Here is a 51466-nt window from a genome sequence, read left to right as displayed (position 1 = left end):
ATTGGGACAGAGCCTTTTTTATTGGCTGAAAATCAGTAAATCGCCTAATAATTGATCTTTCATTCCCTCTTCTTCTGCCGTTTTCTCTATTTTTCCTCCTCTATGTTCTCCGGATCTGCCATAAACCCCAATCTTTGTAACTATATGATATTTATCTATTTGTTAATTTAACACCGATCTCTATGAGGTATGGAGGTCTGTTCTGCAGGACAATGCTTAAAGTCACAAATGATAATGATTATTGTTTGAATGATCTGGGTGAGGTCGTTACAATGCGGGCTGATTAATAAAGTGCTTTTCAAATGAGCCTTTGCTAATGCTGCGCCTGGCCGGATGCCAGAGCGTTGTAATGAGTGAAGTAAGGGAATACGCCACTTTCCGACTAAAAACGTTCAGGCCAAAACATGACAACAGTGAAACCGAACAAGCTTGCCTTGCTGATCTGCTCCCTTCTTGCGTCCCAAGCCTATGCTGCCGAACAAGAGGTGATGGTCGTCACCGCATCCGGCTTCCAGCAGAAGATCGAAGATTCTGCCGCCTCCATCTCCGTGATTACCCGTGAACAGCTGGAGAAGCGGGCATATCGGGATGTGACTGATGCCCTGAAGGATGTACCCGGTGTCGTGGTGACGGGTGGTGGCAGCAGCAGTGATATCAGCATTCGCGGTATGGGCTCGAAATACACCCTGATGCTGGTTGATGGCAAGAAGGTGGATAGCCGCGGTACTCGCCCCAATAGCGATGGCCCGGGTATCGAACAGGGGTGGCTGCCGCCATTGCAGGCGATCGAGCGGATTGAGGTCGTCCGTGGCCCCATGTCATCTCGTTATGGTTCCGATGCCATGGGTGGCGTGATTAACGTGATTACCCGCAAGACTACAGGTCTGGCCTGGCAGGGGTCGGTTCATGCTGACTCGACCTTTCAGGAGAACAAGGATGCCGGCAACAGCTTCCAGACCGATGCCTATACCGCAGGTTCACTGATCGATGGCGTGTTGGGGCTGCGTTTCAATGGTCAGCTGGCGCATCGTGGGGAAGACAAATTTACCCAGGGCTTTGCCGAGCAGGAGACTCGCAGTGGCACGGCGGTGCTTAGCTTCAAGCCTGACGACCATAACCGCTTCGATCTGGAGGCCAGTCGCAGCCTGCAGGATCGGGATCGTACGGCTGGCAATTCACTGGATGCCAAGGCGAAAGATAGCCTTAACCGCTACGAGCGCACCAACTATGCGCTGACCCATGATGGTCAGTATGATTTCGGCTCGTCCAGCAGCTATCTGCAGCAGGAGACCAACACCAACCCCGGCCGCAAGATGGAGCTCACCAACACCATCGCCGATACCCACACTCAGTTCATTCTGGGCGATCACTATCTGAGTGTCGGTGGTCAGTATCGTTATGAGGATCTGCACGATCAGGGCAATACCCTGAAAGTGGCCAACCCTGCCGAGCAGCTGACCCGCTGGAGCTGGGCGATGTTTGTCGAGGATGAGTGGTCACTCACTGACAGCTTTGCTCTGACCGGTGGCGCCCGCATGGATCGGGACCAGAACTACGGCTCTCACTGGAGCCCGCGCCTCTACGGCGTCTGGCATCTGGACCAGAGCTGGACGTTGAAAGGGGGCGTCTCGACCGGTTACCGCTCCCCTGACTTGCGGATGTCGGCGGCCAACTGGGGTCAGGTCACCGGTGGTGGCAGCCTGGATGGCATGCTGGTCGGCAACCCGGACCTCAAACCCGAGACCAGCGTGAGTGAAGAGATTGGTCTGCTGTGGAACGGTCATCAGGGCTTCAACGCCGGGGTTACCCTGTTCAACACCGACTTCAAGAACAAGATCTCCGAAGTGCGTCGTTGCACCAGCAAGAGCGATCCCGCCTGTACCCTCAATGGTCACAGCTATGACTTCATCAGTGACCGGGTCAACGTCGACAAGGCGAACATGCGCGGGGTCGAGGGGATGATGGATTGGGCCATCAACGAGGATTGGTCGGTCAGCTCCAGCTACACCTTTACCCAGTCCGAACAGAAGAGCGGCCCGCTGGCAGGGTATGCCCTCAACCAGATGCCCCGCCACATGTTCAACGGCAGCGTAGACTGGCAGACCACCGAGGATCTCAGCCTCTGGTCACGGGTCAACTTCCGTGGCGAGACCTCCGAGTACCTGAGCCGGGTCAAGATGGCGGAGGGGACCCCTTCCTATACCTTCTTTGACATGGGCCTGGTCTACAAGGCCAACAAGCATCTGGATCTGACCGCCGGGGTCTACAACCTGTTCGACAAGAGTGTGGATTACAGCAGCTATGGCACTGTGCTGGATGGTCGCCGCTACAACCTAGGCGTGACCTACAACTTCTGATAGGGAACCTGTCATACGGCCGCCATCTTCCGATGGCGGCCGTTTTTATTGCGCCTCCGTCAGGGGGCTACGCCTGATAGGGGGCGGCTTGCCAGGTATTGCGCCCCAGTCCCTTGGCCTGATACATGAGGGCGTCAGCCTGCCGTAGTAGCTGGTCGGCATCAGCCTCTCTGTTTGCTGCTACCCAGACAGCTCCGGTGCTGATGGAGAGCGTCACCTCCCCGCCGCTGGTGTGCAGAGTTTGCCGGTTGCTCTCCAGGCAAATGCGCTCGGCCCACTGCTCTGTCTCTGCCAGTGTGGTCAGCGGCAGCAGCAGGCAAAACTCTTCGCCGCCGATGCGGGCCAGCAGAGCGCCTTCGGGCAACAGGTTGGTCACCGTGGTGGCCAGCTTTTCCAGCAATAGATCCCCGATGCCATGACCAAAGCGGTCGTTGGTCTCCTTGAAGTGATCCACATCGAACAGCAGCAGGGCACAGGGCGTGCCGCTTGCCAGCAGTTGTTCCATGGCGGGCATGAATGCCCGTCGGTTGAGCAGACCGGTCAGGGGATCGGTACTGGCCAATTTCTCCAGTCTGGCGTTGGCCCGGCTCAGCTCGGCGGTGCGGCTGGCGACCGCGCGGCGCAGTTGCACTATGTAGGCCACCGTTATCAGCACTCCTGCCAGCAGCAGCCAGGGGCCGAGGTGGATGGGGTAGATGGTCTCGACATGCATCCATTTTCGGATGATCCGCTCCCGATCGCTCTCTTTGATCTTGGCAAACCCCTCTTCCAGCTTACTTAACAGGGCAAGGTCACCCTTTTTCACCGCAAAGCGGAGCTGGTCGGTATAGAGGTGGCGAACCGGAATAAAGCGGGTGGGATCTTCCGAGGTATAGAGATAGAAATTGGCGACCTGCAGATCGGCGATAAAGGCCTTCAGCTCCCCCTTGAAAACCGCGGCCAGCATGGCGTCATTGTCATCGAAGGTCTGTAGTCTGGTGCTAGGGAAGTAGCGCTTGGCGTAATACTCCTCGTAGCCACCGGCCACCACCCCGACCGTTTCATGGCGCAGGGTGTAGTGCACATCGGTGCCGCGCAGCTCGCTCGAGAAGAAGAGCTGGGAGTCGAGTTGGGCGAGGGACTGACCATAGTTGAACAGCTTGTCCCGCTCCGGGGACCAGAGCAGTCCGGCATGAACATCCGCCTGACCCTCATTGAGCTGATCGAGAGATTGCTGCCAGTCGACCAGCCGGAACTCGATCTTCTGACCGGTTACTCGGGCATATTCACGCCACAGGTCGATCAGCAGGCCATCCGGCTGGCCCGACTCATTGATATAGGAGAAGGGCTGCCAGGCTTTGGAGTTGGTAATGATGATCGGCTCTTCCGGGGCTTTGGCCCAGGCAGGCAGGACAAGGGCGAGCAGCAGGAGCCCCCATCCGATGCCGACTATGACTCCTGTCCTGGAAGAGGCCATCCTTGCTCCAATCCGTTGCCGTATACCGTCCCGTGGTCACCGATTATCACCGCCTTTCTCATCGAAGAACAAGCGCTCACATGATGAAGTTTGCATGATGAAAACGGCGTCATAAGGAGGCTGGCAGTTAGAGTGACTGCTTACAACGGCAGGCTGAGCCTCGCCTCTACTCCCCCTTGTGGCCGATTGAGCAGAACCAGTTCGCCACCGTGTTGATGAACCAGAGTGCGGGCGATAGAGAGCCCCAACCCCACGCTACCCGACTCGGTGTTGCGCGCCTCGTCGAGGCGCACAAAGGGTTTGAATACATCCTCCAGCCGCGCCGGGTCTATCCCGGGGCCGTGGTCACAGACTCGAATCAATAGTGCCTCCCGGGTTCGCTCCAGCGATACCTCGGCACTGCCGGCATATTTGATGGCGTTGCCGATCAGGTTCTGCAACACCCGGCGCAGGGTGTTGGCCCGGCAGGCGTAGACCTCTTTGCCCTCCGCCAGACAGGTGACCGGCTGGCCGGTATCGGCATAGTCATCGCACAGGCTGACCAGCAGGCTGACCAGATCCAGCTCGCGAGTGGCCTCCTGTTGCCCCTCCTCGCGGGCAAAGCTGAGGGTTGCCGCCAGCATCTGCTCCATCTGTTGCAGGGTCTGCTGGATACGCTCCTTGTCCTCGCCATCAGCCAGAAACTCGGTGCGCAGCCGCAGGCTGGTGATGGGGGTGCGCAGATCGTGGGAAATGGCCGCCAGCATCCGGGTTCTGTCCTGCACGAAACGGTCGAGCCGGGTGTGCATCCGGTTGAAGGCCTGAATAGACTCGCGGATCTCGGTTGGTCCCTCCTCTTTCAAGGGTTCGATATCCTCACCGCGACCCAGCCGCTCGGCATTGCCCGCCAGTTGCTTGAGCGGGCGGGTGGCACGGCGAAACAGCAGCACCATCAGCCCGATCACCAGACTGGCGACCAGCATCAGGTTGAGGGTGGTCTGCCACGACCAGCTGCCTGCCTCTTTGTCTACCAGCGAGCTGAATTGCAGCCAGCCCCCCTGCGGCAGTTCGATGGAGCCATAGAGCCGCATATCCCGCGGCGGGGGCGGCCCCTTGCGATCCCGCATCATGCGGGCGTGGTGCTCCCACGCTTTGCTGCGCTGGGAGTTCTCTTTCAACTCGGCGCTGATCTCGACAGTAAGGCCGGGAGGATAGTTGAGGCGCGAGCGCACCAACTGCTCGAAGCGTGGGCTGCGGTTATCCGGTTGCAGCGGCTCATCGGAGAGGCGCAGCAGCAGGGTCTCGTTGCGACTCGCCTTGAGGATCTCGTCATAAAGAGAGGGAGGGGAGAGGGAGAGCAACCGCACCACCGAGATGATCCGCTGCATGGCGTTGCGGCTGTTGACGAAGCCGAGCGCTTCCTCCCGATCCGAGCGGTAGATCTGGATGCTGAGCAGCTGGATCAGGATCAACCCAGCCAGCGCCACCAGAATGATCTGGCCGGTCAGTCCCTTGGGCCACATCCGTGCCCACAGTCTTCGCAAGGCGCCCACTGCTTAAACCTGCGTCACGTCGGCGGAGAACATATAGCCACCACCCCAGATGGTCTTGATCAGCTCGGGGTTCTTGGGATCCCGCTCCAGCTTGCGGCGCAGTCGGCTCACCAGGGTATCGATGGCGCGATCGAAGGCCACCGCCTCGCGGCCACGGGCCAGATCCAGCAGTTGATCCCGACTCAGCACCCGCTGCGGGCGCTCGAGAAACACCTTGAGCAGATCGAATTCGGCGGTGGAGAGGCTGAGGCCCACCCCATCCTCATCGACCAGCTCCCGGCGATTGATGTCGAGCAGCCAGCGATCGAAACGCAGATCCCGGGTCAGGGTCTCGGCGGCGGGCTGGGTCTCGGCCTGGGTGCGGCGCATTACTGCCTTGATGCGCGCCAGCAGTTCGCGCGGGTTGAAGGGCTTGGCCAGATAGTCGTCGGCCCCCATCTCCAGCCCTATGATGCGGTCGGTCTCTTCTCCCATGGCGGTCAGCATGATGATGGGCAGGCTCGATTTGACCCGCAGCTCGCGGCAGAGGGTCAGGCCATCTTCACCCGGCATCATCAGATCCAGCACCAGCAGATCGAACTCCCGCTCCTCTAGCAGTCGCTTCATCTCTTTGCCATCCCGGGCGCAGCTGACCCGCAGGCCGTGCTGTTCCAGAAAGCGCTTCAAGAGATCGCGGATCTCGCTGTGGTCGTCGACCACCAGAATGTGGGTGTTGCCTTGATTCATGGGAAGGGCTCCTGCTTGACGTTGGCACGAGTATACGAAAATCCGCCCTGCGGTTTGTGTCAAAGTGTGCCAGATCCGCACGATGCCACACTCTGCTACAAAAAAGGGCGATGCTGGCAAAGTTCAGACACTTGACGGGTGTTTACTTGAGGGCAAGGCAAGAGCGCCGAACCAGAATCATCCCTACCGGAGATAGACCATGAAAAAGCTGACCAAAACCCTGCTGACCGCCACCCTGATCCTTGGCCTGCCGCTGGGCGCCTATGCCGCCAGTGAAGCCGCCCCCACCGGTCAGCCCGGTGCCATGATGGACTGCCCGATGGATGGCAGTGGTATGCAAGGTGGCAAACACCACGGTGGCCGCCACGACAAGATGGCACGTCTGCAGAATATGACCCCGGAGCAGATCCAGGCCAACCTGCAGCAACGTTATGACCGCATTGAAGATCCAGCCAAGAAGGCTGAGTTCATCAAGAACCTCAACGAGCGTGCCACCGGCATGACCAAGCACGCCGAAGCGATGAAGCAGTTCGCCGAGGCGAACCAGTAACAGCGCCTGCTGTTATAAACCCAAGGGTGGCCGAGGCCACCCTTTTTGCGTTTGCTATATCTTGCTGTGGTGGCCTGGTGGGGGCGCCATCAGGGTAGCAAGCGCAATAAAAGAGGGGGAGCCTGATGCTCCCCCACTTGCTATCCGTGCCGGTGCGGGCGTGTCGCCTTGTCCACCGGACGAGTGAACTTAGCCCTGAGCCTTGTCGGTCAGCTCTACTTTCTTGACGGTTTCGCCTTCGAACTTGATGACCACGTTCTTTTTGGCGGCATCGGTATCTTTCAGCAGGGTCTTGGTGGTCTCTGCCAGCATGGGAGATGCCTTGTTCAGGGCATCCAGATCATAGGTCCACACTTCCAGACCTGCTTCGGTCTTGGTGGAGGCAGGTGCGCCCAGCTTATCTTTGACTGCCTGCTTGTTAGAGCCGCCTTCCTTGATATCCAACGCCTGCTTGATCGCTTCGTTGGATGCGCTGTCCATGGCGCCAGATACGGCGGTGTTGGCCGCATCTTTTACGCTGCTGGTGACGCTGTCGGTCAGCGAGTCCATCAGGCCAGCATTGGCAAACAGGGGCAGGGTGGTGAGGGCAACCAGCAAAGTCTTTTTCATTTTCTACAGATTCCATGGGTTCAATGAGGTGGCTATGAAATCAGCAAAGATATTGGGCGTCAAGTGAGGCAGGCAATTAACATTTCTGTTAACTGGATCTCATTTTTCACCAGCAGCAAACAATTTTGGTATTTCCCGCACCAGCCAGCTTTTGGCCTTGCCCATGGTGTCTCGCCGCCAGGCCAGCACAACCTGCAACTGATGACGATATTCGGGGCTGATCACCTTGAGTCGTCCGGCCCGGATGTCCTCCTCAATCCAGCTTTGCGGCATGGTGCCGACGCCGATACCCGCCAGCAGGGCGTCGCGTTTCTCCGCCATGGTGCTGACGGTGAGGCGCGGCTGCTTGTCCAGCAGGCGATAGGTGAGCACCGGTTTGCGCAGCGCCGTATCGGCCACCGCGATGGCGCGGTAGCGACGCAGGGTTTCGTCTGCCAGCGGCTCCGGCTCCTGATGCAGCGGGTGATCGGGATGGGCGACGTAGAGCATTACTTCTTCTTTAAGCACCTGATGCTTGATGCCGGTCATCATGATATCGGGGTTGATCGAGGAGATAAGCAGGTCGGCGCGACCATCTTCCAGACACTCCCAGCTGCCCGCCAGCACCTCGGCCCGTAGCCGCAGTCGGGTATCGGTCTGCTCGGCCAACTTCTCCACCAAGGGGTAGAGGGCCTGCACCGGGACCAGCGCATCGACGGCGATGGTGATGTCGGTCTCCCAGCCACGGGCCAGCGCCCGGGTCTCGCCCACCAGATGTTCGGCCGCCTCCAGCAGCACCCGGCCCTGCTCCAGCAGCATGCGTCCCGCCGGGGTGAACTTGGTGCGGTGGCCGCTGCGGTCAAACAGCATGGCATCCAGCTCGTCTTCCAGCTTCTGCACCGTATAGCTCAATGCCGAGGGCACCTTGCCCAGCTCGTCGGCCGCCGCCGCGAAGCTGCCGCGGCGGTCGATGGCGTCCAGCACCCGGATTGCTTCCAGGGTCAGCGCCCGTTCCTTGTTCGATTCTTTGGCCATTTCATACCTTCAATTTTTTTGAACATGTTTGCCAGTTTATCTCGCTAACAAGTTAGGCCAAGTGTCTTTAATATTCAATCAACGCTTAGGCAGGAACGTCGAGCGGCCAAATATGCGGGAAGTTCCGCACTGTGACACACCAAATCGGTCTGTCTGATGTCGGTGAAAGAACAACACACTATTTGAATAACCTCTTGCATGGATGCATTGATTCTGGCCGAAAAGGCCTTGGCAATGACATATAAAACAAGAGAGTGAATGAACATGAAAAACGTAATCAAGATGCTGGCCGTTGCAGGCCTGATGACCGCTGGTTTCGCCCAGGCTGCCGTACCGGCAGACTTCAACGCCACTCCGGGCGTGCTGTTTGTGAACTGGAACGCCACCGCTGCAATGGATGGCAAAGCCAATCCGATGCTGGAAGTGCGCGATGAAGCCGGTGACCTGATCACCTCCGCGCATGCCGACCTGACTGGCACACAACAAATTCGCTTGCCGCTGCGTACTCAAGGCACAGTGACCGTCAGCCTAGCTGGCCAGAGCAGCGAATACCGTATTCCGTTCGGCATCGGTGGTGGCAACCCCCGCTAAGTCGAACCCCGGATAGATGAGGAGCAGACCATGATGCAATTGAGAGCCGCAGAAGCGCGGGGCAAGGCCAACTTTGGCTGGCTGGACGCGCGCCACAGTTTCTCCTTCGGTCACTACTATGACCCGGAGTGGATGGGACACTCGGTGCTGCGGGTGATCAATCAGGATCTGGTTGCGCCGGGTGGCGGATTCGCCACCCACCCTCACGCCAATATGGAGATCCTCACTTGCGTGCTGCAAGGCACCATCGAGCACAAGGACAGCCTCGGCCACGCCGAGCAGATCCCGGCAGGGGATTTCCAGCTGATGAGCGCAGGCAGCGGGATCCGCCACAGCGAGTACAACCCCTCGCAGACGGATCCTCTCTCCCTGTTGCAGATCTGGATCGAGCCGAACGAGTTCGGCACGCCACCCGGATATCAGCAGAAGAAGATCGAGTCCAAATCGGGCATGACGCTGGTGGCGTCACCGGATGGCGAGGCGGGATCGCTGCGGATCCGCCAACAGGCCCGCGTATGGCGGCTGGAGCTGGCCCCGGGCGAGACGCTCGAATGGGCACTGGCTGGCCGACACGGTTACCTGCAGATGATTTCAGGGGAGTTGACCGCCAACGGTCTGGCTGCCCGACCCGGCGACGGGGTACTCAGTCGTGATGAATACCGGTGGGAGTTGGTCGCGACCAGTGCCACTCAAGCCCTGTTATTTGACCTACCCTGAAGCAGTCAGCGGTGATGTGACACAAACGAGGAATATGAAATGGACAAGATGAAAGATTTGGCACTGCTGGCGGGTCGTGTACTGCTGGCGCTGATGTTCGTGATGGCGGGCTGGAGCAAGATCGGTGGTTACGCTGGTACTCAGGGTTATATGGAAGCGATGGGCGTACCGGGCTTTATGTTGCCGCTGGTGATCCTGCTTGAGCTGGGCGGTGGCCTTGCCATCGTGCTCGGTCTCTTTACCCGCAGCCTCTCTGTGCTGCTGGCCGGTTTCACCCTGATGGCTGCCTTTATTTTCCACTATCAGCCTGCCGAACAGATGCAGATGCTGATGTTTATGAAGAACGTTTCAGTGGCCGGTGGTTTTCTGGCGCTGGCGGCGGCTGGTGCGGGTGCATTCAGTGTGGATGCCCGTCTCGGCAAAAACTGGTAACAGCCAGTCAGTTTGAGGTTTCCAATGCCTTTTGGCCGGTGCAACTGCACCGGCTTTTTTCTGTCTGTGAGAAAGAGAGAGCCAAATCTGCGGCTCCCCTCATGATTCCGCCTCTTGCCTGCCGCTGGCCGCAAGAGCCTTTTGCATCTTCCCCCCCGATCCCCGACAATTCCCACTCCTGTGAAGTGACGGAAATGGCTCCTCTTTTCCGGCGCTCATCCCCTCTTGTGAATTGGCGGGAGTCGTCCATGTTTACCCTCTACCACTCCAATCAGCTGGATCTGCTCAAGGAGCTGCTGGTCAACCATATCCGGCAGGCCCCTCTCTCTCACCCCTTCGATCGGGAGCAGATCCTGGTGCAGAGCCCGGGCATGGCCCAGTGGCTCAAGCTGGAGCTGGCCAAAGCGTTCGGCATCGCCGCCAATATCGACTTTCCGCTGCCCGCCAGCTTTATCTGGGAGATGTTCACCCGGGTGCTGGCGGACGTGCCGCGCCAGAGCCCCTACAACAAGGGCTCCATGAGCTGGCAGCTGATGACCATTCTGCCTGCCTTGCTGGATCGCCCCGCTTTTGCCCCGCTCGCCGCCTATCTGGGCGGTGGGGATGACGAGGATCCTGCCAAGGATCCAGAGCAAGTAAGGCTGTGGCAGCTCTGCCAGAAGGTGGCGGATCTCTTTGACCAGTATCTGGTCTATCGGCCGGACTGGATCGCCCGCTGGGAAGAGGGGGAGGGGCTGGTCGGAGCAGGCAGTCAGGAGCTGGCCGGGGTGAGCGGTCAGGATTGGCAGCCCGAGCTGTGGCGCGAGCTGGTGGCCCGCACGTTGGCGCTCTCTCCGAGCGGTTACCACCGTGCCAACCTCTACGAGGAGTTTATCCACGAGCTGGAGCGTACCGCCGATCTGCCGGGCAAGCTGCCGCAGCGGGTCTTTGTGTTCGGCATTTCGGCGCTGCCACCGCGCTATGTGGAGGCGCTGCTGGCCCTCGGCAGTCGGCCGGAGGTGGAGGTACACCTGTTCGTCACCAACCCCTGCCGCTACTACTGGGGGGATCTGCTGGATCGCAAGACCCTGGCTCGGCTCGAAAACAAGCTCAAACCCGGTACCGACATCGAGACCTTGCAGGGCCCCGCCAACCCGCTGCTCGCCTCCATGGGCAAGCTGGGGCGCGACTACCTGCATCAGCTGATGGAGCTGGAGGTGCCGCAAATCGAGGCTTTCGTCGATATCGACGAGGTGGATGGCAAAGGCAATGTCAGCCTGCTGCGCGCCATCCAGAAGGATGTGCTGGAGCTGGCAGAACGGGGCGCCGGTCAGTTCGATCTCGACAGCAGCCACCACAAGAGCCCCATCGATCCGGCGGATGGATCCCTGCAGATCCACGCCTGCCACGGCCCGATGCGGGAGCTGGAAGTGCTGCACGACCGGCTGCTGGCGCTGTTCGAGCAGGACCCGACCCTCGCCCCGAAAGATGTGGTGGTGATGATGCCGGATGTGAACAGCTACGGCCCCTATATTCAGGCGGTGTTTGGGGCTAGGGGTCAGATCCCGTTTGCGGTCTCGGATCGGGCGGCGAGTCAGGAGAGCCCGCTGCTGCAAAGCTTCCTCGCCCTGCTCAGGCTGCCCAACGCCCGCTTGGGGGCAGGGGAGCTGCTCGCCATTCTCGAGGTGCCCGCTGTGCTGCGCCGCTTCGAGCTGGATGACGACGAATTCAACCAGCTGCGGGTCTGGGTGCAGGAGACCGGCATCCGCTGGGGGCTGGACGACGGCTATCCCGTCCGCTTCGATCTGCCGCCCATGTCCGGTAACAGCTGGCTGTTCGGCCTGCGCCGCATGCTGCTCGGCTTTGCCATGGGGGATGGCGAGCCGGTTGCGGGCATCCTGCCCTACGCCGATATCGAGGGACAGCAGGGGCTGGCGCTCGGCAAGCTCGCCTGGTTTGTCGATTCGCTGGCCGAGTTTTTGCCCCGGCTGCAACAGGCGCAGCCACTGGCCGAGTGGAACGCCTGCCTGCTGGCGCTGCTGGAGCGCTTCTATCTGGCCGACGAAGATGAAGAGCGTCAGCTCCAGCTCATCCGCAGCCAGCTGGTCGAGTGGCAGACCCGGCTCGGCGAAGCCCGTTTCGAGCAGCCCATTACCGCCGATCTGTTGCAGGATTACCTCGGCAGCGTGCTGGGGGAGTCCCGCTCCAGCCAGCGCTTCCTCGCCGGTCAGGTCAACTTCTGCACCCTGATGCCGATGCGCTCCATCCCCTTCAAGCAGGTCTGCCTGCTTGGCATGAACGACGGCGTCTACCCGCGCACCCTGGCCCCCATGGGGTTCGATCTGATGGCGGTGGCGTCGCGGCGCGGGGATCGCTCCCGTCGTGATGATGACCGCTACCTCTTCCTCGAGGCGCTGCTCAGCGCCCAGCAGGGGCTCTATATCAGCTATCAGGGCTTCAGCGCGCAGGACAACAGCGACAAGGTGCCATCGGTGCTGCTGGCGGAACTGATCGACTATGTGCGGCAGGGCTTTGTGCTGGCGGGGGATGAGGATCTGGACGATGAAACCTCCGGCAAGCGGCTGCTCAACCACCTGATGGTGGCGCATCCGCTCACCCCCTACAGCCGCAACTACTTCTACCCGGAGGCGGGTTCACGCCTCTTTACCTATGCTGCCGACTGGCTGCCCGCCCTCAATCCGGTGCGCGGCGCGGCCAACTTCCAGAGCGGCGAGCTGCCTTTGCCCCCCGAATGGGGCAAGGAGCAGGGGCTGGAGCTGGCGGAGCTGCTGCGCTTCTATCGCCAGCCCACCAAATATTTCCTCAACCGTCGCCTCAAGGTGTGGTTTGAGCTGAACGAAGCCAACATCGAGGACAGCGAGCCGTTCGAGCTGGATGGCCTGCAACATTACCAGCTGAAAGATCTGCTGCTCGATGCCCATCTGGCGGAAGGTGAAAGTACCGAGCGTCGCGAGCGGTTGCAGCTCACCGGCCTGCTGCCGCAAGGGTGGTTCGGCAGCCTGCTGCTGGACGATCTGGATGCCGAGATGGGCAAGCTGGCGAACCGGCTGCGCCCTTGGGTTGCGGCCAATGAGTCAGAAAAACAGGCGGTGGAGATCGATATCTCCCTCACTCAGGGCCAGCTGCAAGGGTGGATCGACACCCAGAAGGGGCGCTTGCTGGTGGTCAAACCCGGCAGCTTCAACGGCAAGGATCTGCTGCTGGGCTGGATCCAGCACCTCTGCCTCTCATTGAGCGGCGCCCCCGGCGACACCCTGCTGTTCGATGCCAAACAGAGTCTGCGGTTGCCTGTACTCGCAGCCGACGAGGCGCGGCCCAAGCTGGCGGCGCTGGTGGCGTGCTGGGCGCAGGGGATGAAGCGGCCGCTGCCCTTCTTCCCCAACACCGCCTGGGATTGGCTCAAGGCGATCGAGAAGGATCCCGACAAGCCGGAGGCAGCCGACAAGGCGGCCCTCACCCGTTTCAACGGCGGTTGGATGATCAATGGGGAGGGGCAAGACGTTTACGTTGCCCGCTGCTTCCCCGAACTCGATGACGAGGTACTTGGTCAGTTGCAGGCGCTGGCCCGCGAACACCTGACCCCGCTGCTCAAGACCCTGGAGGAGCTGAAATAATGGCTAACCCGCTCAATACATTGCGTTTTCCCCTCCATGGTGAACGACTGATCGAGGCCTCCGCCGGTACCGGCAAGACCTACACCATTGCCGGTCTCTACCTGCGCCTGCTGCTGGGCCACGGCCCGCTCATTGAAGAGGGGGCTGATGCCGGTCAGCCGAGCGCCCACGAGCGGCCGTTGTCAGTGACCGAAATTCTGGTGGTGACCTTTACCGAAGCTGCCACCGCCGAGCTGCGCGGGCGGATCCGCGGTCGCATTCACGAGGCGCGGCTCGCCTTTATGCGCGGCCATAGCGGTGACACCCTGCTGGCCCAGCTGCTGGCCGAGGTGGAGGATCACGAACTGGCGGCCCGTCGCCTGCTGGCCGCCGAGCGGCAGATGGACGAGGCGGCGGTCTTTACCATCCACGGCTTCTGCCAGCGGATGCTCAAGCAGAACGCCTTCGAGTCGGGTGCCCTCTTTGAAACCGAATTTCTCACCGACGACAGCCAGCTCAGGCTGCAGGCGGTGAGCGACTACTGGCGATCCGAGTTCTATCCGGTGGATAAAGCCCTCGCCAGCGCGGTGCGCGCGCTCTGGCCAAGCCCCGCGGCCCTGCTGCGGGAGATGGGCAGCTGGCTCGACAACAGCGAGCTGGAGATCCACCCTGCGCTGGGGGACGAGACCCTCGCCGCTCGCCATCAGGCGGCCATGAGTCGCATCGCTGTGGTGAAGAGCGAATGGCTGGCGCAGACGGACGAGATCCGCCGCCAGACCGACGGCCAGATCAGCCGCTACACCGGCAAGAACTACGAGGGGTGGCTTGCCAAGATCGGCGACTGGGCGCAGGACGAGGGCAGTGGCTACGCCATCCCCAAGGAGCTGGAGCGCTTCGGCCAGACGGTGCTGGAGGAGAACCTCAAGAAGGGGGGCGCGGTGCCAACCCTGCCGCTGTTCAGCCAAATCGATGAACTGTTGGCCAGCCGTCCCGGTATTCGCGATCTGATCCTGCAACGGGCGGCCAAGGTGGTGCGCAGCCGGATGCAGGCGAGCAAGCGGCAGGCTCATCAGCTCTCGTTCGATGACCTGCTCAAGGATCTCGACGGGGCGCTCGGCTCCAGTTTGGGCGAGCGGCTCTGCGATCGCATTCGTGCCACCTATCGGGTGGCGATGATCGATGAATTTCAGGATACCGACCCCCAGCAGTACCGCATCTTCCATCGCCTCTATGGTCTGCAAGAGAGTGGCGGCCACACAGACACGGCGCTATTGATGATCGGTGACCCCAAGCAGGCCATCTACGGCTTTCGCGGCGCCGACATCTTTACCTACATTCAGGCGCGGCGAAATGTGAGCGCCCACTACACCCTCGGGCGCAACTGGCGCTCCAGCAGTGCGTTGGTGGGCGCGGTCAACGGCCTGTTTGAGCGGGCCAAAGATCCCTTTATCTATGAAGCGGATATCCCCTTCCTGCCGGTGGAGGCGCAGGGCAAGAGCAAGGCGCTGCTGCTCGATGGTGCCACCGCCCCAGTGCTCCACTGTTGGCAGCTGAGCGGCCAGCCCACCTTCAACCGGGGGGATTACCAGAGCAAGATGGCGCGCGCCACTGCCGCCGAGATCCACCGCCTGCTGACGCTGGCCCGCGAGGGCAAGGCGCTGATCGGCGACAAGGCGGTGAAGGCCGGGGATATCGCCGTGCTGGTGCGCACCGGCGCCGAGGGCAAGCTGGTGCAGCAGGAGCTGGCGCGGCTCGCCATCGCCTCCGTCTATCTGTCGAACCGCGAGAGCGTGCTGGAGCAGACGGAGGCGCGGGAGATCCTGCTGATTTTGCACGCCTGCCAGAACCCGAGCGAAGAGCGCAGCCTGCGGGCTGCGCTCGCCACCGGGCTGTTTGATCTCGACGCCAAGGCGCTCGATGGGCTGGCCAGCGACGAGCGGGCGTGGGAGAGCGCGGTGCAGGAGTTTATGGAGTACCGCAAGATCTGGCATCGCCGCGGCGTGCTGGCGATGCTGCGGGCCCTGCTGCACCGGCGCAATCTCGCCTCCTCCCTGCTCGCGAGCCCCTATGGCGAGCGGCGGTTGACCAACTTCCTCCATCTTGGCGAGCTGCTGCAACAGGTGAGCAGCGAGCTGGATGGGGAGTATGCCCTGCTGCGCTGGCTGGGTGAGGCGGTGAGCCGCCCGAGCGGCCAGGATGCTGAGCAGGTACTGCGCCTCGAATCCGAGCGCAAGCTGGTGCAGATCGTCACCATCCACAAATCCAAGGGGCTGGAGTACCCGCTGGTGTTCCTGCCCTTTATCTGCAGCCACAGAACCGCCGAGACCCCGCTCTATCACGAGGCGGACGAGGCGGGCAATCGCACCATTCTCGATCTCACCGGCGCCGAGGGTTCCTTGGCGGAAGCTGACAGGGAGCGCCTTGCGGAAGATTTGCGGCTGCTCTACGTGGCGCTGACCCGGGGCGTCTACGCCACCTGGCTGGGGCTGGCCCCGGTGCGGGCGGGGGCGGGCAAGTCGGAGAAGACAGACCTGCACCACACCGCCATCGGCTACCTGCTGCAAAAGGGCGAGGAGGGGGATGCGCAGACGCTGGCCACCGCCCTGACCGAGCTGGCGCAGGCGCTGCCCGGAGTGGCCGTCGGTGAGCCCTCGCTCACCCGTCCGGCCCAGCTGCCGCCAGAGGAGGAGCAGCTGGGCGAGCCGCAGGTGCGCCACTTTAGCGGCTCACTTGAGCGGGACTGGTGGATCAGCTCCTACTCCGGGCTGGCGGCGCAGGGCCACGGCCACAGCAAGGGCGTGCTCGCCAATCCCGGCTTCGATGATGAGGTCGTCACCGAGGCGGCTGCATTGGCTTCCGAGCAACCGGACGAGGCGCCCCAGCCCTCCATCTTTACCTTCCCGAAAGGGGCGCGCCCCGGCACCCTGCTGCACAGCCTGTTCGAGACCATCGACTTTCAAAGTGCCGCAGGTGAGCCGCTGGCAGAGCATATCGCCACCTTGTTGGCGCAGGATGGCTTCGACGAGAGCTGGGCCCCTGTGCTGCAACAGCAGGTGGAGGCGGTGCTGGATACCCCGCTTGAGACGGCTTTACTTGCAGAGAGCGGCGAGCCGGTGCGGCTGCGGGATCTGGCCCCCGAGCGCAAGCAGGTGGAGCTGGAGTTCTTCCTGCCCATGGGGCGGGTGACAGCACCGGCGCTGACAGCGCTCTGCCAGCAGCATGACCCGCTGTCGCGGGGCAACAAGCCGCTCAGCTTTGCCACCGTGCAGGGGATGCTCAAGGGCTTTATCGACTTGGTGTTCGAGTGGCAGGGGCGCTGGTATCTGCTCGACTACAAATCGAACCACCTCGGCATGAGCCCCGCCGATTACAGCCGTTCGGCGCTGGAGCTGGCGATGGCCGAGCACCGCTACGACCTGCAATACCAGCTCTACTCGCTGGCGCTGCACCGGCTGCTCACCCTGCGCCTGCCGGGTTACGACTTCGAGCAGCACTTTGGCGGCGTTTTCTATCTGTTCCTGCGCGGCATGCCGCAGGGGGGCATTTTCCATACCCGCCCGAGCCGTGAACTGGTGCTGGGGTTGGATGAGCTGTTTAGAAATGGTGATCGCTCTGGCGGTGTGTCATCAACAGAATTAAACGAGGTAGAGGCATGAGCGGCACCATGATCAGCACTGCGACCAGCGCAATGATGGTTGAACGGTTGAAAACACTGGCGCTGGCCGGCCGTATCCGCCAGCTGGATCTGCAATTTGCCAAGCTGGTGGCTGATCTGGGCGGCAGCCCCGAGCTGGTGCTGGGGGCGGCGCTTGCCTGCTTCGAGCTGGGGCGTGGCCATGTTTGTCTGCCGCTTGAAATGCTCATCGCCGGCTCATTGCGCCCGTTCGGGTTGGATCCCCAGCAGAGCCGGGATCTGCTGCTGGATCTGGCGGATCCTGCCCGCTGGCCCGCCCTGTTTGCGGCTAGCCCCTTGGTTGGCACCGAGCAGGATGAGGGGCTCGCCCCGCGCTGGCCGCTGCGGCTGTGGCACGGGCGGCTCTACCTCACCCGCTACCACGATCACGAGCAGGGGGTGGCCCGCCATCTGCGCGCTTTGAGTGAACGCGCCGAATGGCCGGAGATTGCCCCGGCCCTGTCGCGGTTGTTTGCCCGAGACTACGGGCTGGTGTTCGCGGCGCTGCTCAAGGCCCGTCTCGCCCCCGACTTCTTGGCCCGCCACTTTATCGAGAAGTATCTGGATCTGGTGTTCCCGAACGAGGTGGATTGGCCCGCCATCGAGGCGCTGCTGGCCAGCGCCCAGGCGGCGAGCGACTTGAGCAGGCTGGATGCGCTGGTGCCCGAGGCGCTCTGCTGCAACGGCCAGAAGCTGGCGGCGGCCACCGCGGCGGCACGCCCCTTTGCGGTGATCTCCGGTGGCCCCGGCACCGGCAAGACCACCACGGTCGCCAAACTGCTCGCCATTCTGGTAGAGACCGGCCTGCAGGCAGGCAAGGCGCCGGCGATCCGGCTGGTGGCCCCCACTGGCAAGGCGGCGGCGCGCCTCACCGAGAGTATCGGCTCCGCCCTGCAGGCCCTCGATCTGCCCCCCGAGTGGGTCGAGGCGATCCCCACCGAAGCGGGCACCTTGCACCGGCTGCTCGGGGTCATTCCGGGGCACAGCCAGTTCCGCCACCATGCGGGCAACCCGCTGCACCTCGACTTGCTGGTGGTGGATGAGGCCTCCATGGTCGATCTGCCGATGATGGCGCGCCTGCTTGATGCGCTGCCGAGCCACGCCCGCCTGATCCTGCTCGGCGACAAGGATCAGCTCGCCTCGGTAGAGGCGGGGGCCGTGCTCGGCGATATCTGCAGCTTTATCGAACAGGGCATCAGCCCGGCGCAGGCGGATTGGCTCTCCCGCCAGACCAGCTACCGCTTGCAGGGCACGCCCGCGGGGGCTCCGGTGCGCGACAGCCTCTGTTTGCTGGCCAAGAGCTGGCGCTTTGATCAGCATTCGGGCATCGGCCAGCTGGCGCGCGCCTGCAACAGCGGCGATGCCACGGCGGTGGAAGCAGTCTGGGGCATGGGCTTTGCCGATATCAGCCTGCATCCCTGGGCGGGGGAGGCCTACGACGCCCTGATTGCCCAGGGGGTGGCCGGTTACGGCAGCTATCTGAAGGCGGCCCGCGCGGGGGAAGATCCCGCCGCCGTGTTCAAGGCATTCAACAGCTTCCAGATCCTCTGCGCCCTGCGGGGCGGCCCGTTCGGGGTTGAGGGGCTAAACGAGCGGCTCGAACTGGCCCTGTCACGGGCCGGGCTGATTGCCCGCGATGGCGACTGGTATGCCGGTCGCCCTGTGATGGTGGTGCGCAACGATCACGGGGTCGGCCTCTACAACGGCGATATGGGGCTCTGCCTGCCCGATGAAAGTGGCCGTTTGAAGGTATGGTTCGAGCAGCCGGACGGCACCCTGCGCGCCCTGTTGCCCAGTCGCCTGCCACCTCACGAGACGGTCTACGCCATGACCATCCACAAATCCCAGGGGTCGGAGTTTGCCCATACCGTGCTGGTGCTGCCCGACAGCCCCAGCCCGCTGCTGACCCGCGAGCTGGTCTATACCGGCATCACCCGCGCCAAGGCCCGCCTCGATCTCTACGGCGATCGCGCCCTGCTGGCACAAGCGGTGCGGAAAAAGACCGAGCGTTATTCCGGATTGGCGGAGAGGTTGGGGTAATCCATAGAGCAGTAATTTGAGCCTAGTGACCGTGGATATATTTTTAGCCTTCGAAAAGTGGCTCAACTTCAAGGCCCCGCAGATGTTGGGGATTTAAACAATCTCAGGTGATATTTGACGAGTTACTCAAGGCCGCCTGATTTTTAAGCGGGCGTTGCACTACAGAGGTGAATCCGCCAATTCTGAGTATCTTTGGAGCCTTTTGATGGGAATATTATTCGAGCCGTACCAAGTAGAAAGTTGTTGCCTGTGCGGGTCTGGTGAATCGCTCACCGGAGAACACAAAATAAAAGCTTCTGCTTTGCGAAAAATTTTCGGGAAGGATGCTATGTTCATCGGCAATTTCGATGGCGAAAGCATACCTCGTTTGGCACAAGGCCCGAAATCCCGAGCCTTCCACTTCTCAGCTCGGATGTGTTCCTTGTGTAATGGAACTCGCACACAGGCTGCTGACCATGAATTCGACCGGTTTCATGCTTTGGTCTTCTCGTTTTTGTCAGAGGGTCGAGATCCTTCGTCAGTATTCAGCTTGCCACAATATACCTCTGACTCAGAGGATTACCTCAATGTATTTAGATACTTTGCTAAACTATTATGTTGCCATGTGGCTGAATCATGCGGCCCCCGTCCATTAGAAGCTTGCGAGTTTGCTATAGGACAGACGAAGCGAAACATTATCTTTCTACACATTGATGCAGACCCGACCTATGAAGCTTATCGCCATAAGCTCGGAGAACATAGATTCGCAGCGCATGGAGGACTTATTGTTCCCTTCGACTCAAAAACACAAAACCCCACAAGCTTTCGAAGTTCAATAAGCCTTGGCCCGGTACGATATATATTTTGGGTTCGCTTTGAAGCAATTGCCGGAATTGAGCTACGTGCATGTCATTATGAGTTCTGGCGAAAATGCGAGGCGGCATACCAAGAAGCCTTAAAAAATCCACTATCGGATGAGCAGCGACATCGCCTGGGTATTTAACTGTTGAACATCTCGTATGTTGGGCTTCGCAGGCTCAGAACCAACCTACCGATTGTGTAGGTTGTGGCTGAGCGTAGCGAAGCCCAACGTTTACCGCGTCATCTCTCTTTTCCTCCCCCTCATCCCCGACCCTTCTCCCGCAAGGGGAGAAGGGAGTAATGCCGTTACCGCTGTCCGATTACGCTTCGCTAATCGAACCTACACAGCTGGCGAGCATATTTCCGATGCCGCCTCCCCTCTCCCTCCGGGAGAGGGGAGGGGAGGGTGAGGGTGGGTAGGGTGCAAAGAACGAAGTGAATTGCACCGCTGCTATTTATCTGCCAAAAGGTGTAATGCGCTGCGCTTATTACACCCTACTTACACACGATAGGATGTCATTTATTGCGACTTGAATTTAAAACTATCGATCTGGATCGGGATTACGAACATTGTGTGCTGGCGCGCAGGGATTCCTATTTCTGCAGCTTTCATACCCATGATGGCTTTGCCGACTTTATCGACGGTTATCGGGAGCGGATCCGCGAAAGGCTGGGGCAAGCGCAATGGCACTACCTCCATGTCTGGGCGGGTGAACAACTGGTGGGGCAGCTGGAATTTCGCAGCTTTTCCGATGAACGCGAGACCGGCTATGTGCAGCTGATCTATCTGTTCCCCGAATATCGTGGCCGCGGTCTGGCCGCCGGGTTGCAGGCTTATATCCGCCAGCAGTTGCAGGGGGCGGGCTGTAAATGGGCGATTCTCTCCGTGAGTCGTACCAATGTGCGGGCCTTGAACCATTACCGGCGATCTGGCTGGGTATTTCTGCGCCCCAATCCGAAACATCAGGAGACGGATTTTTATCGGCTGACTCTGGCCGATTGACCTCTGTGGGTGCCTCTGGGTATCCGCTCATTTTTCCCATCCCCCAAATGACTGAATTGTGAGTTAAATCCGGTAAATGGGGCGCACTTGAACCACACTTATGGCTCCCCTGATTCAGCCTGTGTCGTGAGTGGCTGATAACCGGGGAAACGGTGGTGCGGTGGGGTTCTGGCTGACAGATTTATGGCGATATGCCAAGGTAGCGCCTCACGATAAAACAGCGATTCCCCGTGGTGGCGCGGGGCAGCAGAATAAGGGTAACCGCTATGGTGCAGGACAGTGACAGGGTCAGGATCTCGGATGTCAGCGAGGCCGTGGTGCACGGCATTCTGGAGGTGATCAGCGATGGCATCTGGGACTGGAATGCCAATACCGGTTTCGTCTATCGCAATTCCGGCTGGTACCGGATGCTGGGCTATGAGGCTCACACCCTTGGCAATACCGTCTTTACCTGGGAACAGGTGATCCACCCCGATGATCTGGCCGCTATATCTGGATTGAAGATTGCGGTCGGATTATAGAGCGCAACCCCGATGGTTCTGTGGCGCGCATGATCGGCGCTCATCACAATATCCACGCCTGCAAGCTGCTGCTGGATCAGCTGGAGCTGCGCAATCATTCGCTGGCGCAGCTGGTGGCTGAGCGTACCGCCGAGCTGGTACGGCTGAATGAGGCGCTGCAACAGAAGGCGGAAGAGAATCGCCAGCTGGCGGAGACCGATGCCCTGACCGGCGCCGCCAGCCGCTATCGGCTGGAGCGGGCGTTGCAGCTGGAGTGCGAACGGGCCCGCCGTTTTCATCAGCCCTTTACGGTGATCGCCATGGATGTGGACAACTTCAAGCAGATCAATGACAGCTATGGGCATCACATCGGGGATCAGACCCTGATCAATGCAGTGGCGCGGGTGCGTAGCCATATCCGCGAGATCGATCTGCTGGCCCGCTGGGGCGGCGACGAGTTTATGGTGCTGTTGCCCAACACTGGTCGTGATGATGCGCTGGTGGTGGCGAGCAAGCTTCAAGCATGGATGGCGAGCGAGCCCATCTGCCCCCACGGTCTCACTACCATGAGCTTCGGGTTGGCGGAGTATCAGCGGGATGAGCAGAAGGAGAGTTTGATGGTGCGTGCCGATCGGGCGCTCTATCAGGCCAAGCAGCTGGGCAAGAATCAGATCTGCTAACGGCGCTCTCGCCAGTAACTCGCCAGTAAAAAGGGCCGCAGGATAAGATCCTGCGGCCCTTTTGCATTGTTACTGACGCGGCGCGACTTAGAAGTGGTAGCGCAGGCCCAGCTTGAAGGTATCCAGAGAGTAGTGCTCGTCACCCAGGCTCAGGGCGTTGAACTGGCGCTCGTAACCGATACCGGCAGAGAAGTGGTCGTTGAAGGCGTAGTCCAGACCTACTTCCAGATTGGGGTGTACCTTGCTCTTGGTTTCGTTGCCGGTTAACTGACCGCTGATACCGAGGATGGTGGCGTTGCCGACAAATTCCACTTCGGTGCGAGTGTAGGCGATACCCGGTTTGGCATAGGCGCTAAAGCCCCAGGCCAGCGGCTGGCTCAGCTTGGCGGCCAGGCTGATGCTGCGAGTTTCGATGGTAGTGTCGGCAAAGCCGGTCGCACCCTGGGAGGTAACCCAGGTCAGCTGATCCATCTGTTGGGCGTGCAGGCCCCCTTCGATGGCCAACCAGTGGTTGAGATCGTAGCCGACGATCAGGCTGCCGCCGTCGAGCTGGTCGTCGATCACTTTGGCGTCATAGACCTGTTGAGCCCCGCCATCCAGATCCATTTTTGAGGTGGTGAGGTCTACACCGACATACCAGCCTTGGGCGTAAGCAGCACCGCTGAAAGTCAGACCGAGCAGAGAGAGAATTGCAACTTTATTGAACTTGTTCATGGATGGGTTTGCCCTGTTAATGTGAACTGCGTGTGATTGAATGGCCTCATCCATGAAGCTTATTTATATTCCAGTGGATCTCTATATCAGAGGGCGCGCAGTATAGAGAGGCTGTTTGATAATAACAACCCATCACCGACCAGTTAATCGACGGAAATAAATTACTGGCTATTTTGGACTGGTCAAATAATGGTTTATTTAGAGTTATCACTTTATTTATAAATGACCAAAATAAGGCGAAATATCTTCTGGTTGTTATTTGTCGCGATATTGGCGGGACGCACTTGATCTGGCTGGCTATTTTTCTGCCCCGGCCGCGCCACCGCGGATTACCAGCTGCTCATTAATTGGTCGCTTGTCAAGCGCATTGCTCGCCAACCATTTGCTGTTTTTTTGTGCGTTTTATCATGAAGTGGCTTGTACCGCTTTTTTGCGATCATCGGAATTTTTAATCTGAGAATTGGCTCGATAATCTTGGTTTGTTGCTGAAATTTTGTTCTAAGTTGGTTTCTTTCACTGCTCATTTTGCCTGCAGGCTGCGGTGGAGCGTCACCGTCTTGCCAGCTGAGGGGTATTGATGATGCTGGCTGGCCCTGATGGCGGGTAGATAATCGAGGAGATGGTGGCGAGGGCCTGATAGCGGGTCGGCATTTTCCGGTGGCAAATAGCGACCAAGAGCACTTTTCTTATTTTATGAAGCGCTGCACAGTGGTGGACAGATAAGTGCGACTATCGCCACATAATGAGACGAGTGATTGTGATAGAGAAATATTTAACCTGAGTTTTTTACTACCTGAATATTTATTATTGCGGTGGTGATCACACCAGCCAATTCTATTTTTAGAGTGTCACTGATACCCTCCAAAATCCCAATTGTAAGAAATAACGATAAGTTGTGATTGGGCCGCAATCGTGTAGTCACTGAGGTATTTATATGTCGACAATCTTGATTCTGGTGGTGGTGGGGCTGGTTGCCTACGCCATGCTCAAGCGGTTCAATCCGCAAGCGACCTTGCTGACTGCGGGTCTGGTGCTGCTGGCCTATGCCCAGTGGGCGGGGATCAGTGACATTCTGCCTGCCGAAAACAGCCAGGGCTTCTGGTTCTTCGACCTGTGGGAGAAGTTCGCCATGGTGACCAACTCCCGTCTCGCCTCCACCGGTCTGACCCTGGTGGCGATTGCCGGGGTGGCGACCTATCTCAACCAGATCGGTGCCTCGGCGGCGCTGGTAAAGGCCACCTCACGCCCGATCATGGCACTGAAGAACCCCTATGTACTGCTGGCAATCATCCTGCTGATGGTTTCCATCCTCTATGTCTTTATTACCGGGGCGACCTCGCTCTCCCTGCTGTTGATGGGCACCCTCTATCCGCTGCTGCGCAACGCCGGGATCAGCGCCAAGACAGCGGTGGCGACCATCGTTATCCCCACCGCGTGGGAGTTTGGCCCCGGCCAGATCAATGCGGTGATCGGCGCCAAGGCGATCAATATCGAGGTGATGCCGTTCGTGGTGAACCATCAGCTGCTGTTCCAGATCGCGTTGCTGGTGACCATTCCGTTCGTCAATATCATGTGGCAGCGCCATTGTGACCGCAAAGATGGCCACGATGCCGCCGCCGAGCGTGGCAAGTATCTGCACGAGCTGGAAGCGAAACATGAAAACACCCCTGGCTATTATGCCCTGCTGCCGGTGATCCCCTTCATCTTTCTGTTCGGTTTCTCCGAGCTATTCGTCAGCGCCATCAAGATGACCATTCCGGTGGCCATGATGTCTACCATGACCCTGTGCATCATCATAGAGGCGCTGCGCTACCGCTCCCTCAACAAGGCATTTGCCAACTTCGAGGCCTGGCTGACCGGTACCGGGATGATCTTCGGCAGCGTGTTGACCCTGATGCTGGCGGCCGAGTTCTTCTCCGCCGGTCTCACCAATATCGGTGCCATCACCCAGCTGATCGATCTGGCCAAGTCGTTCGATCTCAATCCGCTCGGGCTGTCGCTGGTCTTCTCGCTCTTTATCCTGCTAACCGCCTTTATCACCGGTTCGGGCAACGCCCCTGTGATGGCCTTTATCCCCATCGTGCCGCTGGTCTCCGGCCAGTTCGACATCAACCCGCTGCTGCTGCTGGTGCCGATCCTGTTTGCCGCCGGGATTGGCCGCACCATCTCTCCGGTGGCCGGGGTGATCATCACGGTAGCCGGTATTGCCAACCTGAGCCCGATCGATGTGGTGAAGCGTACCTTCGTCCCCATGATGGCGAGCATGGCGGTGGTGATGTTACTGACCGCGATCCGCTATATCTGATTGCTGAAAACGGGATGCAAGCGTCTGCCACCGGCAGACGCTTTTTTTGTGCCCGATATCGGGTTGTAATGGCGGTTATATCGATGGGTGAGGGGTCTGTTGTTGCTTTTATCGCCGGATGCGGGCAAAAGAAAAAGGCGGTGCTATCAGCGCCGCCCAATGCCAGGAAAGAGAAAAAACCTTGCGGTTTAAAAACAAAAATTTGGAAGCAAACAATCGATTTCTCAACCAGGAAGGGTCTTGAATTCGATACGTTTCGATTATGCGCGATGTTCTATGCAGCACTAGCAAAATGTTTGCGGGTTGAAAGATATGCACTGTCTGGTGTCAGATTTTGCGACCTCGCTGCTTAACTGGTCTGTCCTGATGGGCGTTCTAAGCGGTTTTTTCTCTGGGGTGTTTTTTCGGTGTCAATATCTGAGCCTTGAAGGTAAAAAAAGGTCAGAAGCTGACTCGGCATAACCATGCAATGAAAGTGCGATAACAAGGAATAGTGGCATGACTTACAGCCAGACCCTGGCCAACAATATTCTCGACACCCTGAAGAAGACCCTGACCGACAAGGGGATCCGCTATCAGACCCTGGCGGAGGCGATGGGCGTCTCCATCGCTACCGTGAAACGGATGATGAACAAGCCTTCCCTGCCGTTCGATACCCTGCTGGAGATCTGCCATCTGGTGGGGCTGTCGTTCGAGGAGCTGCTGGATCGCACTCAGGATGCCCAGAGCCGCCGCGCCGTCTTCACCCAGGAGCAGGACGAGGCGTTTCACAACGAGCCGGGGCTCTACGCCTTTCTCGCCAATATCTTCTGGCGCGACAAGACGCTGATCGATCTCAAGCGGGAGTACAGCCTGACCGACGCCTCCTGCTACCTCTACCTGCGCAAGCTGGAGAAGCTTGGCATTTTGCAGCTCGGAATCGACAACAGTTACCACTTCCTGATCAGCGAGCGGATCAGCTTCGAGCAGCACAGCCGTTTCGCCCGCCAGCAGGCACGGCAGGCGATGTCGGTGCTGGGGGAGTATCTGGTGGAGAACATGCACAAGTCGAATAACTATATGGCGCTCTGCCAGTTGCACCTCAACGAGGGGGAGGCGATGGCGCTGATCGACCGGATGAAGGAGTACTGGCATCAGGAGCTCAAGCTCAACCGCCCCGCCATTGGCCAGCGGGAGCATGCCAAGACCTACACCATGTCGCTGCAACTGGCCGACTGTGGCTACCAGAGCTTCGACGACCTGATCCCCAATATCGACAACTGATCCCGGCGGATCCTGCGGGATCTGCCGTGTTGGCGTCTGGTTATTCAGTGGGTTGAAAGGTCTGCGATCTGCTTGCGACCGGTTGCAGCGCTCGGGTATCGAGGCAGATACGGATCGCCACTGTGCTCGACAGTGCTCTGGATATTCCCTAATCGGCGACCCGGGTTTGTTGCAGCTTGCCTGCGAGCGGCTGCAATGCTCGCGTATCGAGGCAGATACGGAGCGCGTCCGGTCGCCAGTGTTCGATATCGCAATCCACCAGACCGCCTCGCTCGTCGTAGTTGACCCGCACCAGCCTTAGCACCGCGCTCCCCTCCGCCAGATTGAGGGCGCGGGCGATGGCGCCCCGCGCCGCCGAGGGGGTGATCTCTAGGCTGGCGCCACCCTGGCCTATGCCATAACGCTGTTGGTAGAGCTCGGTGAGGGAGCTAGCCAGCGGCGCGCTGGCGATATCGGGAAAGCGGCTGGCCAGCAGGTGGTGGCTGACGTGCAGCACGGGGCGGCCGTCGATCAGCCGCTGGCGGCGGATTTCGTAGAGCGGGGTAAAGGGAGCAAGTCCCATCCAGCGGCACAGTTCGCTGCTGGCAAGCTCGCTGCCGTGGGCCAGCACCCGGGTTTCGGCGGTGCGCTGCTGCTCGCCGATCCACTGGTGAAAATGGGTATGGATGGCGGGATCGTAGGTGAGGCGGGGCGGCGCCACAAACCAGCCGCGCCGCTCGGCCCGGTAGATAAGGCCATCCGCTTCGAGGCTGGAGAGCGCCTCCTTGATGGTGATGCGGGTAGTGGCGAAGCGCTCGCTGAGCGCCCGTTCGGCGGGCAACTGCTGCCCGGCCCCCAGCTGGCCGCTGCCGATATAGCGGCGCAGGGTCTGGCAAATCTGTTCGCACTTGGAGGAGGATCGGCCATCGGCCATGCTCTGTTCGTTCAATATCTGCTCGCTCAATCTCGGCTCAGTCACACTCTTATCCCTGTTGCTTATTCAGAAGGCGGGTGGCTGGCCAATCCCTTACTGGAATAGTCCAGCCTCACTCTGGTTCAGAGTTGTAACCGCTGTGGATGACAGCGACATGACAGGGCAATTGTCATCAAACTGCCATCAAAGCGCCCCGCGACCGTCATATTTCCCCTCTAGCATCCCTCTCGAACCTTAACTGACCTAGTCCAGAGGGATGGGATGATGAAAAGCGTGATCGCAAGTGCACTGGCCCTGGTGGCCATCAGCCAACCGTTGTTTGCCACAAATAGCTATGCCGCCGAGAATATTGCGGATCTTGAGAAGGCCGCCCGTGGTGAAGGGCAGCTCAGCAGTATCGGCATGCCCGACAGCTGGGCCAACTGGAAGGATACCTGGCAGCAGCTGGGCAGCATCTACGGCATCAAGCATCAGGATACCGACATGAGCTCGGCGCAGGAGATCGCCAAGTTTGCCGCCGAGAAGGCCAACGCCACCGCCGATATCGGCGACGTGGGCGGCGCCTTCGGTCCGGTGGCGGTCAAGCAGGGAGTCACCCAGCCCTACAAACCCTCCACCTGGGCCGATATTCCCAACTGGGCCAAGGATGCGGACGGTCACTGGATGTTGGCCTATACCGGCACCATCGCTTTCCTGATCAACAAGGATCTGGTCAAGGCGGCCCCCACCAGCTGGCAATCCCTGCTGGGTGGCGACTACAAGGTGACCTTGGGTGATGTGGGCGTGGCCTCTCAGGCCAACAACGGCGTGCTGGCGGCGGCCTATGCCACCGGTGGCAGCGAGAAGAACCTCAAGCCCGCGCTGGATCTGTTCGGCAAGCTGGCCAAGCAGGGTCGTCTGTCGCTGAATGACCCGACCATCGCCAACATCGAGAAGGGCGAGGTGGAAGTGGGGGTGTTGTGGGACTTCAACGCCCTCAACTACCGCGACCAGATCGACCCCAAGAAGTTTGAGGTGGTGATCCCGAGCGACGGCTCCGTCATCGCCGGTTACACCACCATCATCAACAAGTGGGCCAAGAACCCCAACGCCGCCAAGCTGGCCCGTGAATACATCCTCTCCGATGCCGGTCAAATCAACCTGGCCCGTGGCTACGCCCGCCCCATCCGCAGCAACGTGACCCTGCCGGATGACGTCAAGGCCAAGCTGCTGCCAGCCGAGCAGTATACCAATGCCAAGCCGGTCAGCGACCATGCCGCCTGGGAGCAGAGTTCCAAGGCCCTGCCGCGCCAGTGGCAAGAAACCGTCATGATCAACATGCAGTAAGGGAATCCAGTGCAACACAAGGTGATAGTGGTACTTGTGGATGGTCTGGCAGCCGAGGTAGCCCACACCATGGGCTACCTCGGTGGCATGGTGGAGGCGGGGCGGGGCCTGCATACGACCCTGAATGCTGCCCTGCCGTCTCTCTCCCGGCCTCTCTACGAGTGCATCCTGACCGGCGTGCCGCCGGTGGTAAGCGGCATCACCCACAACGGGGTGAGTCGCTTGAGCCAGCACGACGCCATCTTCCATCTGGCCCGCGCCGCGGGTAAACGCACGGCGGCAGCGGCCTACTACTGGGTGAGCGAACTCTATAACCGCAGCCCCTGGCTGGCTGCGCGGGATCGCTATACCCATGACGAGCAACTGCCCATCCAGCACGGCTGCTTCTACTGGGATGACAACTATCCCGACAGCCATCTGCTGATGGATGGCGAGTGGTTGCGCAGCCAGTACGACCCCGATTTTCTGCTGATCCACCCGATGGGGGTGGATGACGCTGGCCACCAGTTTGGCCTCGATTCGCGCCAGTACCGCAATCAGGCGCGCCGGATGGACAGCCTGCTGGCCGATCTGCTGCCCCAGTGGCTGGCGGAGGGGTATCAGGTGGTGATCACCTCGGATCACGGCATGAACAACGACCTGAGCCACGGCGGCACCCTGCCTGAAGAACGTACCGTGCCGCTCTGGCTGTTTGGCGATGCCTTTATCGAGCATTGGCCGGACGGCGTGGTGATCGCCCAGACCCAGCTCTGCGCCCTGATGGCCGACTTGCTGGGCATTCCCCACGACAAGCCGGCAGTGCCACCGCTGCTCAAGGCGGCCTTTATGCGTGAGGTGCACTGATGATGCCTGCAACCACCGAGATCCTCGCGGATCAACCTGTGGCAACCAAGCACAAGGTGCGCCGCCACTGGTTGCCCGCGCTGGTGCTGCTGCCGTTTGTCCTGTTGATGATCCTGTTCCAGCTAGCCCCCATGGTGTGGGTGCTGGTGGGCAGCTTTCAGACCCCCGATGGCTGGGGCCTCGACTACTATCGGGAGATCCTGAGCTCCCCCTTCTACCTGCAGTCCTTCGGCAACTCCTTGCGTATCGCCGGTATCGCCAGTCTGGCGGGGCTTGCCATCGGCACTCTGGGGGCGGCGGCGCTGCGTCACAGCGGCGAGCGGGTCAAGCGGCTGCTGCTGGCCTTTGTCACCATGACCGGCAACTTCAGTGGGGTGCCGCTGGCGTTCGCTTTCATCATCATTCTCGGTATCAACGGCGCGGTTACCCTGCTGCTGAAATCCTGGGGATTGATCGACGGCTTCAACCTCTACTCGGGGTCGGGCCTGATCCTTATCTACACCTATTTCCAGATCCCGCTCGCCCTGCTGCTGCTCTATCCGGCGTTCGATGCGCTGCAGGATGAGTGGCCGCAGGCTGCGGCGCTGCTGGGGGCGAGCAAGGGGCAGTATGTGTGGCACGTGGCGCTGCCGGTGCTCACGCCCGCCCTGCTCGGCACCCTGATCATCCTGTTTGCCAACGCGGTGGGGGCCTACGCCTCCGCCTACGCCCTCACCACCGGCAACTTCAATCTGGTGACCATCCGGGTGGCCAGTCTGGTCTCCGGCGATATCTTCCTCGAGCCCAACATGGCCGCGGCGCTGGCGGTGATCCTGATGGTGCTGCTGGGGGTGGTGACGGCCGCCAACCAGTGGCTGCTGAAAAAGAGCTATGTGAACAGGGGGCAATCCCATGCATGATTTGACGCCGCGCTGGCCCAAGTGGGTGCTGGGTGGGCTGGTCGCCACCCTGCTGCTGCCGCTGCTGGCCACCTTCCTCTATTCCATCTCCACCCGCTGGGGGGCTACCCTGCTGCCGGATGGCTTCACCCTCGACTGGTATCTCAAACTGTGGGGCGACCCGCGCTTTCTTGCGGCGTTTGGCCGCAGCCTGCTGGTCTGCTTCGCCACCCTGCTGCTGGGGACTTTGGTGCTGGTGCCGACCGTGCTGGTGGTGGCCTATTACTTCCCCAAGCTGGACCCCTGGATGAACCTGCTAATCTTGCTCCCCTTTGCGGTGCCGCCGGTGGTCTCCTCGGTGGGGCTGCTGCAGATCTACGCCGACGGCCCGCTGCCAATTATCGGCACGCCATGGATCCTGATCGGCACCTGGTTCACCGTGGTGTTGCCCTTCATGTACCGGGCGCTGGCCAACAGCCTGCAAGGGGTGCCGCTCAGGGATCTGATGGATGCCGCCCATCTGCTGGGAGCAAGCAGTCGGCGCGCCTTTCTGCTGGTGGTGATCCCTTGCCTGCGCAAGGGATTGCTGGCGGCGTTGTTTCTCTCGCTCTCTTTCCTGCTCGGCGAGTTCGTGTTTGCCAACATGCTGGTGGGCACCCGTTACGAGACCCTGCAGGTTTACCTCTACAACATGCGCGCCACCTCGGGCCACTTCACCAGTACGCTGGTGATGAGCTACTTCCTGCTGACCCTGCTGCTCACCTGGGCAGCCAACAGATTTCATCGGTGATCCAAGATGTTTCATTTAGAAGTCAATCAGTTGCACAAATCCTACGGCGATACTCCGGTGTTCGAGGGGATCGAATTCGGCATCCGCAAGGGGGAGCTGGTGACCCTGCTCGGCCCCTCCGGCTGCGGCAAATCGACCCTGCTGAGGGCGCTGGCCGGGCTCACTCCGGTGGATGGCGGTCAGGTGCGGGTGGCCGGTGAAGAGATCACCTGGCAGGCGCCCCAGAAGCGGGGCATCGGCATGGTGTTCCAGAGCTATGCGCTCTTCCCCAACATGACGGTGTGGGACAACGTGGCTTTCGGCCTCAAGATGAAACCCCAGCCGGGGCGGGAGCTGGCAGCCAGTGTGAAAGAGGCGCTGGAGCTGGTGGAGCTGACCGGCTTCGAGCGCCGCTATCCGGGGGAGCTCTCCGGCGGCCAGCGCCAGCGGGTGGCACTGGCGCGCGCCCTGGTGGTACGGCCAAGGATCCTGTTGCTGGACGAGCCGCTCTCGGCGCTGGATGCCCGTATCCGCCGCAGCCTGCGCCAGCAGATCCGCGAAATCCAGCAGCGCCTTGAGCTCACCACCATCTTCGTGACCCACGATCAGGAGGAGGCGCTCACCATGTCGGATCGGATCTTCCTGATGAACAAGGGATCCATAGTCCAGAGCGGTACGCCGGAGCAGATTTACACCCGTCCCGCCAGCGAGTTTGTGGCGAGCTTTATCGGCAACTACAACCTGCTTGGCGCAGAGCTGGGCAAGTCGCTGTTCGGCCCCCGTTTTCAGGGCAAGCTGGCGCTGCGGCCAGAGTCCATCACCCTGCTGCCCGCCGGAGCGACCAGCAGCGAGCCCAGCCTGCCCGGCATCATTCGCCAGCAACAGCTGCTCGGCAACGTGATCCGCTATCAGGTGGAGTGCGAGGCGGGGCTGTTGACGGTGGATTGCCTCAACCGTTCGGCTGGCGATCTGCTGGCAACCGGCAGCGCCGTGACCCTGGCGGTGGCCCGGGATCAACTTTGTGAGGTAGCATGACACCGCATTTCATTTCCATTTTCACTGCGAGGAGCGCCCATGGCACTAGCACTGTTTGATCTGGACGAGACCCTGATTGCCGGGGATTCCGCCAGCCTCTGGCTGGAGTACATGGTGGCCGGGGAGCTTGCTCCGGCGGGCATGGTGGCCGAGGAGCAGGGGATGATGTCTCTCTACCATCAGGGCAAGATGGACATGCACCAGTACATGGCCTTCACCCTGCAGCCGCTGGCGGGCAAGTCGCGCCAATGGCTCAGCCAGCAGTGCCACCACTTTGCCGAGCAGGTGCTGCGCGAGCGGCTCTACCCCGAGGGGTTGGCGCGTATCGAATGGCATCGGGAGCGGGGCGACGAGCTGGTGCTTATCTCCGCTTCCGGCGAGCATCTGGTGGCCCCCATGGCAAAGATGTTGGGAATGGATCACGGCGTCGCCATCCTACTCGATGAGGAGGAGGGGATGCTGACCGGCCAGACCCGCGGCACCCTCAGTTTTCGCGAAGGCAAGGTGGCCCGCATCAACCAGCTGTTTGCCGGAAGGGACAACCTATGGCAGGGGAGTTTTGGTTATAGCGATTCCCACAATGATCTGCCGATGCTGCGGGCGGTGAGCCATCCCCATGCGGTCAATCCGGCCCCCGCACTGCGCCAGCAGGCCGGGGAGCTGGGCTGGCCGGTGTGGGAGTGGCAGCGCTGAGTCGCGTGCCGCACAGGTTTAACGTGCGGCAAGAAGCACGATAATCAAAGAGAGAGGCTGGAGCCTCTCTCTTGGTTTTTATGTCCCGCTGGTGATCACCCTTCCACTTAATGGGCATGCCGTCGAGTCTGATCAAGGTGAGGAGGGGGATCCTCTTCCATCGGGTCATGGACACGACTCTGGGGGAAGCAGATGCGGTTTTTCCCCTCCCGCTTGGCCTGATAAACCCCCTTGTCGGCCAGCTCCACCAGCTCTTTGGCCGAGAGGCCCGAGTGGCTAAAGGCTGCCCCGCCGCTGATGGTGATGCTGAGGTCGGGTTCGCGCCATTCCAGCTGCTCGACCGCGAGCCTGAAGGTCTCCAGCAGGGAGGCGACCTCGTTTATTTTCATCTCCAGCCGAAAGATCAGCACCAGCTCTTCACCGCCGTAGCGGCAGAACCAGCCCCAGTCGTGGAACAGATTCATGCCCAGCTTGCTCACCCGTTTGAGCACCACGTCCCCCGCCTGATGGCCGTGGGTATCATTGACCCGTTTAAAGTCATCCAGATCGAACATCACCACCCCGAAAGGTGCGCCACTGCTGCTCTGCTTTTGCAGGCACTCATCGAAGAAGCGGCGGTTGTAAAGGCCGGTGAGTTTGTCCTGATTGGCTTGCAGGCGGATCTGGGCAAAGTCCTGGCTAGCGGCATCCATCTCTTCATAGACCTTGGCTAGCTCCAGCATACGGCGGCCGTTGTAGGCGATACCGCCGGAGCGGCTGGCGCGGATCAGCAGGGTGATCTCTCCCAGCATGCGGCGGAAGTAGCGTGACCAGAGCAGGGCCAGCAGCAGATAGAGAATGCAGGCGAGGGCAATCATCAGTTGCACGTTGATGGAAACGCTGTCGATCACCTGTTGCATGCTGGCGGTGGGCTCGACGCTGAGCAGGATCCAGCGCTGCTCGGGGATGCGGTAGTAGGAGACCATCATGCCGCTGGCATCATCGAGGAAAAAGCCCTGTGGCAGTTGCATCTGTGCCAGCCAGTCGGGGTGGGCGAGGGGTTTGAATACCCGTTCGCGATCCGGATGGGCCAGCACCAGCCCGTCATGATTGAGCAGGATCTGATAGCCCGACCCCAGAGGATGGGCCTCATCATGCTTGTTGTTGAGCCAGCTGGCGAGTGGGGTGAGCTGGGTATCCAGCGAGAGTACGCCAACCCGCTTGCCGTCAGGATCTTCAATCACCCGGGCCAGCGCCATGGTGAGGGTGCCAAGGGTGTAGTCGTAGTCAGGAGCGGTCCAGACAATCTGGTTCGGGTGGCTGGCAGCCAGTAGATACCAGGGGCGGGTTCTGGGATCGAACTTCTCGTCGGCTTGCCAGGATGGGTGGATCAGCATCTTGCGATGCTCGGTGCCCACATAGACGTAATCGAGCTCCATCACCTTGTGATAGGCCTGCCACTGTTGCAGGTAGCGCTCGCCGTTGCGGATCTCCGGGCCGCTGAAATCCTGATAATTTACCTGCTGATAAATGAGCGTAAACTGGCGTTTGAGCGTCGCCAGATAGGGTTCGATCAGGGTATGGAAATACTGGGTGTTGCGAGCAATCAGGTTCTGTTGCTGCTCGTGGCGCAGGGTGCGCTCCATATGCAGGTAGTAGATGCTGCCGAGCAGCAATACGGGGATAAAGAGCAAGAGGAGGCCAAGCCGCATGCGGGTGATTAAAGACCAAGTGTTCTTGGGCTTGCCGGGGGACATGAACAGATCCTTTTCAGCTCGGGTGACACCAGCATATATGATGCTGTGCTGCTCGTCTAAAGGCAGAAAATGAGATTTTTCCGATGCTGAACCACACTCTGCTCTCAATGGCCCACTACGGCAGCATAGCTGTGCTGATCCTGGCCCTCTGTGTCGAATATCTGATCTTTCGTCGCGGCCTGAATATGGTGCGGGTGCGCCGTCTGCTGCTGGCAGATGGGGTGGCTGCGCTGGCGCTCTTCTCCATCTTTGCCACCGGTTGTCTGCTGGCCCACGAGCATGCCAGTTCGGTGGCGCAGATCTTTGCCCATCCTGTCCACGGCCTCAAAATGGGGCTGTTTCTACTGATTGTCTGCTCCCTCGATTACCCCAGCCGTCTCTTCTATCGTTGGCGTCGCGCCCTGCGTCTGGGCAAGGCGCCGATGATCTCCATCCAGCAGCACTTCCGGGTGGTGTGGATCCTGCGGGGCAATCTGGTGCTGGTCGCCCTGCTGGCCGTGCTCACCAAGCCTCCGCTGCTGTAAAGCGAGCGGCAGTGAGGAGCACTGCGGCGCAGAGCGTGGAGACAAAGAGCGAAGATAAAGGGTGGAGACAAGAGGATAGGGAGGCGGGTATCTTGGATCGGATAACCCGTCACGCGCCGATTTAAGGAAGAATCGCCATGCGCTCCAATCTGATGTTGCTGATGGCTGCCACCATCTGGGGTATGGGCTTTGTCGCCCAGCGCCTCGGGATGGATCACATGGGGCCCTATACCTTCAATGGCCTGCGCTTTCTGCTCGGCGCCCTCTCCCTGCTGCCGCTGCTCTGGTGGCTCAAATCCCGACAACCTGTTGCCGTCGCGGGCGACCATCGCCAACTGCTGACCGGTGGCGTGCTGGCCGGGCTGGTGCTGTTCTGTGCCGCCTCCCTGCAGCAGGTGGGGCTGCTCTATACCACTGCCGCCAAGGCCGGTTTCATCACTGGGCTCTACATCATTCTGGTGCCAGTGCTGGGGCTGCTGCTGCGCCACAAGAGCGGGCTCAATACCTGGATTGGTGCCCTGATCGCTCTGAGCGGACTCTATGTACTGAGCGTCACCGATGAGTTCACCATAGGCTTTGGCGATCTGTTGCAGGTGGCCGGTGCCCTGTTCTGGGCCATTCATCTGCTGCTGGTGGATCACTACTCCAATCGGGTGGCCCCCATCAAGCTGGCCGGGGTGCAGTTCGTGGTCTGCGGTCTGCTCAGCCTCGCCACCGCCTTTGTCATCGAAACCCCGACTGTGGCTGGCGCTGTGGCCGGTTGGCAGGCGCTGCTCTATGCCGGGCTGGTGTCGGTCGGGGTCGGTTATACCCTGCAGGTAGTGGGGCAGCGGGGTGCCCATCCGGCCCACGCCGCCATCATCCTCAGTCTGGAGACGGTATTCGCCGCCGTGGGTGGCGTGTTGCTGCTGGGTGAGACGCTGGACGAGCGCGCCATCGCCGGTTGCGCCCTGATGCTGGCGGGGATGCTGATCTCCCAGATCCGCTTGAGATGGTGGTGGAAGTCGCGTCGGGACAAGGTGCCGCTGACCAAGTAAACCGCGCGTTGCCTGCATAACAAAAACGCCCCGACTGTCGGGGCGTTTTGCATGGTGGCGGTTTGGATCAGGGGCGTTGATCCAGCTCGCGCTCCAGCTCCACTGCCTTCTGGCGAGCAGGATGGGTATTGAGGCGTTCCCAGTAGGCTTGCAGGTGCGGGAAGTGGGCCAGCTGACCGCTTTGCGCCAGCAGATCAACCAGGAAGGAGTTCATGATGTCGGCGCCGGAGAGGCGATCCCCCACCAGATAGTGGCGAGTCGTCAGTACATCGTTGAGGTAGCCCAGCACCTTGGCACACTCCGCCTTGGCGTAGTCCGGCAGGAAGCGCATCTGGCTGCCATCCTTGCGCACGAACATGTCGAGCAGCAGCGGCAGGATGCCGGAGCTCTCGGCAAAGTGGAGCCACTGCAGGTATTCGGGATACTCCGGGCTATCTGGTGCCGGAGCCAGCCGTTCCGGGGCGTAGCGGGCGATCAGGTACTCGGTGATGGCGCCCGATTCCGCCAGCACCCGGCCGTCGAGCTCGATGACCGGGGACTTGCCGAGGGGATGAATGGCCTTGAGCTCGGGCGGTGCCAGAAAGGTGGTGGCATCGCGCTGGTACGCCTTGATCTCATAGGGCTGGCCCAGCTCTTCGAGCAGCCAGATGATGCGTTGGGAGCGGGATTTGTTCAGGTGGTGCAGGACTATCATAACGACCTCGATTCGGTGGCAGGATGAGGTGTACGAACGGGCGAGGATGGCGGTTCACCGGCAGCTAAAAAAGAGCGGGCTGATGCCCGCTCGCTCAACGCCTGATTTATGCCTCCAGCGCCTGATCCAGATCCGCCAGTATGTCTTCGATCGCCTCGATCCCGACCGACAGCCGGATCATCTCCGGTTTGACACCGGCCCTGGCCTGCTCGGCCTCGCTCAGCTGGCGATGGGTGGTGGAGGCGGGGTGACAGGCCAGCGACTTGGCATCGCCGATATTGACCAACCGCTTGAAGATCTTCAGCGCATCGTAGAAGCGTACGCCCGCTTCGTAGCCATCCTTCAGACCGAACGAGAGAATGGCCGAGGGGCGACCGGCCATGTACTTCTCTGCCAGCAGGTAGTGCGGGTGACCCGGCAGACCGGCATAGCTGACCCAGGCCACCTTGGGGTGATGCTTGAGGTGGTGGGCGACCCGCAGGGCGTTATCCACGTGGCGCTCCATGCGCAGGCTCAGGGTCTCCAGCCCCTGCAGCAGCAGGAAGGCGTTCATCGGCGCCAGCGCCGCGCCGGTATTGCGCAGCGGCACTGTGCGTACCCGCCCGATAAAGGCGGCCGGGCCAAAAGCCTCGGTATAGACCACCCCGTGGTAGGAGGGCTCGGGTTTGGTCAGTTGCGGGAAGCGCTCGGCATGATCCGCCCAGGGGAACTTGCCCGAGTCGACCACTACGCCGCCCAGCGAGTTGCCGTGGCCGCCGACATATTTGGTCAGGCTGTGCACCACGATATCGGCGCCGTGTTCGATGGGTTTGCACAGCACCGGGGTGGCGACCGTGTTGTCGACGATGAGCGGCACGCCACGGGCGTGGGCTGCCTTGGCCAGCGCGGCCAGATCGACGATGTTGCCCGCCGGGTTGCCGATGCTCTCGCAGTAGACTGCCTTGGTCTTGTCGTCGATAAGGGCGGCGATGGCCTCGGCGCTGTCATCTTTGGCGAAGCGCACTTCGACCCCGAAGCTCGGCAGCATGTGGGCGAACAGGGTATAGGTGCCGCCATAGAGCTGGGGGGTGGAGACGATGTTGTCACCAGCGGCGGTCAGCGCCTGAATGGCGTAGGTGATGGCTGCGGAACCTGCCGAGACCACCAGCGCGGCGATCCCCCCTTCCAGCGCGGCCATCCGCTGCTCCAGCACATCGTTGGTGGGGTTCATGATGCGGGTGTAGATGTTGCCCGGCACCGCCAGATTGAACAGGTCTGCACCGTGCTGGGCGCTCTCGAACTCGTAGGCCACCGTCTGGTAGATGGGCACGGCGACCGCCTTAGTGGTGGGGTCGCTGGAAAAGCCATGGTGCAGGGCCAGGGTCGCATCTTTCATCACACACTCCTTGTTGGATGTTGCTTGTCGCAGTTATAGCTGAGCAGTTATAGATGGATAGACGTCCAATCTATCAGGCCCGTGGCCGATGTAAACCATCAGATCCGGCAAAGCAATCTCATCGGGGTGACGACGGAGTGCCAACTCAGAGGCGACGGCGATACTCCTTGTCGTCGATCTGGTTCATATCCCACTGCATCAGGCGGTTGAGCTGCTGCATGGGATCCTCGATGAGCGGCAAGGGGCGCGGCAGGATCCGCTTGAAGTAGCGGCGCAAGGTCTGTTGGATCCGGTTCGGTTTGAGGGGGTTGGCGTGGCTCATGATGGTGCTCCTCTGCTGGTTCTCACGTTCATCAGCAGTATTGAGCTAAAATGCGGAAGTAAAAACTGATGACTTACAGCAACAGGATTTCCTCTTTTATGCCGACCGGTCGCCTCTACCAGCAATTTCAACGACTCGCCCAGCAGCTTGGCTGCGATGAGCGGGAGATCAGCCTCGCCGAGGTGGCGGATCTGCTCTGCTGCACCCCGCGCAACGCTCGCCTGCTGCTGCGGCGGATGCAGGATCAGGGCTGGCTCAGCTGGTCGGCGGAAGCGGGGCGGGGGCGGCGCTCCCGACTCACCCTGCTCGATAGTCAGGAGAGCCTGACCCGGCGCCGCTTGCGGGATCTGCTCAGTCAGGGACAGCTGGCGCAGGCGGTGCGGCTGGCCGAGGATCGCCTCGATCTGCTCACCCCGCTGCTGATCGAACAGCTCGGTCAGGCCACCCGCGAGGGGCGCCAGATCCTGCGGGTGCCATACTATCGCCCGTTGCCGCAGTTGCTGCCCACCGGCCCGATGCGCCGCTCCGAAATTCACCTGAGCCGCCAGATCTTCAACGGCCTCACCCGGCGAAATGAGGAAAATGGGGAAATCGAAGGGGATCTGGCCCACCACTGGGAGTGTCTGGGCCCCTGCCACTGGCGCTTCTACCTGCGCCCGGCGGTGCGCTTTCACCACGGTCGCGAGCTGGTGGTGGAGGATGTGATGGAGAGTCTGCTGGCCCTGCGGGATCGGCCGCTGTTTTCCCATCTGACTCGGCTGGATAGCCCCTGGCCGCGCACCCTGGATCTCTATCTCGACAGCCCGGATCCCTGGCTGCCCCACCTGCTGGCGGAGCCGGTGGCGACCATTTTGCCGCGAGAGCTCAAGGGGGAGGCGGGCTTTGCCCTGCAACCTGTGGGCACCGGCCCTTACCGGGTGGCAGCCAACGATCCCCTGCATCTTTGCCTTGCGGCGTTTGACGACTACTTCGGCCTGCGCGCCCTGCTCGACGAGATCGATATCTGGATGCTGCCGGAATTGGCAGAGCGACTGGAGACCCATCTGCAGCTTGGGCGCGACAGCCCCGAGCTCGGCACCATGCGCGGCGAATCGGAGCTGGAGTCGGGCTGCTACTTCCTGCTGCAGGACGATCGTTCCGGATCCTTGCAGGATCCCGCCCTGCGCCAGTGGCTGGGCCAACTGCTCAATCCGGTGGCTCTGATGGGGCGGGTCGCCCCCGAGCTGCAACGGGGCTGGACCAGTGCACTCGGCTTGCTGCCCCACTGGCGCGAAGCGCTACCCGCGCCCTTGCCCATACCGGCGCAGTTGCCGACGACCTTGGTGCTTGCCTGCTTCAACCAGCATCTGGAGTTCAACGAGTGCGCCAACGCCATGAGCAGCCTGCTGGCCGAACAGGGGATCAGGCTCGAGGTGCGCACCCTCGATTACGGTCACTGGGTGAGTGGCGAGGATGAAGACGTGGATCTCTGGCTCGGCACCCTCAACCTCGAACATGCCGGCCCCTTTGCCCCCTACGCCTGGTTGCAGGGCACCCCGTTGCTGCGCAAGGTGTGGGGCAGCCAGCATGAGTTGTGGCTGGGGTTGATGCAGTGGCGCGCCAGCGGTGCCGAGCCCGGCCCCCGCGCCCTGCTGGCAACTGTGCAGCAGCAGAGCTGGTTTGTGCCGCTGTTTCACCACTGGCTGGAGCTGGAGAGCCGGGTCGGCGTGCACGGGGTGCGGATGACGGCGCTCGGCTGGTTCGATTTTCGCAGCGCCTGGCTGCGGCCCGAGCCGACCCATCAACCCGCAGAGGCGCCATAGTTCGTCCAATTTCTGTCGCGGCTGACGGGCATTCAGGGGCCGCTTGCGTGAAAGATCCGTAAAGCGGCCGCCGCTGCACAGTTTGTGTCACGCCTCTGTGCCATGCTGTTTCAGGTTATGGACAGCAGAGCAAATGAGGAAAACGATGAGCAACAATTCAGACAGTTCCGCAGGAAAATGCCCGGTGATGCACGGGGGAACCACCTCCGTCGAGACGTCCAGAATGGAGTGGTGGCCGAAGAGCCTCAACCTCGACATTCTTCACCAACACGATACCAAGACCAATCCGCTGGGGGCCGGTTTCAACTATCGGGAAGCCTTGAAGGGGCTCGATATGGCGGCCCTCAAGCAGGATGTGACTGCCCTGATGACCGACAGTCAGGAGTGGTGGCCCGCCGACTGGGGCCACTACGGCGGCCTGATGATCCGCATGGCCTGGCACTCGGCTGGTACTTACCGCATCGCCGATGGCCGCGGCGGTGGCGGCAGCGGCAACCAGCGTTTTGCCCCCCTCAACTCCTGGCCGGATAACGCCAACCTCGACAAGGCCCGTCGCCTGCTGTGGCCCATCAAGAAGAAGTACGGCAACAAGATCAGCTGGGCCGATTTGATCATTCTGGCGGGCACCGTGGCCTATGAGTCCATGGGGCTCAAGACCTTCGGCTTCGCCTTTGGCCGCGAGGATATCTGGCACCCGGAGAAGGATATCTACTGGGGCTCGGAGAAAGAGTGGCTGGCGCCCAGCGGCAAGCCGGGTGGTCGTTACTCCGGCGAGCGGGATCTGGAAAACCCGCTGGCGGCGGTGATGATGGGGCTTATCTACGTCAACCCGGAAGGGGTGGATGGCCAGCCCGATCCCCTGAAAACCGCGCAGGATATGCGAGTCACCTTCGCCCGCATGGCGATGGATGATGAAGAGACGGTGGCGCTGACCGCCGGTGGCCACACCGTCGGCAAGGCTCACGGCAACGGCGATGCCAAACAGCTTGGCCCCGAGCCTGAAGGGGCCAGCCTCGAGGAGCAGGGGCTGGGCTGGATCAATCACCACAGCCGCAGCATCGGCCGCAACACAGTGACCAGCGGCATCGAGGGGGCCTGGACCACCCACCCGACCCAATGGGACAACGGCTACTTCGATCTGCTGTTCAAGTACGACTGGTGGCTGCAAAAGTCACCGGCGGGAGCCCATCAGTGGCAACCGATCAATATCGCCGAAGAGGATATGCCGGTGGATGTGGAGGACCCCTCGATCCGCTGCAAACCCATGATGACGGATGCCGACATGGCGCTCAAATTCGACCCCGAGTATCGCAAGATTGCCGAGCGTTTCCGCGATGATCCGGCGGCCTTCTCCGACGCCTTTGCCCGCGCCTGGTTCAAGCTGACCCACAGGGATATGGGGCCGAAGAGCCGCTATGTCGGCCCCTATGTGCCGACAGAAGATCTGATCTGGCAGGATCCGGTGCCAGCCGGACGTGCCGATTATGATGTGGTGGCGGTCAAGGCCCGGATTGCCGCCAGCGGCCTCTCCATCAGCGAGCGGGTCACTACCGCCTGGGATAGTGCCCGCACCTTCCGTGGCTCCGACAAGCGGGGCGGTGCCAACGGCGCCCGCATCCGGCTGGCGCCGCAGAAGGATTGGCCGGGCAACGAACCGGCGAAGTTGGCGAAGGTGCTGGCGGTCTATGACAAGCTGGCGGCCGAGTGTGGCGTCAGCGTCGCGGATCTCATCGTGCTGGGGGGCAACCTCGCCATCGAGCAGGCTGCGCAGGCCGCCGGGGTGACGGTTAGCGTGCCGTTTGCGCCGGGCCGGGGCGACGCCACTCAGGTCCAGACTGATGTGGCTTCGTTCGAGGTGCTGGAGCCGCTGGCTGATGGTTTCCGCAACTGGCTCAAACAGGACTATGTGGTGACGGCGGAGGAGCTGCTGCTGGATCGCGCCCAGTTGATGGGGCTCACCGCCTGCGAGATGACGGCGCTGGTCGGCGGGATGCGGGTGCTCGGCACCAACCACGACGGTACCGGGCACGGGGTCTTTACCGATCGGGTCGGGGTGCTCAGCAACGACTTCTTCGTCAACCTGACCGACATGGGTTGCCAGTGGCTGCCGAAAGCGAGCAATCTCTACGAGATCCGCGATCGCCGCAGCGGCGCGTTGAAGTGGACGGCCACCCGGGTGGATCTGGTGTTCGGCTCCAACTCGGTGCTGCGCGCCTATGCCGAGGTCTATGCCCAGGATGATAACAGGGAGAAGTTTGTCTGTGACTTCATCACCGCCTGGAATAAGGTGATGAATGCGGATCGCTTCGATCTGCTCGGCTAGTCCTCGAGCCGTTTGGTTATCTGTACCAGCCCCGTACACCCCAGGTGTGCGGGGCTTTTTACTGTCTGCCTTTTTTGCAGAGCGCCACAATTCGCCGCGCTGCGACACCCGCTGGCCGGTCGCGCAGAGACGCTGGCATCCCTGTGCTTGGGCCAGCAGTATCATGTAACATGCTGATCCGCTGATGATGCCCGGCCGCCACCCATTGGCCACTGATGTCCAATGAACGGACAAGGACAGAAACAAAGAGACAAGGAGTCAACCCATGCTGGAAATGCAGATCCAACCCCGCTTTCAGGAGACGGATGCCCTCGGCCATATCAACAATACGGTGCCGGCAGTCTGGTTCGAATCGGCGCGGGATCCCCTGTTCCGGATTTTCTCCCCCGAGCTGGATGTGCATAACTGGCATCTGATCATCGCGGGCTATACGGTGCAGTTCAAACGGGAGCTGTTCTACGGCCAGCCTGTCACCATCAAGACCGGCGTACGCCGCATCGGCACCAGCTCCTTCACAGCCTGGCAGGAGGCCTGGCAGGGCGGCGAACTGGCCGTCACCGCCGAAACGACCCTGATCCATTTTGACTACCGGGCCCGCCAATCCCTACCCCTGAGCGATGCTCACCGGGAAGGTCTGCGGGCCTGGCTGACAGAGAGTTAACAACGGGCCGGATGGCCCATCACAGGAGTGCTATGTACAACTCAATGCGCAACACAGCGATCGCGCTGACCCTGGGATTCTGCTCCCTCCCTTCTCTGGCCGCTTCTCTCGCCGAGCAGTTTACCCTGATGGAGAAGGGGGCCGCGAGCGCCCTCGATACCCGTCAATTCAGTCATGACGGTGTCGATATCAAGGCCTGGATCGATGGCGCCCCCGTCATCATCGCCGTGCCCATCATGAACGAGCTGGGCAAGCTGGAAGGGGAGAGCCGCTACTACTTCAAGGGGGGCAAGCTGTTCGGGGTCAAAGAGCCCGCCGCCCAGTTCGCCTTTGACGACAGCGGCAAGCTGACCCAATGGCTGGACGAGAAGGGCCAGCCCGCCGAGTTCGTCAGTAAGATGAGCATGCAGCAGCGTCAGGAGTGGCTCACCAAACGGGCCGCCGAGCTGAGCAAGCTGTTTGTGGTGAGCGCGGCCGAGCAGAAGGCTGCCAAGGGCGGCGTCAAGCTGAAGGGGGCAGATCTCGCCCACTGGCTCTGCAACGGCAAGTTGATGGAGCTCGCCCACGGCGACAAGGTGATCTTCGAGCAGGAGAAGCTGAAGATTGGCGAGCAGGGAGTCGAGGGGGAGGTCTCCCTGCGTCAGGATAAGGGGTGGCAGGAGCTGAGCCTCAAGTGCGAGGTGCAGGGCACTCAGGTAACCCGCCTCACCTGGCAGCCGCTGCCGGGTGCCAACAAGCCGCAATAAGCGCAACAGCAAGGGGGCCCATCGCGGGCCCCCTTCTCATTCGGCTTGTGGCTCCCCCAGCTTGAGCCGGGTGAGCGCCTCGACCCGGCGCCACTGTCCGGGCTCAAACCAGCGAGCCAGCAGCTCCTGCTGCTGTTCGGCCCGGGCCTCGTTCGGCAGTTGTTTTCGCTCTGCCAGATAACCGGTGAGCTGCTCGTTGAACCCTTGCCGGTTCTGCTCCAGCTGGCGCATCCGATCCACCGCCTCCGGCCCTCCCGTCTCCAGCAGCAGGGCCTCCCGTTTGGCCGGGTTCATCTGCGCTAGCCCCTGCAACTCCTTAAGCAGGCGGCTGTTGGCCTCCGCCTCGCGAAACCAGCCCGGTTGCTCCGCCAGCCAGAGCTCCAGCTCGCTGGCCAACTGCGACTTGTCACTGTCTCTCGCCTCTGCCAGCGCCCTGTGGCGCAGGGTCAGCTGCTCCATCAACCGATCCTCGGCAAACAGCTGCGCCTGCTCGGCCGGGCTGAAGCTCTGCTGACGCAGCTGCTCCCGCTCGTCAAACAGGATCTGCAGGCTGGCGAGGGTGATCTCGGTGGGCACTGTCAGGCTGCTCTGGGCGGAGACAAAGGTGCGGTAGCGCGCCTGCAGCGCATCGGTGGCCTCCTGCTCGGGATCGTGCGGGTGGCTCTGGGCATGCTGGCTGGCTTGAGCGGGTGATGAGCCTGCCGTCGGTGCTGTGGGCCAGAGTAGCACCCCGCCGATCAGCAGGGTGATGGTACAGGGCACGGCGAGCAGTATGCCGCGCTTCATAACCCCAGCTCCTTGAGGCGGTTGGCGTGCTGGCGATAGAGGGTGACCGGATCGGTCTCGAGCAGATGGTGGATACCGAAGGACTGGTTCACTTCATCCAGATGGTTCATCCGGTAGCCGGTGCCGATCACCTTGCCGAGGTGGCTGCTGCAGACCCCGACCAGCCCGTCATTGGGCTCTTTGAAAAAGGCACCGGTCAGCGCCAGCGCAGGATCCACCGGATCCAGCAGATTGGTCAGGTTGCCGCGGCCACTCCAGGAGAAGTAGTAGACGCCGTTGTTGGCCTGCATTGGCCCCTCGCCGCAATAGCGGCTGGGCAGCCCCTCCGGGTAGCGCTGATTGAACTGGCTGGCCCCCTTGCTGGTGAGGGCATCGAGGGCGGCGACCGGATCTTGCGGTAGCTGGCTCCCGCCCGAGAGCAGTGAAATCATGCCGGAGAGGGCGTGGGCAGCGGCGGCGGTCAGTTTCTCGGCGGCGCTGCCGGGGGCGGCGTTGGCTCGCACCAGATCGGCAATCTCGGAGCCGTAGTTGACCCCGCCGACGCTGGTGGCGGAGGCGACCAGAGCGGGGGCGACCGAGGCGACATAGCGGATGGTGGGGCCGCCGTGGGAGTGGCCGATCAGGTTGACCTTCTCGGCGCCGGTGGCCGCCAGCAGCAGCTCAACCTGAGCGAGCAGCTGTTCGCCCCGTTGTTCCGAGCTGGCGGTGGCCGACACCTGAGCCACGTAGACTTTGGCACCATCCCGGCTCAGGGCCTGGGGAATGCCGTAGAAGTAATCGACCCCGAGTAACTTGTCGAAGCCGAACAGGCCGTGCACCAGCACTATGGGGTAGCGGGTCTGGGTGTATCCGCTGGCGTGTGCCAGCATGGGCAGGGTGCAGAGCAGCACCAGAAGCCATCTCTTCATCATCAGCATCCTTGTTGATTCGTGAGGAACAGATTGTGTGGCGTACTCCATGTTCGCCGGTGCCAGTATGGTGGCTGCTGACGGGAGAGGCTGTGAGGGGGATCGCAACTCAGGATTCAAAAGAGATTCAGGGTGCGGGCGGGGAGGCTGAACTCCCCGCCCAGCGGCTTATTGCCACTCCACCAGTTGATACTGCTTCTTGCCCCGGCGCAGTAGCAGGTAGTGGCCAAACAGCCGATCATTGGCACTCAGCTGCTCATCCTGCTTGAGCACACCATTGAGGCTGATGGCCCCCGCCGCCAGCAGCTCGCGGGCGATGCGCCTGGAGTTCGCCAGACCGCACTCCACCAGCAGGCTGACCAGATCGGTCTCGCCACTGACGGTGCTGCTCGGCATGCCATCCTGCGCCAGCTGGGCCAGATCGCTCTCGCCGAGGCGGGCCACGTCGCCGCTAAACAGCAGGTCGCTGATGCGCTGCACCGCGGCCAGCGCCGCCTTGCCGTGCACCAGCTCGGTCAGCTCGTTCGCCAACACCTGCTGGGCCTGCTTGCGCCCCTGTCGCTTCGCATCTTCCGCCTCCAGTGCATCAATCGCGCTCAGCGACATAAAGCTGTAGTAGCGCAGGAAGCGGTAGACATCCTCATCCGCGGTGCCGAGCCAGAACTGATAGAAGGCGTAGGGTGAGGTGATCGCCGGATCGAGCCAGACCGCTCCACCCTCGGTCTTGCCGAACTTGGTGCCGTCCGCCTTGGTGATAAGGGGCAGGGTCATGCCGTGTACCTGCGCCTGATGGAGGCGGCGGGTGAGATCCATGCCGCTGGTGATATTGCCCCACTGGTCGTTGCCGCCAATCTGCAGGGTGCAGCCGAGCCGCTGGTGCAGCACCGCAAAATCGTAGGATTGCAGCAGGGCGTAGGAGAACTCGGTGAACGAGATGCCCTGATCTGGACGGGCCAGCCGCTGGCGCACCGACTCCCGCGCCAGCATGGCGTTGACCGAGAAGTGCTTGCCGATATCCCGCAGAAAATCGAGGGCGGACATCTGCCCCATCCAGTCGCCATTGTTGACCAGTTGCGGTGCCGACAGACCGTCATCAGCGGGCAGTAGCGCCCTGATCTGGGCCGACAGGCTGGCGACCCAACCCAGCACGGTGTCGGCACTGTTGAGGCTGCGCTCGGTCGCCTTGAAGCTGGGATCGCCGATAAGGCCGGTCGCCCCGCCCACCAGTGCCACCGGGGTGTGGCCCGCCAGCTGGAAGCGGCGCAGCATCAACAGTGGCACCAGATGACCGATATGCAGGCTGCCGGCGGTGGGATCGAACCCGCAGTAGACGGTGCGCGGGGTGGCGAGGTGGTCGGCCAAGGCCGCCGGGTCGGAATTCTGTGCCACAAGGCCGCGCTCGGTCAGCTCATCGAGCAGGTGGGGGTTGATCATGGGGGCTCCAATAGCAGTGGGAAAAGCCGTCATCCTCGCCGTTCTGGCCGGTGGCGGATATGTCCCCTGAGGGACAGTTTTGCCACTCTCGTGCTAGCATTCAGCCATAGCGGGGAATCGCTCCCCGTCACCGGAAGCGAGCCACCATGACCCAGCCATTCACTACAGATGCCTTGACCCGCAGCATGACCGAGGTGGTCGATGCCCTGCACAGCAGCGCCTTTGCGGCGGCGCTGGTGCGGCTGATCCAGCAACAGGTGGCGTTTGATTGCGCCCTGCTGCTCGGGGTGGGGCAGCGGCCCGTCTACCTCTACGACAACCTCAACCATCAGCGGGCCCTGCTGTTTGATCGCTACCTCACCAGCCACTTCAGTCAGGATCCCTTTATGCAGGCGCTGGAACAGGGCTTGCCTGCTGGCGTCTGGACGCTGGCACAGGTCTCCCAAGGGCGGCTCGATCCTGAATATCGTCACCACTTCTATCAGGCCACCGGCTGGCAGGAGGAGGTGGGGCTGATCCTGCCGGTGCGGGACGGACTGACGCTGATGCTGTTTCTCGGCCGCCTCGACAAGCGCAGCACTTTGAGCCAAAGCGAGCTGACGAGGCTGGAGCAGCTGTTCCCGCTGGTACATTCGCTCTGTCGTCAGCAGTGGCAGCAGAGCCAGCCGCTGCTGGCCCAGAGCACCGCGCAGCCGGACAGCGCCAGCCTCAAGAGTGTGGTGGAGCAGGCGATGGCGAGTGTCGGGGGGGATCGGCTCACCCGGCGTGAGCGGCAGGTGGCGGGGTTGCTGCTACAGGGGTTGGATACCGAGGCGATTGCCGCTGCGCTCGGGATTGGCAGCGGCACGGTGAAGAATCACCGCAAGCACCTCTATGGCAAGCTGCGGCTCGGCTCGCGGGCCGAGCTGTTCAATCTCTTTCTGAACCACCTCATTACGGCGCCGGTGGAGACATCCCCCATCTAATCGGCGGGGGATAAAACTAGCCCGCCATAGGGCGGGCCGGGGTTACTCGAGGCGCGGGATGGGGGGACTGGTTTCGGGCAGGATGCTGAGCTGCTGGTAGCGTGCCATCAGCTTTTTGTATTCATCCCCCTGCTTGACCTTGTCCAGCGCCTGTTGCAGGCGGGCAACCTGCTGCTTGTCTGCCCTCAGGTTGAAGGCGAAGCAGTTATCCTGCTCTTCAAGAATCGCGACGGTGACAAAATCCTCGCTGGGGAAACCCAGCTCCTTGGCCTGATGGCGTAACATCACCTCGTTGCCCGCCACCAGATCGGTACGCGCCATGATCAGCTGGCGCACCACCTGATCCATGCGCTCCACCGCCATCATATTGCCCGGGCTGATCCCGCGGTTGAGCAACAACTGCTCCCCCACATCCGCCTGCATCACGCCGATCTGCAGCTTGGCGAGATCCGCTTTGCTAGCCACTTTGGGGGCATCCTGCTTGCGGCCGACCAGCGCCACCCGCGAGTGGCTGATGGGGCAGACCCAGAGGAAGTGGGGATCCCGCTCCTTGGTATGGGCGGTGGTAAAGAGCACGGCCTCTTGCTGCTGGGTCAGCAGATACCAGCCGCGGGCCCAGGGCAGAAAGTGGATGGGTTGCTCCGATTCCCCTATTTCGCGCCACATCAGGCGCAGCAACTCGACCGCCAGCCCCACAGGCTGACCATTCTTATCCTGGCCATTGAGCGGCATGTTTTGCTCCGAATAGTAGATAAGTGCCGGAGCCGGGAGCGCGATAAACAGAGCGAGAGAGGCGAAAGCAGAGAGCAGATGACGCATGGTGCACTCCTTGTGCGAGTAGTTACCTAACAGTCTATGTGGCCTTTGCCATAACTTCATGATCCGGTGGCGGGATAAAAAACAGGCCACCTCGCGGTGGCCTGTCGGTTTATTTGAGCAGGGCTTCCATCTCCGCCTCTGCCTTGGCGCGGGCCTTGGCTTCCGCCGCTCTGGCGGCATCGGCGATGCTCTCTCCGGCCGTATGAGAGGCGGCACTGACAGCCTGTTTGGCCGGAGCAGTAACGGCCTTGGTGGCTTCCTGTGTCACGGTGGCGGCAGTGCTACTGACGACCTGTTTGGTAGGAGCGGCAACAGCCTTGGTCGCTTCTTGCGTCACGGTGGCTGCGGCGCTACTGACTGCCTGTTTGGCCGGAGCAGTAACGGCCTTGGTGGCTTCCTGCGTCACGGTGGCTGCGGCGCTGCTGACCGCCTGTTTGGCAGGAACGGCAACAGCTTTGGTAGCTTCCTGCGTTACGGTCGCGGCTGCGCTGCTTACGGCCTGCTTGGCAGGAGTGACAACGGCCTTGGCCGTTTCCTGCGTCGCGGTTGCAGCGGTACTGCTGACTGCCTGTTTGGCGGGTGCGGCCACAGCCTTGGTGGCTTCCTGCGTCACGGTTGCGGCGGCGCTGCTTACGGCCTGTTTGGCGGGAGCAGCCACAGCCTTGGTGGCTTCCTGCGTCACGGTGGCAGCTGCGCTGCTGGCTGCTTGTTTGGCCGGCGCGGTGACTGCGGTGGTCGCACTGCGAGTCAGGTTGGTCGCGCTCTGGCTCACCGCTTGGGTGGCCTGGCTGGCGCTGTCGGCCAGCGAGCCGGTGACGCTGCTGGTCACTGTGCCCAGGGCGCTACCAAGGGAGAAGGGGGAGGCGCCGCTCTGACTGGTTGCGGTTGCAGTTCCGGTCAGGGCATTGGCCGCCGGGGTGAGCTGGCTGGTGGGGGTCTGCCATCCCTGCATGGTGGTTGGCCAGGTCGGTGCCGTGCCCGCCAGATTCTCGCCAAAGGTCTGGGTGGTACCATCCCCTTTTTGCAGCAGCACCGACATCTGGTTGGTTTGCGAGTTCCACACCATACCCGCCTGCTTGGCGATATCCGGCACCGGCGCATACTCGGAGAGCACATAGAAAAGCGGCCCCTCCTGCTGTAACTTGTCGGCGGTCTTGAGCAACTGCATGGTGCTGTCGTAGTTGGGGCCAAGGATGGCGGTCATCCGATCCTTGATCAGGGGTTGTTCGAACAGATTGACCTCGTTCGGATCAAAGCCGACCAGCGGCTTGAGCAGGGCCCACATCAGCTGGCTGGTGGGGCTCATCATAAGCAATGGGGCAACGCAGGCGGACAACATCAGGCTCAGGCAGGCCGCCTGAAGCAACGGCTTGATACGCATTGGGATAATATCCAAATAACGATTTGATAAATAAGGTTATATTTTGTCAGGAAGTGACAAATTTACCGGAAGTTTGCGGGTGGCAACGAGAGCCTGCCCGCAGGCGCAGGCAGGCTACCATATTGGTTCCACAATGCCAGCAGGCAGTATGATTGTCAGTCAAGTAAACCCCGGGACTGGTCGCTCCATCGAGGGCACCCCGCAACGAAACAGGATCTACCCCATGAGAAATCTATTGTTCTGCCTGCTGGCCGCCTTCTGGCTGGCACCTGCATCGGCCACCCCCAAAGCCACGGTTTCGGGTGAGTCTGTCAGCCCCGGGCTGGTGCTGCCACTGGGCGCTTTGCCAGAGCGGGTCTGCTGGTTTGCGGATCAGAAATATTCTGAAGGGGGGCGGATACTGCAGGGGGATATCTGGCTGGAGTGCGGCCCGCTGAATGATCTCGAGAGTAATGGCCCGCTGGCCTGGCGATCCCCTGCAATGGTGCTGCCTGCCACCAGAGGGGCGAAAGATCAGAAGACGATTTCCGTGGGGCAGTGAGGCTTTTCTTGATCCAGCTAAAGACATGGACGTGATCCCTGTCGCATAATGCAGCTCCTTTCTTCTCTTGGCTGGAACCTAAGAAATGGCTCGTCGCTCTTCCAATGCACAACGTCGTCGCAGTAGCTGGTGGTACAAACGCTTGTTGGCAAGGGAGCGGGAAGAGCGCGAATCGCGTTCCGTCAGGGATTGATACTGCATTGAAAAACGGAGCCTCGTGCTCCGTTTTGTATTTATCACCGCAGATGGAACTCGGCGGTGCTCTTCCAATGCACAGCTTGGTTGCCGTAACGGGTGGTACAACCGCTTGTTGGCAAGGGAGCGGGAAGAGCGCGAATCACGTTCCGTCAGGGATTGATA

At 61.2% G+C, this 51466-nt stretch carries 43 protein-coding genes and 2 pseudogenes; 29 read left to right on the top strand and 16 right to left on the bottom strand.

All coding sequences use genetic code 11. The features are described 5' to 3' along the window. The first annotated feature begins 404 nt into the window (after positions 1 to 404). Entirely contained in the window at positions 405 to 2357 is a 1953-nt protein-coding gene (locus BN1135_RS06875; RefSeq protein ID WP_042019878.1) for a ligand-gated channel protein, read from the top strand. A 67-nt stretch (positions 2358 to 2424) separates the two neighbouring features. Here BN1135_RS06875 and BN1135_RS06870 read toward each other — a convergent pair whose 3' ends face one another. The 3 genes from BN1135_RS06870 to BN1135_RS06860 all read right to left on the bottom strand — a co-directional run bounded on the left by BN1135_RS06870 (position 2425) and on the right by BN1135_RS06860 (position 6071). Then, entirely contained in the window at positions 2425 to 3813 is a 1389-nt protein-coding gene (locus tag BN1135_RS06870; RefSeq protein WP_042019876.1) for a transporter substrate-binding domain-containing diguanylate cyclase, read from the bottom strand. A 140-nt stretch (positions 3814 to 3953) separates the two neighbouring features. Continuing rightward, positions 3954 to 5315 carry an ATP-binding protein gene (locus BN1135_RS06865; RefSeq protein WP_042019875.1) on the bottom strand — a complete coding sequence of 454 codons (1362 nt, stop codon included), beginning with the start codon at positions 5313 to 5315 and terminating at the stop codon, positions 3954 to 3956. A gap of 33 nt (positions 5316 to 5348) precedes the next feature. Next, on the bottom strand, positions 5349 to 6071 hold the full coding sequence (locus BN1135_RS06860; protein ID WP_042019874.1) for a response regulator: 723 nt from the start codon (positions 6069 to 6071) through the stop codon (positions 5349 to 5351). Positions 6072 to 6270: 199 nt separating this feature from the next. Between BN1135_RS06860 and BN1135_RS06855 the strand changes: the two genes are divergently transcribed. After that, positions 6271 to 6621, top strand: coding sequence for a hypothetical protein (locus BN1135_RS06855; protein ID WP_042019873.1), 351 nt, complete (start codon positions 6271 to 6273; stop codon positions 6619 to 6621). 189 nt (positions 6622 to 6810) lie between these two features. Here BN1135_RS06855 and BN1135_RS06850 read toward each other — a convergent pair whose 3' ends face one another. Next, complete coding sequence (locus tag BN1135_RS06850) at positions 6811 to 7230, bottom strand: hypothetical protein (protein WP_042019872.1); 420 nt, start codon at positions 7228 to 7230, stop codon at positions 6811 to 6813. Between the two features lie 99 nt (positions 7231 to 7329). Further along, complete coding sequence (locus tag BN1135_RS06845) at positions 7330 to 8244, bottom strand: LysR family transcriptional regulator (protein ID WP_042019870.1); 915 nt, start codon at positions 8242 to 8244, stop codon at positions 7330 to 7332. A 258-nt stretch (positions 8245 to 8502) separates the two neighbouring features. On the opposite strand from BN1135_RS06845, the gene BN1135_RS06840 reads away from it, so the two are divergent. The 10 genes and pseudogenes from BN1135_RS06840 to BN1135_RS06805 all read left to right on the top strand — a co-directional run bounded on the left by BN1135_RS06840 (position 8503) and on the right by BN1135_RS06805 (position 22313). Further along, positions 8503 to 8835, top strand: coding sequence for a hypothetical protein (locus BN1135_RS06840; RefSeq protein WP_042019869.1), 333 nt, complete (start codon positions 8503 to 8505; stop codon positions 8833 to 8835). A gap of 30 nt (positions 8836 to 8865) precedes the next feature. After that, entirely contained in the window at positions 8866 to 9552 is a 687-nt protein-coding gene (locus BN1135_RS06835) for a pirin family protein (RefSeq protein WP_042019868.1), read from the top strand. 39 nt (positions 9553 to 9591) lie between these two features. Beyond that, positions 9592 to 9984, top strand: coding sequence for a DoxX family protein (locus BN1135_RS06830; RefSeq protein WP_042019867.1), 393 nt, complete (start codon positions 9592 to 9594; stop codon positions 9982 to 9984). A gap of 248 nt (positions 9985 to 10232) precedes the next feature. Beyond that, positions 10233 to 13598: an exodeoxyribonuclease V subunit gamma gene (recC, locus tag BN1135_RS06825; protein ID WP_042019864.1), complete on the top strand. Its 3366-nt coding sequence runs from the start codon at positions 10233 to 10235 to the stop codon at positions 13596 to 13598. Continuing rightward, positions 13598 to 17233 carry an exodeoxyribonuclease V subunit beta gene (recB, locus tag BN1135_RS06820; protein WP_042019863.1) on the top strand — a complete coding sequence of 1212 codons (3636 nt, stop codon included), beginning with the start codon at positions 13598 to 13600 and terminating at the stop codon, positions 17231 to 17233. Before recC ends, recB begins: the two co-directional genes overlap by 1 nt. Beyond that, on the top strand, positions 17230 to 19290 hold the full coding sequence (recD, locus tag BN1135_RS06815; protein WP_042019862.1) for an exodeoxyribonuclease V subunit alpha: 2061 nt from the start codon (positions 17230 to 17232) through the stop codon (positions 19288 to 19290). The genes recB and recD overlap by 4 nt, the downstream gene beginning before the upstream one ends. Positions 19291 to 19300: 10 nt before the next feature. Further along, positions 19301 to 19430 (top strand): annotated as a pseudogene (locus BN1135_RS22380) (IS30 family transposase); the annotation flags it as partial. A 65-nt stretch (positions 19431 to 19495) separates the two neighbouring features. After that, positions 19496 to 20272 carry a hypothetical protein gene (locus BN1135_RS22020; RefSeq protein WP_139245163.1) on the top strand — a complete coding sequence of 259 codons (777 nt, stop codon included), beginning with the start codon at positions 19496 to 19498 and terminating at the stop codon, positions 20270 to 20272. Positions 20273 to 20653: 381 nt separating this feature from the next. Next, positions 20654 to 21133 (top strand): GNAT family N-acetyltransferase, encoded by a 480-nt coding sequence (locus BN1135_RS06810; RefSeq protein WP_042019861.1) that lies wholly within the window; start codon positions 20654 to 20656, stop codon positions 21131 to 21133. Positions 21134 to 21399: 266 nt separating this feature from the next. Next, a pseudogene (locus BN1135_RS06805) lies at positions 21400 to 22313 on the top strand (sensor domain-containing diguanylate cyclase). Positions 22314 to 22400: 87 nt separating this feature from the next. Here the strand turns inward: BN1135_RS06805 and BN1135_RS06800 are convergent. Beyond that, on the bottom strand, positions 22401 to 23027 hold the full coding sequence (locus BN1135_RS06800) for a porin family protein (protein WP_042019858.1): 627 nt from the start codon (positions 23025 to 23027) through the stop codon (positions 22401 to 22403). 934 nt (positions 23028 to 23961) lie between these two features. On the opposite strand from BN1135_RS06800, the gene dcuC reads away from it, so the two are divergent. From dcuC to BN1135_RS06790, 3 genes are all read left to right on the top strand, one after another. Beyond that, positions 23962 to 25332 (top strand): C4-dicarboxylate transporter DcuC, encoded by a 1371-nt coding sequence (gene dcuC / locus BN1135_RS06795; protein WP_042019857.1) that lies wholly within the window; start codon positions 23962 to 23964, stop codon positions 25330 to 25332. Positions 25333 to 25346: 14 nt separating this feature from the next. Next, positions 25347 to 25685 (top strand): hypothetical protein, encoded by a 339-nt coding sequence (locus tag BN1135_RS22015; protein ID WP_139245162.1) that lies wholly within the window; start codon positions 25347 to 25349, stop codon positions 25683 to 25685. 145 nt (positions 25686 to 25830) lie between these two features. After that, the gene (locus BN1135_RS06790; protein ID WP_042019855.1) at positions 25831 to 26595 is read left to right on the top strand and encodes a helix-turn-helix domain-containing protein; all 765 of its coding nucleotides are present in this window, start codon (positions 25831 to 25833) and stop codon (positions 26593 to 26595) included. A gap of 148 nt (positions 26596 to 26743) precedes the next feature. Here BN1135_RS06790 and BN1135_RS06785 read toward each other — a convergent pair whose 3' ends face one another. Next, positions 26744 to 27508: a UTRA domain-containing protein gene (locus BN1135_RS06785; protein WP_042019885.1), complete on the bottom strand. Its 765-nt coding sequence runs from the start codon at positions 27506 to 27508 to the stop codon at positions 26744 to 26746. A gap of 264 nt (positions 27509 to 27772) precedes the next feature. Here BN1135_RS06785 and BN1135_RS06780 point away from each other — a divergent pair, with 264 nt between their 5' ends. Genes BN1135_RS06780 through BN1135_RS06755 form a run of 6 tightly spaced genes read left to right on the top strand, consistent with a single transcriptional unit; the run spans position 27773 to position 33052 of the window. Next, a complete protein-coding gene (locus tag BN1135_RS06780) occupies positions 27773 to 28834 on the top strand; it encodes an ABC transporter substrate-binding protein (protein ID WP_042019853.1) in 1062 nt (353 codons plus the stop codon). A 9-nt stretch (positions 28835 to 28843) separates the two neighbouring features. Continuing rightward, the gene (locus BN1135_RS06775) at positions 28844 to 29677 is read left to right on the top strand and encodes an alkaline phosphatase family protein (RefSeq protein ID WP_042019852.1); all 834 of its coding nucleotides are present in this window, start codon (positions 28844 to 28846) and stop codon (positions 29675 to 29677) included. Then, positions 29677 to 30576, top strand: coding sequence for an ABC transporter permease (locus tag BN1135_RS06770; RefSeq protein ID WP_042019850.1), 900 nt, complete (start codon positions 29677 to 29679; stop codon positions 30574 to 30576). Before BN1135_RS06775 ends, BN1135_RS06770 begins: the two co-directional genes overlap by 1 nt. Further along, positions 30569 to 31345, top strand: coding sequence for an ABC transporter permease (locus tag BN1135_RS06765; protein ID WP_042019847.1), 777 nt, complete (start codon positions 30569 to 30571; stop codon positions 31343 to 31345). The genes BN1135_RS06770 and BN1135_RS06765 overlap by 8 nt, the downstream gene beginning before the upstream one ends. Positions 31346 to 31351: 6 nt before the next feature. Then, positions 31352 to 32359: an ABC transporter ATP-binding protein gene (locus tag BN1135_RS06760; RefSeq protein WP_042019844.1), complete on the top strand. Its 1008-nt coding sequence runs from the start codon at positions 31352 to 31354 to the stop codon at positions 32357 to 32359. A gap of 39 nt (positions 32360 to 32398) precedes the next feature. After that, complete coding sequence (locus BN1135_RS06755) at positions 32399 to 33052, top strand: HAD family hydrolase (RefSeq protein WP_042019842.1); 654 nt, start codon at positions 32399 to 32401, stop codon at positions 33050 to 33052. 107 nt (positions 33053 to 33159) lie between these two features. Here the strand turns inward: BN1135_RS06755 and BN1135_RS06750 are convergent, their stop codons facing one another. After that, positions 33160 to 34788: a sensor domain-containing diguanylate cyclase gene (locus tag BN1135_RS06750; RefSeq protein WP_042019839.1), complete on the bottom strand. Its 1629-nt coding sequence runs from the start codon at positions 34786 to 34788 to the stop codon at positions 33160 to 33162. Positions 34789 to 34871: 83 nt separating this feature from the next. Between BN1135_RS06750 and BN1135_RS06745 the strand changes: the two genes are divergently transcribed. Continuing rightward, entirely contained in the window at positions 34872 to 35312 is a 441-nt protein-coding gene (locus BN1135_RS06745; protein WP_042019835.1) for a DUF2214 family protein, read from the top strand. A gap of 137 nt (positions 35313 to 35449) precedes the next feature. Beyond that, on the top strand, positions 35450 to 36349 hold the full coding sequence (locus tag BN1135_RS06740) for a DMT family transporter (RefSeq protein ID WP_042019834.1): 900 nt from the start codon (positions 35450 to 35452) through the stop codon (positions 36347 to 36349). A 67-nt stretch (positions 36350 to 36416) separates the two neighbouring features. Here BN1135_RS06740 and BN1135_RS06735 read toward each other — a convergent pair whose 3' ends face one another. The 3 genes from BN1135_RS06735 to BN1135_RS22010 form a co-directional block, all read right to left on the bottom strand. After that, the gene (locus tag BN1135_RS06735) at positions 36417 to 37043 is read right to left on the bottom strand and encodes a glutathione S-transferase family protein (protein WP_042019833.1); all 627 of its coding nucleotides are present in this window, start codon (positions 37041 to 37043) and stop codon (positions 36417 to 36419) included. Positions 37044 to 37149: 106 nt separating this feature from the next. Beyond that, entirely contained in the window at positions 37150 to 38418 is a 1269-nt protein-coding gene (locus BN1135_RS06730) for an O-acetylhomoserine aminocarboxypropyltransferase/cysteine synthase family protein (RefSeq protein ID WP_042019830.1), read from the bottom strand. A gap of 145 nt (positions 38419 to 38563) precedes the next feature. Beyond that, positions 38564 to 38740 carry a hypothetical protein gene (locus BN1135_RS22010; RefSeq protein ID WP_005336463.1) on the bottom strand — a complete coding sequence of 59 codons (177 nt, stop codon included), beginning with the start codon at positions 38738 to 38740 and terminating at the stop codon, positions 38564 to 38566. Between the two features lie 98 nt (positions 38741 to 38838). Here BN1135_RS22010 and sgrR point away from each other — a divergent pair, with 98 nt between their 5' ends. From sgrR to BN1135_RS06710, 4 genes are all read left to right on the top strand, one after another. Next, positions 38839 to 40542 carry an HTH-type transcriptional regulator SgrR gene (gene sgrR, locus BN1135_RS06725; RefSeq protein ID WP_042019827.1) on the top strand — a complete coding sequence of 568 codons (1704 nt, stop codon included), beginning with the start codon at positions 38839 to 38841 and terminating at the stop codon, positions 40540 to 40542. A 145-nt stretch (positions 40543 to 40687) separates the two neighbouring features. Continuing rightward, positions 40688 to 42865 (top strand): catalase/peroxidase HPI, encoded by a 2178-nt coding sequence (gene katG, locus BN1135_RS06720; RefSeq protein ID WP_042019825.1) that lies wholly within the window; start codon positions 40688 to 40690, stop codon positions 42863 to 42865. A gap of 265 nt (positions 42866 to 43130) precedes the next feature. Further along, positions 43131 to 43526, top strand: a complete 396-nt coding sequence (locus BN1135_RS06715; protein ID WP_042019823.1) for an acyl-CoA thioesterase — start codon at positions 43131 to 43133, stop codon at positions 43524 to 43526. Between the two features lie 44 nt (positions 43527 to 43570). Next, entirely contained in the window at positions 43571 to 44272 is a 702-nt protein-coding gene (locus tag BN1135_RS06710) for a hypothetical protein (protein ID WP_042019882.1), read from the top strand. Between the two features lie 36 nt (positions 44273 to 44308). Here the strand turns inward: BN1135_RS06710 and BN1135_RS06705 are convergent, their stop codons facing one another. The 3 genes from BN1135_RS06705 to tyrS form a co-directional block, all read right to left on the bottom strand. After that, positions 44309 to 45058 (bottom strand): lipase secretion chaperone, encoded by a 750-nt coding sequence (locus BN1135_RS06705; RefSeq protein ID WP_042019822.1) that lies wholly within the window; start codon positions 45056 to 45058, stop codon positions 44309 to 44311. Then, complete coding sequence (locus tag BN1135_RS06700; RefSeq protein ID WP_042019820.1) at positions 45055 to 45966, bottom strand: lipase family alpha/beta hydrolase; 912 nt, start codon at positions 45964 to 45966, stop codon at positions 45055 to 45057. The genes BN1135_RS06705 and BN1135_RS06700 overlap by 4 nt, the downstream gene beginning before the upstream one ends. A 168-nt stretch (positions 45967 to 46134) precedes the next feature. After that, positions 46135 to 47400 (bottom strand): tyrosine--tRNA ligase, encoded by a 1266-nt coding sequence (gene tyrS / locus BN1135_RS06695; RefSeq protein WP_042019818.1) that lies wholly within the window; start codon positions 47398 to 47400, stop codon positions 46135 to 46137. A 146-nt stretch (positions 47401 to 47546) separates the two neighbouring features. Here tyrS and BN1135_RS06690 point away from each other — a divergent pair, with 146 nt between their 5' ends. Continuing rightward, positions 47547 to 48365, top strand: a complete 819-nt coding sequence (locus BN1135_RS06690) for a helix-turn-helix domain-containing protein (RefSeq protein ID WP_042019817.1) — start codon at positions 47547 to 47549, stop codon at positions 48363 to 48365. Positions 48366 to 48407: 42 nt separating this feature from the next. Here the strand turns inward: BN1135_RS06690 and BN1135_RS06685 are convergent, their stop codons facing one another. Further along, entirely contained in the window at positions 48408 to 49184 is a 777-nt protein-coding gene (locus tag BN1135_RS06685) for a substrate-binding periplasmic protein (protein WP_042019815.1), read from the bottom strand. Between the two features lie 109 nt (positions 49185 to 49293). Continuing rightward, positions 49294 to 50565 carry a hypothetical protein gene (locus BN1135_RS06680; RefSeq protein WP_042019814.1) on the bottom strand — a complete coding sequence of 424 codons (1272 nt, stop codon included), beginning with the start codon at positions 50563 to 50565 and terminating at the stop codon, positions 49294 to 49296. Between the two features lie 223 nt (positions 50566 to 50788). Between BN1135_RS06680 and BN1135_RS06675 the strand changes: the two genes are divergently transcribed. Further along, positions 50789 to 51106: a DUF1496 domain-containing protein gene (locus BN1135_RS06675; protein WP_042019812.1), complete on the top strand. Its 318-nt coding sequence runs from the start codon at positions 50789 to 50791 to the stop codon at positions 51104 to 51106. Positions 51107 to 51466 lie beyond the last annotated feature (360 nt).

This window comes from Aeromonas sobria (assembly GCF_000820145.1).
Classification (GTDB): Bacteria; Pseudomonadota; Gammaproteobacteria; order Enterobacterales; family Aeromonadaceae; genus Aeromonas; species Aeromonas sobria.
This window is presented reverse-complemented; position numbering and strand designations above follow the sequence as displayed.

Coding starts and splice junctions, on each gene's coding strand:
- BN1135_RS06870 (WP_042019876.1), bottom strand. CDS start 3,813: ATGGCCTCTTCCAGGACAGGAGTCATAGTCGGCATCGGATGGGGGCTC.
- BN1135_RS06860 (WP_042019874.1), bottom strand. CDS start 6,071: ATGAATCAAGGCAACACCCACATTCTGGTGGTCGACGACCACAGCGAG.
- BN1135_RS06760 (WP_042019844.1), top strand. CDS start 31,352: ATGTTTCATTTAGAAGTCAATCAGTTGCACAAATCCTACGGCGATACT.
- BN1135_RS06790 (WP_042019855.1), top strand. CDS start 25,831: ATGACTTACAGCCAGACCCTGGCCAACAATATTCTCGACACCCTGAAG.
- sgrR (WP_042019827.1), top strand. CDS start 38,839: ATGCCGACCGGTCGCCTCTACCAGCAATTTCAACGACTCGCCCAGCAG.
- BN1135_RS06855 (WP_042019873.1), top strand. CDS start 6,271: ATGAAAAAGCTGACCAAAACCCTGCTGACCGCCACCCTGATCCTTGGC.
- BN1135_RS06705 (WP_042019822.1), bottom strand. CDS start 45,058: ATGAAGCGCGGCATACTGCTCGCCGTGCCCTGTACCATCACCCTGCTG.
- BN1135_RS06715 (WP_042019823.1), top strand. CDS start 43,131: ATGCTGGAAATGCAGATCCAACCCCGCTTTCAGGAGACGGATGCCCTC.
- BN1135_RS22010 (WP_005336463.1), bottom strand. CDS start 38,740: ATGAGCCACGCCAACCCCCTCAAACCGAACCGGATCCAACAGACCTTG.
- dcuC (WP_042019857.1), top strand. CDS start 23,962: ATGTCGACAATCTTGATTCTGGTGGTGGTGGGGCTGGTTGCCTACGCC.
- BN1135_RS06735 (WP_042019833.1), bottom strand. CDS start 37,043: ATGATAGTCCTGCACCACCTGAACAAATCCCGCTCCCAACGCATCATC.
- BN1135_RS22015 (WP_139245162.1), top strand. CDS start 25,347: ATGCAAGCGTCTGCCACCGGCAGACGCTTTTTTTGTGCCCGATATCGG.
- BN1135_RS06830 (WP_042019867.1), top strand. CDS start 9,592: ATGGACAAGATGAAAGATTTGGCACTGCTGGCGGGTCGTGTACTGCTG.
- BN1135_RS06785 (WP_042019885.1), bottom strand. CDS start 27,508: ATGGCCGATGGCCGATCCTCCTCCAAGTGCGAACAGATTTGCCAGACC.
- BN1135_RS06685 (WP_042019815.1), bottom strand. CDS start 49,184: ATGCGTCATCTGCTCTCTGCTTTCGCCTCTCTCGCTCTGTTTATCGCG.
- BN1135_RS06875 (WP_042019878.1), top strand. CDS start 405: ATGACAACAGTGAAACCGAACAAGCTTGCCTTGCTGATCTGCTCCCTT.
- katG (WP_042019825.1), top strand. CDS start 40,688: ATGAGCAACAATTCAGACAGTTCCGCAGGAAAATGCCCGGTGATGCAC.
- BN1135_RS06755 (WP_042019842.1), top strand. CDS start 32,399: ATGGCACTAGCACTGTTTGATCTGGACGAGACCCTGATTGCCGGGGAT.
- BN1135_RS06680 (WP_042019814.1), bottom strand. CDS start 50,565: ATGCGTATCAAGCCGTTGCTTCAGGCGGCCTGCCTGAGCCTGATGTTG.
- BN1135_RS06730 (WP_042019830.1), bottom strand. CDS start 38,418: ATGAAAGATGCGACCCTGGCCCTGCACCATGGCTTTTCCAGCGACCCC.
- BN1135_RS06835 (WP_042019868.1), top strand. CDS start 8,866: ATGATGCAATTGAGAGCCGCAGAAGCGCGGGGCAAGGCCAACTTTGGC.
- BN1135_RS06700 (WP_042019820.1), bottom strand. CDS start 45,966: ATGAAGAGATGGCTTCTGGTGCTGCTCTGCACCCTGCCCATGCTGGCA.
- BN1135_RS06675 (WP_042019812.1), top strand. CDS start 50,789: ATGAGAAATCTATTGTTCTGCCTGCTGGCCGCCTTCTGGCTGGCACCT.
- recD (WP_042019862.1), top strand. CDS start 17,230: ATGAGCGGCACCATGATCAGCACTGCGACCAGCGCAATGATGGTTGAA.
- BN1135_RS06750 (WP_042019839.1), bottom strand. CDS start 34,788: ATGTCCCCCGGCAAGCCCAAGAACACTTGGTCTTTAATCACCCGCATG.
- BN1135_RS06840 (WP_042019869.1), top strand. CDS start 8,503: ATGAACATGAAAAACGTAATCAAGATGCTGGCCGTTGCAGGCCTGATG.
- BN1135_RS06865 (WP_042019875.1), bottom strand. CDS start 5,315: ATGTGGCCCAAGGGACTGACCGGCCAGATCATTCTGGTGGCGCTGGCT.
- BN1135_RS06740 (WP_042019834.1), top strand. CDS start 35,450: ATGCGCTCCAATCTGATGTTGCTGATGGCTGCCACCATCTGGGGTATG.
- recB (WP_042019863.1), top strand. CDS start 13,598: ATGGCTAACCCGCTCAATACATTGCGTTTTCCCCTCCATGGTGAACGA.
- BN1135_RS06770 (WP_042019850.1), top strand. CDS start 29,677: ATGATGCCTGCAACCACCGAGATCCTCGCGGATCAACCTGTGGCAACC.
- BN1135_RS06690 (WP_042019817.1), top strand. CDS start 47,547: ATGACCCAGCCATTCACTACAGATGCCTTGACCCGCAGCATGACCGAG.
- BN1135_RS06765 (WP_042019847.1), top strand. CDS start 30,569: ATGCATGATTTGACGCCGCGCTGGCCCAAGTGGGTGCTGGGTGGGCTG.
- BN1135_RS06710 (WP_042019882.1), top strand. CDS start 43,571: ATGCGCAACACAGCGATCGCGCTGACCCTGGGATTCTGCTCCCTCCCT.
- BN1135_RS06850 (WP_042019872.1), bottom strand. CDS start 7,230: ATGAAAAAGACTTTGCTGGTTGCCCTCACCACCCTGCCCCTGTTTGCC.
- tyrS (WP_042019818.1), bottom strand. CDS start 47,400: ATGATCAACCCCCACCTGCTCGATGAGCTGACCGAGCGCGGCCTTGTG.
- BN1135_RS06800 (WP_042019858.1), bottom strand. CDS start 23,027: ATGAACAAGTTCAATAAAGTTGCAATTCTCTCTCTGCTCGGTCTGACT.
- BN1135_RS06780 (WP_042019853.1), top strand. CDS start 27,773: ATGAAAAGCGTGATCGCAAGTGCACTGGCCCTGGTGGCCATCAGCCAA.
- BN1135_RS22020 (WP_139245163.1), top strand. CDS start 19,496: ATGGGAATATTATTCGAGCCGTACCAAGTAGAAAGTTGTTGCCTGTGC.
- BN1135_RS06745 (WP_042019835.1), top strand. CDS start 34,872: ATGCTGAACCACACTCTGCTCTCAATGGCCCACTACGGCAGCATAGCT.
- BN1135_RS06845 (WP_042019870.1), bottom strand. CDS start 8,244: ATGGCCAAAGAATCGAACAAGGAACGGGCGCTGACCCTGGAAGCAATC.
- recC (WP_042019864.1), top strand. CDS start 10,233: ATGTTTACCCTCTACCACTCCAATCAGCTGGATCTGCTCAAGGAGCTG.